This window comes from Aequitasia blattaphilus, from assembly GCF_024721305.1.
In the GTDB taxonomy this organism is placed as follows: Bacteria; Bacillota; Clostridia; order Lachnospirales; family Lachnospiraceae; genus Aequitasia; species Aequitasia blattaphila.
The window spans coordinates 173,015-230,685 of sequence record NZ_JAMXOD010000003.1 but is presented as its reverse complement, the minus strand read 5'-3'; the positions used below and the strand labels follow the sequence as shown (position 1 = coordinate 230,685).

General features: G+C 38.3%; 48 protein-coding genes, 1 other RNA gene, 1 pseudogene, 1 riboswitch and 1 other annotated feature (2 of these 52 running past the window's edge). Of the genes and pseudogenes, 40 read left to right on the top strand and 10 right to left on the bottom strand.

Going from position 1 to position 57,671, the window contains the following annotated elements:
• Positions 1-1,052: pseudogene (locus NHH15_RS03630) on the bottom strand (response regulator); its annotated part reaches 430 nt to the left of the window's first position; the annotation flags it as partial.
• Positions 1,053-1,077: 25 nt separating this feature from the next.
• Entirely contained in the window at positions 1,078-2,871 is a 1,794-nt protein-coding gene (locus tag NHH15_RS03625) for a sensor histidine kinase (protein WP_262065283.1), read from the bottom strand.
• Positions 2,872-3,042: 171 nt separating this feature from the next.
• Between NHH15_RS03625 and NHH15_RS03620 the strand changes: the two genes are divergently transcribed.
• From NHH15_RS03620 to metF, 7 genes are all read left to right on the top strand, one after another.
• Positions 3,043-4,317 (top strand): ABC transporter substrate-binding protein, encoded by a 1,275-nt coding sequence (locus tag NHH15_RS03620; RefSeq protein ID WP_262065282.1) that lies wholly within the window; start codon positions 3,043-3,045, stop codon positions 4,315-4,317.
• Positions 4,318-4,324: 7 nt separating this feature from the next.
• On the top strand, positions 4,325-5,200 hold the full coding sequence (locus NHH15_RS03615; protein WP_262065281.1) for a carbohydrate ABC transporter permease: 876 nt from the start codon (positions 4,325-4,327) through the stop codon (positions 5,198-5,200).
• Positions 5,201-5,215: 15 nt separating this feature from the next.
• Complete coding sequence (locus tag NHH15_RS03610; RefSeq protein ID WP_262065280.1) at positions 5,216-6,055, top strand: carbohydrate ABC transporter permease; 840 nt, start codon at positions 5,216-5,218, stop codon at positions 6,053-6,055.
• A complete protein-coding gene (locus NHH15_RS03605; protein WP_330639142.1) occupies positions 6,055-7,167 on the top strand; it encodes a glycoside hydrolase family 172 protein in 1,113 nt (370 codons plus the stop codon). Before NHH15_RS03610 ends, NHH15_RS03605 begins: the two co-directional genes overlap by 1 nt.
• Positions 7,168-7,288: 121 nt before the next feature.
• On the top strand, positions 7,289-8,590 hold the full coding sequence (locus tag NHH15_RS03600; protein ID WP_262065279.1) for an O-acetylhomoserine aminocarboxypropyltransferase/cysteine synthase family protein: 1,302 nt from the start codon (positions 7,289-7,291) through the stop codon (positions 8,588-8,590).
• A gap of 10 nt (positions 8,591-8,600) precedes the next feature.
• Positions 8,601-9,536 (top strand): LysR family transcriptional regulator, encoded by a 936-nt coding sequence (locus NHH15_RS03595; protein WP_262065278.1) that lies wholly within the window; start codon positions 8,601-8,603, stop codon positions 9,534-9,536.
• Positions 9,523-10,401: a methylenetetrahydrofolate reductase [NAD(P)H] gene (metF, locus tag NHH15_RS03590; protein WP_262065277.1), complete on the top strand. Its 879-nt coding sequence runs from the start codon at positions 9,523-9,525 to the stop codon at positions 10,399-10,401. Before NHH15_RS03595 ends, metF begins: the two co-directional genes overlap by 14 nt.
• Positions 10,402-10,433: 32 nt before the next feature.
• Here the strand turns inward: metF and NHH15_RS03585 are convergent, their stop codons facing one another.
• Together NHH15_RS03585 and NHH15_RS03580 are read right to left on the bottom strand one after the other, a co-directional pair.
• Positions 10,434-11,174, bottom strand: coding sequence for a MerR family transcriptional regulator (locus tag NHH15_RS03585; protein ID WP_262065276.1), 741 nt, complete (start codon positions 11,172-11,174; stop codon positions 10,434-10,436).
• A gap of 52 nt (positions 11,175-11,226) precedes the next feature.
• Positions 11,227-12,120: a DMT family transporter gene (locus tag NHH15_RS03580; RefSeq protein WP_262065275.1), complete on the bottom strand. Its 894-nt coding sequence runs from the start codon at positions 12,118-12,120 to the stop codon at positions 11,227-11,229.
• A 131-nt stretch (positions 12,121-12,251) separates the two neighbouring features.
• On the opposite strand from NHH15_RS03580, the gene NHH15_RS03575 reads away from it, so the two are divergent.
• The 7 genes from NHH15_RS03575 (at position 12,252) to NHH15_RS03545 (ending at position 17,113) form a co-directional block, all read left to right on the top strand.
• The gene (locus NHH15_RS03575; RefSeq protein WP_262065274.1) at positions 12,252-12,866 is read left to right on the top strand and encodes a cytidylate kinase-like family protein; all 615 of its coding nucleotides are present in this window, start codon (positions 12,252-12,254) and stop codon (positions 12,864-12,866) included.
• Positions 12,867-12,879: 13 nt separating this feature from the next.
• A complete protein-coding gene (locus NHH15_RS03570) occupies positions 12,880-13,512 on the top strand; it encodes a cytidylate kinase-like family protein (protein WP_262065273.1) in 633 nt (210 codons plus the stop codon).
• A gap of 66 nt (positions 13,513-13,578) precedes the next feature.
• Positions 13,579-14,628, top strand: coding sequence for an aromatic acid exporter family protein (locus tag NHH15_RS03565; RefSeq protein WP_262065272.1), 1,050 nt, complete (start codon positions 13,579-13,581; stop codon positions 14,626-14,628).
• Positions 14,629-14,664: 36 nt separating this feature from the next.
• A complete protein-coding gene (locus NHH15_RS03560; RefSeq protein WP_262065271.1) occupies positions 14,665-14,997 on the top strand; it encodes a cupin domain-containing protein in 333 nt (110 codons plus the stop codon).
• A 65-nt stretch (positions 14,998-15,062) separates the two neighbouring features.
• On the top strand, positions 15,063-15,359 hold the full coding sequence (locus NHH15_RS03555) for a DUF6465 family protein (RefSeq protein WP_262065270.1): 297 nt from the start codon (positions 15,063-15,065) through the stop codon (positions 15,357-15,359).
• A gap of 88 nt (positions 15,360-15,447) precedes the next feature.
• The gene (locus NHH15_RS03550; RefSeq protein ID WP_262065269.1) at positions 15,448-16,182 is read left to right on the top strand and encodes an ABC-2 transporter permease; all 735 of its coding nucleotides are present in this window, start codon (positions 15,448-15,450) and stop codon (positions 16,180-16,182) included.
• Between the two features lie 88 nt (positions 16,183-16,270).
• The gene (locus tag NHH15_RS03545) at positions 16,271-17,113 is read left to right on the top strand and encodes a PHP domain-containing protein (protein ID WP_262065268.1); all 843 of its coding nucleotides are present in this window, start codon (positions 16,271-16,273) and stop codon (positions 17,111-17,113) included.
• A gap of 55 nt (positions 17,114-17,168) precedes the next feature.
• On the opposite strand, the gene feoB is transcribed toward NHH15_RS03545, so the two are convergent.
• Both feoB and NHH15_RS03535 read right to left on the bottom strand, forming a co-directional pair.
• Entirely contained in the window at positions 17,169-19,211 is a 2,043-nt protein-coding gene (gene feoB, locus NHH15_RS03540) for a ferrous iron transport protein B (protein ID WP_262065267.1), read from the bottom strand.
• Positions 19,208-19,438 carry a FeoA family protein gene (locus NHH15_RS03535; RefSeq protein WP_262065266.1) on the bottom strand — a complete coding sequence of 77 codons (231 nt, stop codon included), beginning with the start codon at positions 19,436-19,438 and terminating at the stop codon, positions 19,208-19,210. Before NHH15_RS03535 ends, feoB begins: the two co-directional genes overlap by 4 nt.
• Positions 19,439-19,557: 119 nt before the next feature.
• Between NHH15_RS03535 and NHH15_RS03530 the strand changes: the two genes are divergently transcribed.
• The 12 genes from NHH15_RS03530 to queA all read left to right on the top strand — a co-directional run bounded on the left by NHH15_RS03530 (position 19,558) and on the right by queA (position 31,338).
• Positions 19,558-20,331: a putative ABC transporter permease gene (locus tag NHH15_RS03530; protein ID WP_262065265.1), complete on the top strand. Its 774-nt coding sequence runs from the start codon at positions 19,558-19,560 to the stop codon at positions 20,329-20,331.
• Positions 20,332-20,399: 68 nt separating this feature from the next.
• On the top strand, positions 20,400-21,674 hold the full coding sequence (gene leuC / locus NHH15_RS03525) for a 3-isopropylmalate dehydratase large subunit (protein ID WP_262065264.1): 1,275 nt from the start codon (positions 20,400-20,402) through the stop codon (positions 21,672-21,674).
• Positions 21,674-22,168 carry a 3-isopropylmalate dehydratase small subunit gene (gene leuD, locus NHH15_RS03520; protein ID WP_262065263.1) on the top strand — a complete coding sequence of 165 codons (495 nt, stop codon included), beginning with the start codon at positions 21,674-21,676 and terminating at the stop codon, positions 22,166-22,168. The genes leuC and leuD overlap by 1 nt, the downstream gene beginning before the upstream one ends.
• Complete coding sequence (gene thrC, locus NHH15_RS03515) at positions 22,168-23,646, top strand: threonine synthase (RefSeq protein WP_416386571.1); 1,479 nt, start codon at positions 22,168-22,170, stop codon at positions 23,644-23,646. Before leuD ends, thrC begins: the two co-directional genes overlap by 1 nt.
• Before the next feature lie 14 nt (positions 23,647-23,660).
• Positions 23,661-23,993 (top strand): hypothetical protein, encoded by a 333-nt coding sequence (locus NHH15_RS03510; RefSeq protein WP_262065261.1) that lies wholly within the window; start codon positions 23,661-23,663, stop codon positions 23,991-23,993.
• 42 nt (positions 23,994-24,035) lie between these two features.
• A non-coding RNA gene (gene ssrS, locus NHH15_RS03505) (6S RNA) lies at positions 24,036-24,219 on the top strand.
• 56 nt (positions 24,220-24,275) lie between these two features.
• Positions 24,276-25,121 carry a YihY/virulence factor BrkB family protein gene (locus NHH15_RS03500; RefSeq protein ID WP_262065260.1) on the top strand — a complete coding sequence of 282 codons (846 nt, stop codon included), beginning with the start codon at positions 24,276-24,278 and terminating at the stop codon, positions 25,119-25,121.
• Between the two features lie 27 nt (positions 25,122-25,148).
• Positions 25,149-25,370: a binding site (T-box leader), on the top strand.
• A 43-nt stretch (positions 25,371-25,413) separates the two neighbouring features.
• Positions 25,414-26,433: a phenylalanine--tRNA ligase subunit alpha gene (locus NHH15_RS03495; protein ID WP_262065259.1), complete on the top strand. Its 1,020-nt coding sequence runs from the start codon at positions 25,414-25,416 to the stop codon at positions 26,431-26,433.
• Between the two features lie 14 nt (positions 26,434-26,447).
• On the top strand, positions 26,448-28,868 hold the full coding sequence (gene pheT, locus NHH15_RS03490) for a phenylalanine--tRNA ligase subunit beta (RefSeq protein ID WP_262065258.1): 2,421 nt from the start codon (positions 26,448-26,450) through the stop codon (positions 28,866-28,868).
• Positions 28,869-28,882: 14 nt separating this feature from the next.
• Positions 28,883-29,860 carry a signal peptide peptidase SppA gene (sppA, locus tag NHH15_RS03485; RefSeq protein ID WP_262065257.1) on the top strand — a complete coding sequence of 326 codons (978 nt, stop codon included), beginning with the start codon at positions 28,883-28,885 and terminating at the stop codon, positions 29,858-29,860.
• Positions 29,841-30,335, top strand: a complete 495-nt coding sequence (locus NHH15_RS03480) for an RDD family protein (RefSeq protein WP_262065256.1) — start codon at positions 29,841-29,843, stop codon at positions 30,333-30,335. Before sppA ends, NHH15_RS03480 begins: the two co-directional genes overlap by 20 nt.
• On the top strand, positions 30,316-31,338 hold the full coding sequence (queA, locus tag NHH15_RS03475; protein ID WP_262065255.1) for a tRNA preQ1(34) S-adenosylmethionine ribosyltransferase-isomerase QueA: 1,023 nt from the start codon (positions 30,316-30,318) through the stop codon (positions 31,336-31,338). The genes NHH15_RS03480 and queA overlap by 20 nt, the downstream gene beginning before the upstream one ends.
• Here queA and aroA read toward each other — a convergent pair.
• Positions 31,331-32,617 (bottom strand): 3-phosphoshikimate 1-carboxyvinyltransferase, encoded by a 1,287-nt coding sequence (gene aroA / locus NHH15_RS03470; RefSeq protein WP_262065254.1) that lies wholly within the window; start codon positions 32,615-32,617, stop codon positions 31,331-31,333. The genes queA and aroA overlap by 8 nt on opposite strands.
• A complete protein-coding gene (locus tag NHH15_RS03465; RefSeq protein WP_262065253.1) occupies positions 32,607-33,704 on the bottom strand; it encodes a prephenate dehydrogenase in 1,098 nt (365 codons plus the stop codon). Before NHH15_RS03465 ends, aroA begins: the two co-directional genes overlap by 11 nt.
• A gap of 145 nt (positions 33,705-33,849) precedes the next feature.
• Here NHH15_RS03465 and NHH15_RS03460 point away from each other — a divergent pair, with 145 nt between their 5' ends.
• From NHH15_RS03460 to NHH15_RS03445, 4 genes are all read left to right on the top strand, one after another.
• Positions 33,850-35,925 carry an elongation factor G gene (locus tag NHH15_RS03460; protein ID WP_262065252.1) on the top strand — a complete coding sequence of 692 codons (2,076 nt, stop codon included), beginning with the start codon at positions 33,850-33,852 and terminating at the stop codon, positions 35,923-35,925.
• Between the two features lie 88 nt (positions 35,926-36,013).
• Positions 36,014-37,372 carry a Trk system potassium transporter TrkA gene (gene trkA, locus NHH15_RS03455; RefSeq protein ID WP_262065251.1) on the top strand — a complete coding sequence of 453 codons (1,359 nt, stop codon included), beginning with the start codon at positions 36,014-36,016 and terminating at the stop codon, positions 37,370-37,372.
• An 18-nt stretch (positions 37,373-37,390) separates the two neighbouring features.
• Positions 37,391-38,830: a TrkH family potassium uptake protein gene (locus tag NHH15_RS03450; RefSeq protein ID WP_262065250.1), complete on the top strand. Its 1,440-nt coding sequence runs from the start codon at positions 37,391-37,393 to the stop codon at positions 38,828-38,830.
• 10 nt (positions 38,831-38,840) lie between these two features.
• The gene (locus NHH15_RS03445; protein WP_262065249.1) at positions 38,841-40,445 is read left to right on the top strand and encodes a CvpA family protein; all 1,605 of its coding nucleotides are present in this window, start codon (positions 38,841-38,843) and stop codon (positions 40,443-40,445) included.
• A gap of 60 nt (positions 40,446-40,505) precedes the next feature.
• Here NHH15_RS03445 and NHH15_RS03440 read toward each other — a convergent pair whose 3' ends face one another.
• Positions 40,506-40,931: a hypothetical protein gene (locus tag NHH15_RS03440; RefSeq protein ID WP_262065248.1), complete on the bottom strand. Its 426-nt coding sequence runs from the start codon at positions 40,929-40,931 to the stop codon at positions 40,506-40,508.
• A 172-nt stretch (positions 40,932-41,103) separates the two neighbouring features.
• Between NHH15_RS03440 and leuS the strand changes: the two genes are divergently transcribed.
• A complete protein-coding gene (leuS, locus tag NHH15_RS03435; protein WP_262065247.1) occupies positions 41,104-43,533 on the top strand; it encodes a leucine--tRNA ligase in 2,430 nt (809 codons plus the stop codon).
• 46 nt (positions 43,534-43,579) lie between these two features.
• On the opposite strand, the gene NHH15_RS03430 is transcribed toward leuS, so the two are convergent.
• Complete coding sequence (locus NHH15_RS03430) at positions 43,580-44,260, bottom strand: ECF transporter S component (RefSeq protein WP_262065246.1); 681 nt, start codon at positions 44,258-44,260, stop codon at positions 43,580-43,582.
• A gap of 107 nt (positions 44,261-44,367) precedes the next feature.
• A riboswitch (FMN riboswitch) is annotated at positions 44,368-44,483 on the bottom strand.
• Between the two features lie 115 nt (positions 44,484-44,598).
• On the opposite strand from NHH15_RS03430, the gene NHH15_RS03425 reads away from it, so the two are divergent.
• The 9 genes from NHH15_RS03425 to hprK form a co-directional block, all read left to right on the top strand.
• Positions 44,599-45,090: a deoxycytidylate deaminase gene (locus NHH15_RS03425; RefSeq protein ID WP_262065245.1), complete on the top strand. Its 492-nt coding sequence runs from the start codon at positions 44,599-44,601 to the stop codon at positions 45,088-45,090.
• Positions 45,090-45,851, top strand: a complete 762-nt coding sequence (locus NHH15_RS03420; RefSeq protein WP_262065244.1) for a tyrosine-protein phosphatase — start codon at positions 45,090-45,092, stop codon at positions 45,849-45,851. The genes NHH15_RS03425 and NHH15_RS03420 overlap by 1 nt, the downstream gene beginning before the upstream one ends.
• 10 nt (positions 45,852-45,861) lie before the next feature.
• Entirely contained in the window at positions 45,862-47,016 is a 1,155-nt protein-coding gene (locus tag NHH15_RS03415; protein ID WP_262065243.1) for an exonuclease SbcCD subunit D, read from the top strand.
• Positions 47,016-50,054, top strand: a complete 3,039-nt coding sequence (locus NHH15_RS03410; protein ID WP_262065242.1) for an AAA family ATPase — start codon at positions 47,016-47,018, stop codon at positions 50,052-50,054. Before NHH15_RS03415 ends, NHH15_RS03410 begins: the two co-directional genes overlap by 1 nt.
• A complete protein-coding gene (glf, locus tag NHH15_RS03405; protein ID WP_262065241.1) occupies positions 50,051-51,163 on the top strand; it encodes a UDP-galactopyranose mutase in 1,113 nt (370 codons plus the stop codon). Before NHH15_RS03410 ends, glf begins: the two co-directional genes overlap by 4 nt.
• Positions 51,164-51,181: 18 nt before the next feature.
• Positions 51,182-52,786: a CTP synthase gene (locus tag NHH15_RS03400; protein WP_262065240.1), complete on the top strand. Its 1,605-nt coding sequence runs from the start codon at positions 51,182-51,184 to the stop codon at positions 52,784-52,786.
• Between the two features lie 168 nt (positions 52,787-52,954).
• The gene (gene ftsH, locus NHH15_RS03395; protein ID WP_262065239.1) at positions 52,955-54,922 is read left to right on the top strand and encodes an ATP-dependent zinc metalloprotease FtsH; all 1,968 of its coding nucleotides are present in this window, start codon (positions 52,955-52,957) and stop codon (positions 54,920-54,922) included.
• Between the two features lies 1 nt (position 54,923).
• Positions 54,924-56,819: an excinuclease ABC subunit UvrC gene (uvrC, locus tag NHH15_RS03390; protein WP_262065238.1), complete on the top strand. Its 1,896-nt coding sequence runs from the start codon at positions 54,924-54,926 to the stop codon at positions 56,817-56,819.
• Positions 56,807-57,671, top strand: partial view of an HPr(Ser) kinase/phosphatase gene (gene hprK, locus NHH15_RS03385; protein ID WP_262065237.1) — the 5' portion only. Its footprint extends 59 nt past the window's final position; the window shows 865 of its 924 coding nt (coding positions 1-865); the start codon lies at positions 56,807-56,809; its stop codon lies off the right edge, out of view. The genes uvrC and hprK overlap by 13 nt, the downstream gene beginning before the upstream one ends.

Here is a 57,671-nt window from a genome sequence, read left to right as displayed (position 1 = left end):
TTTGTTCGATAATTTGCAAGGAGTTCTCTTGCAAGCTGATTCATCCATTCTTCGAGAGCATCCAAATCTTTTTTACAGATTAATTGAATGAGTTCTTCTTCGTGTTGGGTTTGATAGAATTCCTGAGGCAAGCCCTTTCCTATGGTATCCCGGATGTCAAAAATCTCTTTTTGAGGAAAGAAAAAGCAGTATTCTAAGGCTTTTGAGGCATCTTCGTAAGAAAGAGCCAAATTCCATAAATATTTCACGACATTTCCAATTCCTATATGTACTTCGAAAATCTGAGTATGAAGAGTGCTTGAGAGGTCAGTAAAAATCTCTGTGGCTCTTTTATGAAAATATTTTGAGCTAGAGTAGTTATGCCCAATGATAACAATTAACTCATTAAAATTAGAAAGAATGTGAACCATGAAAAAATCATCTTTCAAACTTTCCTTTATTTTATCAGAAATGCTCATCAAGCTCACATGATATTTTTCAACTCCTATGCGGTCTTTGATTTCTTTCGCGTTTTCTACACGCACAATGATTGTTTGAAAGTAACGGTAATTTAACTCCAAGTTCAGATAGTTGGGATAGTTGTCTAGACTATATTTGGCTTCTTCGCAGGTGGAATTAAGAAGCTCAAAGAAAAAATTGTCAATCATTAATGGTTTGCTGTGTTTAAGAATAGCTAGATTCTTTTGCTCGTTGGCAAGAGAGTTTAAAGCCTTCTTAAGAATTTGTTCCAAATATTCATAGTTTAAAGGTTTTTCAACGTAATCAAAGGCGCCAAGACGGATTGCTTGTTTTGCGTATTCAAACTTATCAAAGGCACTAATTAGAATGATTTTTATATTAGGATGAATGGTCAAAGCTTCCTTGGCAAGTGACAGTCCATCCAACTGAGGCATTTCAATATCGGAAATAATCAAATCTATGGCCTCGCTTTTTAAAATCTCAAGGGACATTTTTCCGTCATAGACTTTGTGAGTTACTTGGGCATTTAGCTGTTGCCAATTGATTCTATTGTATATACCCTCTATAGATAAGTGGTTATCGTCTACAATCATTATCTTATACATAGCTAGGTCCTCTCTAGTTCTCTAGTATTTGGGGGATTAAAATGTGCACAGTGGTACCTTTTCCCAAAACACTCTGAATGTTTACGGTTCCATATTCCTGAATAGATGAAGAAATACGTGTATTTATATTGTTGATGCCAAAGTGTTTGTCATATCGAATGTTTTTTTCGGACAAATCTTTTTGGATATCGGCAAGAATATCAGGTGCAATGCCAGAACCGTTGTCTGTAATTCGAATCGATATCATGTCTTCTTTGTAGGAAATAGATAGTTGAATATGCATCTTATCATTTATACTGGAAATTCCGTGCTGAATTGAGTTTTCCAGAATTGGTTGAAGAGTAAATTTGCAGATTAAAAAATTTTCAATGCCGTCATCCATGTGAATTTCCCAATCAAAAGCATTGTTTTTACAAAGCGCTTCCATGTTCATATAGAGAGTCGCAATCTCCAATTCGTCTTTAATAGGAATCAGTTCATTCGTTTTTTTTAGCAGCCCTCGATAGAACTTCGACAGGTCATAAAGCATCTGGTCTGCTTCTTCCAGTTTATTTAAAGACAAAAGAGTGCGGATAGACCCTAATATATTGTATAAAAAGTGTGGATTAATCTGAGATTGTAGTAGGCTGTAGTTTAGTCGCTCTTCCTTAATCGACAAGTCCAGCACATCCTTAAAACTTTCATCTAATACTTGAAGCATTTGACCGAAATTTTTTGAAAGCTTGTCAATTTCATCAAAATCTTCTTCCTTTGCAGGAGGTGAGAAGGGTAAAATGTTTTGCTCTGGTATTTGATCGTATTTTGTGTTTTCCATAACAACGGAAAGTTGGTTGATTCTTTTTGTCAAACTTCCGGAGACATACATAATTACCAGGATAGTAATGAGAACAATCACAATTAAAGAAACAAGGATAATATTGACCAGGATTTCAGTGTTATGTTTGATGTAAAAATCAGGAATTTCTGTTATTAAGGTATAATTAGAATATACTTCATCAACCAGTACCTCGTTAGAATTTGTGGAAAAAGAGAAATCATTAAGGTGACTTCTATAATTATCAACGCGTTCTTTGGATAATGTGAATCCGATTTGAGCTTCGTCTCTGGCTGCAATAACGGTTCCATTCTCATCTAATAAAAATGAATTAATATCGCTATTTGTGTAAGAATTCTGCAGAATGGATGATAGTTCTTTGGAAGTTATGTGAATTCCAAAGATATAGTCGAATTCTCCAGAGGAGTTTTGGGTAGAACGGTAGCAGGTTAATATTCCGGAAGGTAGGTTCCCTTTAGTTACAGTGACAGGGAACGAGATATTGTTTTGATAAATCCACTTCGGGGACGCACCTATACCAATAAAATTTTCTTTGGAAACAAAGTACTTATTCAAATCATGAAAGCTTAGGAAGTTAAGCCCTTCCTGACTCACGAAGTTGTCAGAAGGAACAAATATACTAATATGATACACATCAAAGGCGTTTGCCAGAGAAGTGATGTTATTTCTTACAGTTGAAAACTGACCAAGATACTGATAAAGAGGCTCCTTTGGGACTTGATTCAAGGCATAGAGATTAAAATGCACGGAGTCCGCCATGTTTTCTGTCTGCTGCATACGTTCGGTAATTGCTCTTGCAACCTGCTGGCTGGAAAGAGAAGTACTTTCCAGCAGCTTATCCTTTGCAATTTTTACAGAAACTGAATAGGAAGTGAATCCAATCGTAAGAATTGGAATTACTGCACACAAAACGAAACATAATATTAATTTTCCACGGAAGGTTCCTTTTACAAACCGAAATATTTTTTTCATTTTCCACCTCATTTATCTTGTGATATTAGTATAATGGAAATAATTCTGCGAAACAATACGTTTTATAGAATACGAAAAATAGTATAAAAGATGCGAAAAATAATATATTTATAATCCACATCGATTTTTGTAAGATGTGTTCAGAAACAAAATCTGAAGGAGGAAATGAAAATGAAAAAGAAGAAAGTAGTAAGTCTGTTATTGGTAGCTTCAATGGTAGCGAGTATTGCAGTTGGCTGTGTGAAACCAAACGCAGGAAATGACAAAAAGGAAGTGGAACAAAATGAAGGTTCGAACAAAATAACAATTATGTCTCAGGATACTACCTTTGGTGATGCTTTTGATGAGTATATTGAAAAGGCCGAGAAAGCAACAGGGTTAGAAATTGAAACAGTAGCGTGTCCGACAAATACGGATGACAGACAGGCGAAAATTACTACGATATTATCTTCGGGTGATGACAGCGTGGATATTATCACTATTAATGATGAAATGATGAGTGCATTTAAAAACACTGGATATTTAGAACCACTTCAGGATACCGTTATGTCTGCGGAGATTTTGGAAAAATTTCCAAAAGAGTACATGGAAGAAATGACAATGGTTGGAGAGAATGTTTATTCTGTTCCATGCTTTATGGATATTCTGGCTTTCTGGGTAGATGAAGAGAAGATGGAAAAAGCTGGAATCGATGAAATCAAAACAAAAGAAGATTTCGAAAAATATGTGGTGGCAAATTCTGTAGATGGCCAGTATGGATATGGTGACGCTTGGGAAAAAACTTATGTTTTTAATTCAATTGGAACCTTTGTCAATCTCTTTGGTGGAGATTATTATGATTGGACAAATCCAAAGACACAGGAGGCTGTTAAATTCATGTACGACATGATGAAAAATGGAGAGACTCCAATTGCACAGCTGGCAGACCAGTATGACCCAATGATGCAGAAGTTTTTTGACGGAGAGTATGCATCAGTTTTTATGTATGTAGGAGCAATTGACACTTTTATTAAGTCTGGAAATTATGGAGAAGACAAGCAGCATATTGCGCCAATGCCCACCTTTGAAAATAAGACAGCTTATATGTCTACATGGGGGTACGTACTCAACAGTGCATCAAAGAATAAAGATGCCTCTGAGAAATTTCTGAAGTACGCAGCGAGTGAACAAGGAGAGCTTGATTATACTGCGATGTGTTCAAGAATTCCTGCTAGATCAGATGTATTAAATAGTGACGAACTAGAAGAAATTGGTATTGAGGGTCTGGATGCAATTAAAGAATATGTAAATGAAACGGAACTTCGTGCACGTCCAATGGCACCCCAAGCAATGGAATTTATTAGTGAGATGGGTTCTTTATTTCAGCAGTATATATCAGAAGACTTGACAATGGAAGAATATTGTGAAAAGGCACAGACATCTGTAGACACATATATTACGGAGTAGGAGTTCAATGGAAAAGAAGAAAAGAAAGTTATGGATTGCATGGCTGCTTGTTTTGCCAGTGGTTTTAGTAAGAGGTTTTACGACAATTTACCCAATCATTATGACATTTATAAATAGTACTTACGATATGAGCCTTTTAAAAGGTGAAGAATTTCATTTTGTAGGATTGGGTAATTACATGCGGATATTAACAGACCCGAAATTGATTACTTCAGTTAAGTTTACTGCGATTTTTACAATAGTTTCAATGACTTTTCATCTTGTTTTAGGAGTTTGTCTGGCATTAATGCTTAATATGAAATTTAAAGGAAAGAAATTTCTTAGAACAATTGTGCTGATTCCATGGGCAATGCCCATGGTTGTGGCAGGATTGGCGGCAAGGTGGGCATTTAATGATACCTATGGTCTGATAAATGATTTGATTAGAAGAATTGTACCGGGATTTCATTTCGATTGGCTGGTCAAATCAGGATCAGCCAGAGCGGCGGTGATTGCAGTGGATTTGTGGAAGGATTTACCCTTCTTTGCCATTTTAGTTTTAGCAGCCTTGCAATTTATATCTTCGGACATTTATGAAGCGGCTAAGATAGATGGGGCAGGAAGTATTCGAGCATTTTTCTCAATTACTTTGCCCAATATAATGAAGACAATTTTAAGCTTATCGATCTTTTTTACACTTTGGAGAATGACGAGTTTTGATCTTGTATATGCTATGACTTCTGGGGGGCCGGGAGATTCCACCACATTGGTGGCGTATCGAATTATGCAGGAGGCTTTTACGAATCTAAACCTAGGCTATGCATCGGCGATAGCAGTGTGTCTGTTCCTGGTTATGGTTGTGCTAAGTTTTATCCAGCTGCGGGCAATTAAAAAATTTGATTGATTTAAGAGGAGAAAGATGAAGAAAAGAAAGAAAAAATCTCCATTAGGTATTTTTAGGTGGGTGCTAACGGGAATAGTTTCATTTATTATTTTGTTCCCATTATACTGGGTGTTTATTTCTTCCATAACGCCGAAACAGGATTTGTTTAACGCGCCAATTAAATATATACCAGAAAATCCCACCTTGGAGAACTATATTCGGTTATTTACACAGATGAAATTAGGAGAAAAGATAAAAAATACGGGAATAATTACGTTTTTTGCCCTGCTGGTTTCAACAATTATATGTTTGATGGCAGCATATGCATTTACCAGATATGTAAGTAAAGGTTTGAAGATGGCTTATGGAGCATTGGTTGCTTCAGCGCTTGTTCCAGGAATTGTAACAGCTAGACCTCTTTATGATTTGTTTAAGATGTTTGGACTTGTGGATACCTTTCCAGGGCTGGTTGTGCTGTATACAAGTGCATTGATTCCCTTCACAATGATTATATTGGGGAATTTTTTGGGAGAGATTCCCGTGACATTAGACGAAGCAGCAGAGGTTGATGGAGCAAATATGTGGCAAAAGTTGTTTTTGATTACACTTCCTCTTATGAAGCCAGCAATTGCAACGATTTTAATCATTAATTTTATAACTTGCTTAAATGACCTATTTACACCGCTGTTCTTTTCACAGAGAATTGAAGTGCTGAGTGTTGCAATTACTACTCTTCCAAGAGAGATGTCTTATAGTATGCCATGGGAATTAGTAAGTACAATGGGCTGGATTATATTGTGTCCAATTATTATTTTTGTACTGTTTTTTGAAAAACAGATTATGGAAGGAATTATGGCAGGAGGAGTGAAGCAATAATGAATACAAATTTGATGTATGGTGGACTGGCAGGTCTTCCAATGCAAAAGAACATCCAATCCAGAACTATTAATGCAGAGAATCCCAAAGGAGAAAAGGGAAAAGGTGGCAGGAGTGCTAGTCACTTGGGACCATCAAGGAAGGGTAATCCCTGTTTGAGACAAATTGCTCCAGGAAAGACAGTGACTTTAGCAGAAATAGAAGGGGCCGGAATTATTAATCATATATGGGTTACTGTAGATAATAAGACCACGGATGCTGACTGCTTTGTTCTTCGAGATTTAGTAATACGTATGTATTGGGATGATGAGGATGTACCCTCAGTGGAGAGTCCATTAGGAGATTTTTTCTGCTGTGGATTTGCAAGAGAATGCAATGTGAATTCTTTACCTATTGCAGTCATTCCAAACAGAGGATTTAATAGTTATTTCCAAATGCCCTTTCATAGTAAAGCAAAGATCACATTAGAAAATCAGCATGAAAATGAAATACCGGCATTTTTCTATCAGATTGATTATAATCTTCATGACAGTTTACCAGAAGATATCGCATATTTTCATGCAAAATGGCGCAGACAAAGAATTACGAATATCGGTGAAGATTATGTGATTGTGGATGGAATTAAGGGGAAAGGGCATTACGTAGGAACATATATTGCACTTTCTACTTTAGAAAGATATTGGTGGGGAGAAGGAGAAGTGAAATTTTTCTTAGACGGAGACGATCCATATCCCACAATTTGTGGAACAGGAATGGAGGACTATTTTGGTGGCTCCTGGAGTTTTGCACACCAGGAACTGGGAAAAACTGTGGAACAAACTTACAATTCTATGTACTTGGGATATCCATACTATAGTAAGAATGATGAATTGATTCATAATCCCTATCACAATGATGATTGTCCGCCGATGCGAGGATTTTATCGCTGGCATATAGAGGATCCCATATACTTTGAAGAGGATTTAAAAGTAACAGTCCAACAAATAGGTGTAAGCTACAAAGGACTTTTTGAAAGACAAGATGATTTGGCGAGTGTAGCTTACTGGTATCAAAGTGAACCTCATTGCCCATTTGACAAGTTGATGAGCAAAGAAGAAAGATGGCCAAGATAGAAGTAAATAAAAAGATAGCCAGTTATAGATTCAAATTATAACTGGCTATCTTTTTTGCGTATTGGACGGTTATAAAATGAGGTGATAATATTGATTCAAATATAGAAAAGGAGGAACAACAATGAAAAACTGGGGATTTGAAACAAGACAAGTACATGTAGGACAAGAGCAAGCCGATATAAGTACAGACGCACGGGCGGTGCCTATTTATGCCACAACATCTTATGTATTTCACGACGCACAGCATGCAGCAGACCGCTTTGGGCTTCGTGATGCTGGAAATATTTATGGAAGACTGACGAATCCGACTCAAAGTGTTTTTGAAGAGAGAATTGCATCTTTAGAAGGAGGAGCGGGAGCATTAGCAGTAGCATCAGGAGCGGCAGCAATTACTTACACCATAGAAGCATTGGCAAAAGCGGGAGAACATATAGTAGCGGCAAAAACGATTTATGGTGGAACCTATAATCTATTGGCTCATACGTTACCATTATCCAATAACATAACAACTACTTTTGTGGATCCAGAAGAAGAGGGAGCCTTTGAGTCAGCAATCAGAGATAATACAAAGGCAATCTTTGTTGAAACCTTAGGTAATCCGAATTCCAATTTGGTGGATTTAGAAAAAATAGCAGAGATTGCTCACAAATACAATATTCCACTGGTGGTGGATTCGACCTTTGCCACGCCCTACCTAATTCGGCCACTGGAATATGGTGCAGATATTGTAGTGCATTCCGCTACAAAGTTTATTGGAGGACATGGAACAGCCATTGGAGGAGTTATTATAGAAGGCGGCACTTTTGACTGGAAAAGCAGTGGTAAGTACCCATGGATTTCGGAAGCAAATCCAAGCTACCACGGAATCTCTTTTGCAGAAGCGGCAGGTCCAACAGCATTTGGTACCTATATTAGAGCAATTCTATTGCGGGATACCGGTGCGACTCTTTCACCATTTCATGGATTTTTATTTCTACAGGGACTGGAAACTCTGTCTTTAAGAATGGAACGTCATGTAGAAAATGCTTTGAAGGTTGTAGACTATTTGGTGAGACATCCTCAGGTGGAAGCGGTTCATCATCCATCCTTGGAGACAGAAGCAAGTCATAGGCTCTACAAAAAATATCTCCCCAAAGGTGGTGGCTCTATCTTTACCTTTGAGATAAAGGGAAATCAAAAAACAGCCCAGGACTTTATTGATCATCTGGAGATTTTTTCTTTGCTGGCAAATGTTGCAGATGTGAAATCTCTGGTAATTCATCCAGCGACTACCACCCACAGTCAAAGTACGGAAGAGGAGCTGGCTGAACAGGGGATTAAACGAAATACGATTCGCTTGTCAATAGGAATTGAAAAGGTAGAAGATTTGATTTCGGCTCTGGATACAGCTTTTGAAGCGTGCTATACTGTAGAAAAACTTTGAGGAGCAAACCGTGACATTAATACAACTGAAGTATTTTATAACAATAGCAGAGACGAAATCATTAAATAAGGCAGCCGAGCTACTATATGTTTCACAGCCTTCTTTGACAAACGCAATGAAGGAATTGGAAAGGGAGTTAAAGATTACCCTTTTCCATCGTAGTAGACGAGGAGTTACTTTAACGGTAGATGGAGTTGAGTTTTTAAAAAATGCAAAATTAATATATGGACAATATCAGGCAGTTTCTGAAAAATATGGTGAGGGAGGAACTTATAAGAAGAAATTCGGAGTTTCTACTCAGCACTACTCTTTTGCGGTAAAAGCCTTTGTCGATATGGCAAAAGAGTTTGATGTGTCAAAATATGAGTTGGCAATTCGGGAAACAAAGACGATGGATGTTATGAATGATGTAAGTACAATGAAAAGTGAGATTGGCGTGCTCTATCTTTCGGAATTCAATCGCAAAGGGATGGAAAAGCTTTTTAGAACAGCAGGGATTGAATTTCATCCATTAATTGAGTGTGAAGCCTGTGTCTACATCTGGAAAGGTCATCCACTGGCAAGAGAGAAATCAATTGGGATGAGTCAATTGAACAAATATCCATGTTTGTCTTTTGAGCAAGGAGATAACACGTCCTTCTATTTTGCAGAAGAAATATTATCGACAAATGAGTATCCTCAAATTATAAAAGCAAATGACCGGGCAACTATGTTAAACTTAATGGTAGGATTAAATGGATATACACTTTGCTCAGGGATTATAAGTGATGAGCTAAACGGTGAGGAATACCTTGCAATCCCCTTTCGGGCAGATAAAGAAAACCCGAACACAATAATGGAGATTGGATATATAATTAGAGAAAATATGATTTTAAGTCAGATGGGAGAGCGTTATATTACACATCTGAAGAACTATTTGGGAGAGGTTTGTTATGAAAATAAATAAAATATTAGAGAAGAAAAAAACAGTATCTTTTGAGATTTTTCCACCGAAGAATAAAGAAGGAGATATTAGCTCGATTTATTCTACTGTTGAAAAACTAAAGGATTTGAATCCGGATTTTATTTCCGTCACTTATGGATCAGGTGGCTCTACAATTGGAAAAACAATTGAAATTGCGGATGTAATCAAAAACGAATATAAGATTGAGTCAGTTGCACATTTTACTGGAGTTGTATCCACAAAAAAAGATGCCAATGATTTTTGTCAAAAGCTGAAAGAATGTAATGTAGAAAATATCTTAGCCCTACGTGGTGATAAGCCACAGGACGCCAGCATTGTGTGTTCCAATGATTTTCAATATTCAAACGATTTAGTAGCTCACATACAGCGCAATTTTCCAGAAGATTTTTCCATTGCAGGTGCCTGCTATCCGGAAGTGCATCAGGAAGCGGATTGCATGGAAAATGACTTGAAGGCTCTAAAGGCAAAGGTGGATGCAGGTGCAACCTTTCTCATTACTCAGATTTTTTACGACAACAATTACTATTACCATTTGGTTCGTGAAGCCCGCAAAATTGGAATTAACGTACCGATTTTGGCAGGGATTATGCCTGCATTAAATGCAAAGCAGCTTTTACGAACCACAAAGTTGTGTGGCTGTACAGTACCCTATGATTTGATTACCAAGATTGAACGGTACTACAATAATGATGCAGCAATGCAAGAGGTTGGAATCAATTATGCAGTTCATCAGATGATTGATTTAATTGCCAATGATGTGGATGGATTACATATTTATACAATGAACAGACCGGAAATTGCGAAAAATATCTTTGCACAGATTCCCAATATTTTAAAAGATTTATAAAACAGGGTCAGCAAATCTGCTGACCCTGAATGCTATTCTTTTTCGGCGAAAACAGCCATGGCTTCTTTCATAAAAGTGGCAAGTCCATCGCCAAACTCATCAATGTTCTTAGTAAACCGTTCATCCATTACATAAAGCTCACCAAGACCTTTAAAAGCCTCTTTTGAATAAGTTGAAAAGTTGTTATTCAGCAAAGAATACCATTCTGCAATGGCGGCTTGTGCCTCAGGTGTATCAGGTGATAAGTGACGAAGAGAAGATAGTTTTTTAAATACTTCATTCATATCTTCGGTTAGTTTTTCTTTTTCACTGGCATCTAAACCATCAAGTCTTTTCTGGGATTCCTCTACTGCCTTGTTTCCATATTTTTCACGTGCTTCTTTTTCATAAGGATTTTTGTCAAAGTGAAATCCGCTAAATTTTTCTTCGGTTGACATAGTAATTTCTCCTTCCATTTCTTTTACTGCCTTTTCCAGAACCTGAACCATCTGATGAATTTGTTTTTGTTTCGCTTTTAGCAGCTTCTTTTGCAGCAACAAAGCTTCTTTTCGGTCGTAGTTCGGCTGGTCAAGGATTTCCTTAATGCTTTTTAAGGAGAAGTCCAGTTCTTTGAAGAACAGTATCTGCATAAGCCGATCGATATTTTCTTCCGAATAGAGCCGATAACCTTTTTCGCTGAGTTTATCTGGAAGCAAAAGACCAATGCGGTCATAGTGGTGTAAGGTGCGCACGCTTACACCGGTTAGTCTGGCAACTTCTGTTACGTGATACATATTGGTGTTCCTCCTTATATCTAAAAGGATAAGCCATAACCTAAGGTAAGGGTCAATTGTTTTTTGCTATTTTTTTGAAAGGCTGTTCCGAAATCAAAAGTCCAATCAAAGTAAGAACAGTTCCTGCAATCGATAAGAGGGTAACTTGCTCTCCTAGTATGAGTACAGAAGTTATGACAGAAACTAAAGGAACGATATAAATATAAACACTGGTTTTAACAGGTCCAAGTATTTTGATGGCATAATTCCATGTAACGTAACAAATGGCAGAAGCAAGTAATCCCAGGAATAATAGGTTAAACAAGTAAAGTGGATTTTTTAATTGTGCAATATCTGGTGAAAATTTGAACAGAGGCAAAAAAGGCACCATAAAAATCACACCATAGAGAAAAATTCTACGGGTTGATAAGATTGTGTGATAACCGTAATTGCTAATCTTCTTTGAAAGCAGAGAGTAGAAAGACCAGACAATAGCAGCACCTACAGCCAATAAATCACCTTTGGGATTTAATGATAAGCGAGCACCATTGATGCTAATGAGACACACGCCGGTCATTGCTGCAACCAATCCTGTGATGAAGGCGGGAGAAAGGCGCTCTTCTTTCATGAAAAAGCGAGAGAGTACCACGGTAAAAAGCGGAGCAATTGATACAATCACACCTACATTGGAGGCTTGTGTATACGTAAGGGCTATATTTTCACATAAGAAGTAGAAGGTAACACCTGTAAGGCCGGCTGAGGCAAAAAGAAGTTCTCTTTTAAAACCTGTAAATCCAAGCTTTTTGGGCCTCAATATTAATAAAGCAAAGAATCCAATTACGAAGCGAAGAAAAAGCACTTCAATTGGCTTAAAGGGAATCAAAAGTATTTTAGTGGAAATGAAGGTAACGCCCCAGATGATTCCAGTTACCAGGGCGAAAGAGTGTCCAAGTATTTTTTTATCCATCGTTTTATCCTTATCTTTTTCTATTGTGCTATTTTAGCAGAAAGATGAAATTACCACAACACAGACGTAGAAATGTGGTGAATTATTTGATACAATGATTATAAAGAAAAGTGAGTGGAGGAGGGATTGTTATGTCAAATCATGTAGTGATATCAATTGGACGTCAGTTTGGCAGTGGTGGTCATGAAGTGGGGAAGCGGCTTGCCAGCCGTTTGGGGATACCTTTTTATGATAAGAATTTAGTAAGCATGGCAGCAGAACAGCTGGAAATAAGCAATATAACGGCTGCAACATTGGATGAAAAAGCACTGGATTATTTTTTGTCCACCTATGAAAATACTGACGAAAAAGAGCCAGACGAGAGCTCCTTGCCTCTTAGTGAACAGATGTATCTTACTCAATCTAAAATCATAAAAAATCTGGCAGAGAAAGGGCCTTGCGTAATCGTTGGAAGGTGCACCGATTATCTTCTTCGGGATTGTAAGAATTGCGTAGCGGTTTTTATTTATGGAAACGAGGAAGACAAGGTTTCACGAATTGCTGATATGTATGGCATATCGGAGAAAAAGGCTAGAGATAAGATTAAGAAGGTAGATGCAGAGAGAAAGTATTATTATGAGAATCACACAGGAAAGGTGTGGGGCTCCATTGAAACGCACCCAATGTTGTTCAATACGAGTTTGATTGGGATTGAGGATGTTGTTGCTGTGTTGGAGAGTGTCTATAAAATAAAAACAAATAAATAGGGAGGGAATGCAGATGAAAAATCATGTTGTTCTTACAATAGGACGTCAGTTTGGCAGCGGGGGACATGAAATTGGCAATCAAGTTGCAACGAGGCTCAACATACCACTTTATGACAAAAACCTAGTTCGAATGGCGGCGGAAAAGCTTGAAATCAGCGAAGATACAGCGAAAGAGGTAGATGAAACCACACTCAACAAGTTTTTGGCAACGTATTTAATTTCTCCAGCGGAATATGTGACATATATGAGCCAGGAAGAGTACATGCCTCCTTTGAGTGACCAAATGTTTGAGGTTCAATCAGGGATTATCAAGGATTTAGCAGATCGAGGCTCTTGTGTTATTGTTGGACGTTGTGGAGACTATGTACTAAAGGATAACCCAAACTGTCTCAATGTATTTATTCACGGAGACAAAGAAGACCGAGTGCTTCGAGTTGCAAAGCTTTATAAGCTTACAGAGCGAAAGGCTCTCGATCGAATGAAGAAAATTGACAAGCAAAGAGAAACCTATTATGCAAGATACACAGGAGGCAGCTGGGGTGAACTGGGAACTCATCAGATCATGTTAAACAGCAGCAAGCTGGGAATAGAGAAGACAGTAGATGTCCTTTGTGACATTTATGAAGGAATGAAAAAGAGAACATAGTGAACCGAAGGGCTGTTGCAAAGGCAGAGATTTCGCAGCAGCCCTTTCAAATAGGAAAGGCGAAGAATGCAAGAAAATAAAAAGGAAAAAGTTAAGTTTAGAAAAAAAGTTTTATTAGCATTAAAAATAGCAATAGGAAGCTTTTTAGCTATTTATATTGCGGAAGCAGTAGAATTACAATTTGCCTCGTCGGCAGGAATTATTACGTTATTGACAATTGTAACAACGAAATGGGAGACTTTGAAATTATCTTTATTTAGAGTCCTTACATTTTTAGGCGCCACTTTTTTAGCCTGGATTCTTTTCTCGAATCTGGAAATTACATGGATGGCCTATGGAGTTTATATATTCTTTATTGTACTAATTTGCTGGGTTACAGGATTGCAAAGTACAATATCTGTAAATGCGGTTATTGGGACACATTTCTTGTCGTCACAAGATTTTAGTCTAACAATGGTAGCCAATGAGTTTTCTTTGGTGCTGATTGGAATCACGATTGCCATTGCAATTAATTTATTTCATCCAAATGAATCACAAAAATGTAGAATTATTGAAGGAATGCGACATACGGAAAAGCAAATGCAACTAATCTTAGAAGAACTTTCGAAGTATTTATTGAAGCATCCTTTTGGCAGGAATGTATGGGAAGATATTAGAGATTTGGAGGTAGAACTTGCACATTTTGTGGAAGAGGCATATGAGTATCAGGATAATACTTTTGCATCTCATCCAGATTATTATATCCATTATTTTGAAATGCGAACAAAACAGACAAACGTATTACATAATCTTCACTATGAAATGAAAAAAATCCGAAATTTGCCAGAAGAAGCGGAAATTATAGCAGAATTTATTTTAGAGATTAAAGAGCATGTGCATGAGATGGTGAACCCAGAAGCATTAATTGAACATTTGCAGCAGTTTTTTGATGAAATGCATACTCAGGAACCGCCCAAAACAATGGAGGAATTTGATGCAAGAGCTAAGCTTTATCACATTTTAATGGACCTGGAAGAATTTCTGGTATTTAAGAAAAGATTTATTGATTCTTTGGAAGATCGACATTTTAAAATCTACTGGGATAAAAATTGTGATGAAGAATCTGGTCAAATATGATATAAATGATAATAGGAAGTTGAAAGGAGAACATCAATGAGAACATCAACAGTGATTAAACAAAATCTACACGGCGGGGAAGGACAGGTTTCAGTAAAAAATATCCTGACAGAAAACGAAATGAAAGATAAATGTGGTTTGTTCGGAGAGATTGTGATTGAACCAGGAGCATCTCTTGGATTCCACATGCACGAAGGAGAAAGCGAAACCTACTACATTCTTTCAGGTGAAGGAATTTATGATGATAATGGAACGACATATCCTGTCGGACCAGGAGAAGTGACCTTTACACCCAGTGGGAGTGGACATGGTATGGTAAACAGCGGAAGCGAAGACTTGGTTTTTATGGCTTTGATTATCAAAGACTAATGATTTGATTTTTTGTGCTGTTATGATATAATTGTCATGAATTTTGTTAAGCATGAGGAGGAGAGATGATGGTTGTAAAATCAAAGAGCACAAAGTCAGCTGCAACAAAAGAGACAGAAAAGACCCCGGCAAAAAAAACAGTCAAGAAAACAGTAAAGAAGGAAATGAAGGTTTCTACTACGATTGAATACTATGGCAATCAATTGAAGGAAAAAGACATTATTGCCAATGTTAAGAAGGCATGGAGAGCGAGTGGAAACAAGGTAAGTGATATAAAAACGATGGAATTGTATGTAAAACCTGAAGATTACTCAGTATATTATGTGATTAATGGTGATAAAACAGGTTCCATATCGTTTTAGTTTAGAAAAAGACTTCTTTTTAAGAAAGGAGTCTTTTTTATCACGGGGAAAAATGACCTCGTGATGGATTGATAAGAGGAGTATATATATGCAGAAGATTATAGAAGATATAAATCGATTGTTCGTTGATTCAGGAGTTGTACTTGTAAAAGAAGGGCAGCTGATATTGGGTATTGCCATAGGGCTGATAGTTGCCTCATTTTTTATTTGCTTCTTTGGTTTTAGAATCCGAAGACTTCTTTCTATAGTATCAGGTGTTTTTGTGGGTGGATTTGCTGCATTAGTAGTTTATGCACTTGCGGATGTTACGGAATTAGTAATGGCAATTATTGGGTTAGGGTGTATTGTGATTTTTGCGGTTTTAGCCGGAATACTTGAGCGGTTGGGAATCTTTTTCATGATATTCATCTACTCATTCTTGTCTTTGCTTGCTGTTCTAATGCCTCAAGATATCACGATTCTCTTGATTTGTTTAGGCGCCTCTTTCTTACTGGCAATCTTAGCGGCAATCTTTAAGGATCCATTTGTTATTATTGTTACTGCAGTAGCAGGAGGCTTGTCATTAGGCAGCTATGGATCGATATTATTAAACTGGCAGGAAAACTACTTTTTGGTGTATGGAATTTCAATTGTTTTTATAATATTAGGTATGGTGGTACAGTTTTTATCTCATTCCAAGAAAATTGCGAAAAAGCAGAAGAAAAGAGCCCTTGAAGTACAACAAGAGCACTCCAGAGAATCAGAGGTGGAAAAAGCCAAGAGGCTTTTGGAAGATGACGATGATGACGACGATGATGATATTAAGTTTGTAGATGAAGAATAAGGAAAAAATAAGAATCGGAAACGTTGATTAACGAAAAGAGTGTGGTATAATATTTCTAGTGGAAACACATGAAAAAGGAGGCCTGCAAATGAGGTTAGACATGCATTGTCATGTAAAAGAAGGGTCAATAGACAGCAAGGTAGGCTTAGATGAGTACATTGGCAAATTAAAGGAACAAGGGTTTCAGGGGATGTTAATCACAGACCATGATACCTACAAGGGATACCGCTATTGGAAGAATCATATGGCGGGAAAAGCCCACGAAGATTTTGTCGTATTAAAAGGTATTGAGTATGACACTTGTGATGCAGGTCATATTATCTGCATTATGCCAGAAGGTGTTAAGATGAGACTTTTAGAACTCAGAGGATTACCGGTTTCAGTGTTGATAGAATTTGTTCACCGTCACGGTGGAATCTTAGGGCCGGCTCATCCTTGTGGACAGAAGTACTTAAGTATTACCAATACAAAGAGATACAAGAGACATCCGGAAATTATGGAAAAATTTGACTTTATTGAAACATTTAATGCCTGTGAGCCCCAGGAATCAAATGATGCAGCTCTTGAGCTGGCAGTAAAGTATAATAAGCCAGGATTTGGAGGGAGTGATGCCCACAAACTTGAGTGTGTTTCAATGGCCTATACCGATATACCCAAAGCAGTTACTTGTGAAACAGAGCTGATTTCTCAGATTAAGCAAGGTGCTTTAGTGGAATCTGGTGGTAGCCTATATACAAAGACAACAAAAGACAAAATCGGAAAAGCAAGCAGTCTCTTAATATATTCGTTTTGGATATATAATAAAATGGGAGAGCTGATAAAAAGAAGTAGAAGAAAAGCCAAGGGACATCTGGAAAATCCTATTGATCCAATCGATCCACTGGACGTAAATTTTATACACAGTATAAAACGATATAAAGTAGAAGCATGATAAAAAATAGGAAGGCATATGGAATGAAATTGATTCCATATGCCTTCTTTTTATCCTAGAAAATGCGAGATCCAATTTGAAAAATAAGGAAGCTTAAAAACCATGCTACAGCAAGTTGATACGTAATAATTAAGAGAGTTGTTTTTGTGCTTTTTAGTTCACGATGTATTGTAGCAACAGCGGCAGTACAAGGAATGTATAAGAGTACAAAGACCATTAAAGCATAGGCATTTACACTCCCGAAACCAATCCCGGATAAGGTGGTAATTAAGGTAGACATCCCGGCAGCGGTTGTAGCATTTGACACACTAAATAAAACACTGATACTGGATACGACAACTTCTTTTGCAGCAAGACCGGCTATAAGAGCCACGATAATTTGCCAATGACCAAGTCCTGTTGGTTTAAAGACAGGAACAAGTATTTTACCAATTGAAGCAGCCAGACTTTGGGAGACATCTGTAACATATCCTGTCATACCAAAGTTTAGTAGAATCCACAGAAGGATAGAGGCCACAAAAATAACGGTACCAGCCTTTGTAAGGTAATCTTTTACTTTTTCCCAAACATAGATTGTAATCGTTCGAATGTTAGGGGATTTGTATTCTGGAAGCTCAATGAGGAGAGAATGGGTTGCTTTTGTGCCATCAATTTTTGAAAGGACAAAAGAGGTCACAATCGCAAGTGCAATCCCCAACACGTAGAGAGAGTAACTGACAAACATTGCATTTCTTCCAAAAAACATAGAGGAAAATAAAACATAGACGGGAAGTTTTGCACTGCATGACATAAAAGGTGTAACCAAAATGGTTTTTACCCGGTCTTTCTTTGTTTCTAATGCACGGGTCGCCATTACAGCAGGTACCGTACAGCCAAAGCCAAGTACCATGGGTAAAAAAGCTCTCCCGGAAAGGCCTAAGAAAGACATAATGTCATCCATTACAAAGGCCACTCGTGCCATGTAACCGCTGTCTTCTAAAAAAGCAAGAGCAATAAATAGAATGACAATGTTGGGAAGGAAGGTTAGAATTCCACCTACACCGCCAATGATTCCATCTACCAATAAAGAGGTCAGCAAAGGACTGGTGTGAATCGCAGTTAATCCTTTTATGGTCATATCAGAAAAAGCCTCTAGTCCGATTTCAAAATATCCTTTTAACCAATCTCCAATAGTAAAGGTAAAAAAGAAAACCAGTGCCATTACACCTAAGAAAATGGGCAGTCCGAGCCACTTGCTAGTGAGATAGTGGTCGATCTTATCGGTTCGAGCAGTTTTTTCACTCTTATTTGCAACGACTTCGTCAACAATTTCTTCAATAAAATCATATTTTTCCTTAATAATCTCTTTTTCATTTCCTTCGTCAAAACCAGGAGGAAGTGAAAGAGGGTATTGATTTTTAATCTTTTTATCAGCCTCTAAATATTTAAGAGAAAGCCAACGGTAATTGCTGGAATCAGGATAAATTTTTTTCAATTCTTTGGTCAGTATATCAATTTTATCTTCGATTTCATCACTGTATACCATGGCATACTCCCGATGATGGTCGTGTGGATGACTTTCGCTTCCACCATGGTGATGAACAAGAGGACCAAGAGTTTTTTTGTCCTTGTGGTGAGCAACCGCATGCATGAGAATAGAAAGTCCTCTTTTTTTGGTAGCAGATACGGGAATGGTTGGAACCCCAATCATTTCAGGCAGGCGATGCAAATCCAGCTCCATACCTCGTTCCTTCACAATGTCCATCATATTTAGAGCCACTACCACTGGTTTTCCCAGTTCAATTAACTGTAGGGTTAAATAGAGATTTCGCTCCAAAGAAGAGGCATCTACCACATTTACGATGACATCAATATCATCTGATAGGATGACATCTCTGGAAACACTTTCTTCAATCGTGTAGGAAGAAAGTGAATAGATACCAGGAAGGTCAATCAGACGATAAGTTTCGTTTTCAAAAGTTGTTTTCCCCTCCTTTTTTTCAACAGTAACACCGGGCCAGTTGGCAACCTTTAAGTTCGCTCCGGTATAGGCATTAAAAAGAGTGGTTTTCCCGCAATTAGGGTTCCCCACAAAACCAACATTCAGTTGCGTACTCATAATTGACTTTCCTCCGATACTTCTATGTTTTGGGCAATATGTTTCCCTATTGCAAATCTTGTTCCACGAAATTTCACAGTTAGAGAACCTTTTTTCTCATTATTCAAAATGAGAATCCGAGTTCCCTGAGTTAACCCCAGAGCCTCCAGCCTACGCATCAAATTCAATTCTAAAGAAATATTTGTTACGAAGTAGGACTGATTACTTTTTCCTTGTTTCAATGTCATACAATATTACTCCAATCTCAAATGATAATAATTATCTTTAATGAAATTAATATATCATCATTTGACGGCTATGGCAAACATAAGTATACTAGAGAAGATAGAATGGAGAGTTGAAAATTATGAGAGTGTATGAGTGCTTATTATACTTTTTTATTTATGGATTTCTGGGCTGGTGTACGGAAGTGGCATTTGCTGGATTTAAAGAAAAAAGATTTGTAAACAGAGGTTTTTTAAACGGACCAATATGTCCGATTTACGGTGTGGGAGTGACAAGCGTAGTACTTTTAGCAAGTTCATTAGAACAGCAAGTACTGCTTTTGTATTTGTTTTCTGCTGTACTGGTAACAGTCCTTGAGCTGCTGACCGGTTTTTTGATGGATAAGTTATTTCACCATAAATGGTGGGATTATTCAACCTTGCCTTTTAATATTGGTGGATACGTATGTTTGCCATTTTCTGTTTTGTGGGGAGGGGCTTGTGTTTTCATTATAAAAGGGATACATCCTCTGATTCGAGGATTAGTACAGCGGATTCCAAGGACAGTAGTTATAGTATTGTTGTTGGTTTTGGGTGGACTATTAATCAGTGATATTGTAGTGACCACTATTGCTGTTTCGAAACTGAACAAGAAACTGGAGCGTATGAACCGTATCGCAAAGGATTTGCATGAATTATCAGACAAACTAGGAGAAAATATATATGAGAAGGTTATGGATACTGTAGAGCTTCAAGAAAAAATAAAGAAACTAAGAGAAGACTATCAAAATGAAAGTAAGGGAAGCTTCTTACAGAAACGTATGCTAAGAGCCTTTCCAAAGATTGAGTCCAGAAAGTATAAGGAAAGACTCAATGATTTAAAGGGAAAATTGATGAATCTTAAGGACTTTAGGTAATTTGTTGCGTTAAAAATAAGCTTTATGGTAGAATAGCTCGTAGGAAATAGAAGGAGGAATAAGATCCGATGGGAATGACAATGACACAGAAGATATTGGCAGATCATGCCGGACTAGACACAGTAGAAGCCGGCCAATTAATTATGGCAGACCTGGATGTTGTAATGGCAAATGATATTACAGGGCCAATGGCGATACCTGTTTTTAACCAAATGGCAAAAAAAGTATTTGATAAAGATAAGGTGGTTTTAGTTCCAGATCACTTTACACCCAATAAAGATATAAAGTCTGCAGAAAATTCAAAATCCTTGAGAGAATTTGCAAAAGAGCAGGAGCTTACCCATTATTTTGAAATTGGACAGATGGGAATTGAACATGCAATCCTTCCAGAAAAAGGAATTACGGTTGCAGGAGAGTGTATTATCGGTGCGGATTCTCACACTTGTACTTATGGTGCATTAGGAGCTTTTTCAACAGGAGTTGGAACCACAGACATTGCAACGGGCATGGCAACTGGAAGATTATGGTTCAAAGTTCCGGGAGGGATTAAATTTGTTTTAAAGAACAAGCCTTCTCAATTTATTAGTGGAAAAGATATTATTATTCATATTATTGGAGAGATTGGTGTAGATGGAGCCCTGTACAGTTCGATGGAGTTTACAGGTGACGGAATTGCTCATTTGTCTATGGACGACCGTTTTACAATGGCAAATATGGCGATTGAAGCAGGAGCTAAAAATGGAATATTCCCGGTAGATGATCTGGCAAAGGAATATTTGGATGCCCACACGACGAAAAAGTATAAAATATATGAGGCAGATGAAGATGCCTGTTATGATAGAGTAGTAGAGATTGATTTGGCGAAGGTACGACCTACAGTAGCTTTTCCACATTTGCCGGGCAACGCAAAAACAATTGATGAAGTTGAAAAGATGGAGCCGATCAAGATTGATCAAGTTGTAATTGGTTCTTGTACAAATGGACGTATGGAGGATATGAGAAAAGCAGCGGCAATCTTAAAAGGAAATCAAGTACATAAAGATGTCCGGGTAATGGTCATTCCTGCAACGCAGCAGATTGTAAAAGATTGCTTGAAAGAAGGGCTGGTAGATATTTTCATTGACGCAGGAGCAACCTTTAATACACCGAGCTGTGGGCCGTGTATGGGAGGACATATGGGGGTTTTAGCAGCAGGAGAGAAGTGTGTATCGACTACTAACCGTAATTTTGTAGGACGTATGGGACATGTAGATTCATTGATTTATCTTGCGTCACCGGAGGTGGCAGCAGCAAGTGCAATTGCAGGATGCATTGCAAATCCGGAGAAAGTAGGTGGAAGATAATGAATGCAAAAGGACAAGTATTTAAATATGGAGACAATGTGGATACGGATGTTATTATCCCGGCACGTTATTTAAACTCTTTTGATGGGAAAGAACTTGCAGAGCATGTTATGGTAGATATTGACCCGGAATTCGCAGGTAAAGTGCAAAAGGGTGATATGGTTGTGGCTCTTAAGAACTTTGGTTGTGGCTCTTCCAGAGAGCATGCACCACTTGCGTTAAAGGAAGCTGGTGTAAGCTGTGTAATCGCAGAAACCTTTGCCCGCATCTTTTACCGTAATTCAATTAATATAGGATTACCAATCATAGAATCTAAGGAAGCTTCAGAAGACATTCAAAATGGAGATGAAGTTGAAGTGGACTTTGATAAAGGAATCATTTATAATCTTACACAAAACAAAGAGTACAAAGGACAGCCTTTTCCAGAGTTTATGCAGAAATTGATTGCAGCCGGTGGGTTGGTGAACTATACGAATGAGAATTCAGAAAGGTAATGAAAGCAATGAATTATACGAGTACAAGAGACAATAAGGTGAGTGTATCGGCCTCTCAGGCAATTCTAAAAGGATTGGCTTTTGATGGAGGACTATTTGTTCCGAAAGAGATTCCGAAGCTGGATGTGGATATTGAAAAACTTAAAAATTCTACCTATCAAGAAGTGGCTTACGAAGTGATGAAGCTATATTTAACAGACTTTACAGAGGAAGAGTTGAAGGACTGTATTACAAAGGCTTATGATCAAAAATTTGATACACCAGAAATTGCACCGATTAAAAAGGCGGCAGGAGCTTATTATCTTGAACTTTTTCACGGAGCAACTATTGCATTTAAAGATATGGCACTTTCGATTTTGCCTCATCTATTAACGACTTCAGCAAAGAAGAATATGGTGAAGAAAGAAATTGTGATTTTAGCTGCTACCTCTGGAGATACTGGTAAGGCGGCAATGGCAGGCTTTGCAGATGTTGAACAGACAAGAATTATCGTGTTTTATCCCAAGGATGGAGTCAGTAAAGTGCAAGAAATGCAGATGCTTACTCAAAAGGGTAAAAATGTAGATGTAGTGGCAATTGAAGGAAACTTTGATATGGCACAAACTGGTGTGAAAACTATGTTTGAGGACACGAGATTAAATGCAGAACTAGAAGAAAAGGGATACCAGTTTTCTTCAGCGAATTCAATTAATATTGGACGGTTGGTTCCACAAATTGTTTATTACGTATATGCCTATGCAAATTTGTTGAAGACAGGAGAAATCCAAGAGGGTGAGAAAATTAATGTTGTAGTACCTACAGGAAATTTTGGGAATATCCTTGCAGCATACTACGGGAAGGAAATGGGGCTTCCGATTGATAAACTCATTTGTGCATCGAATGAAAACAAAGTACTTTTTGATTTCTTTTCGACAGGAACCTATGATCGAAACAGAGAGTTTTTATTAACATCATCCCCATCAATGGATATTTTGATTTCCAGTAATCTGGAGAGACTCCTTTATTTAATTGCAGGACAGGATGCAGAAAAAGTTCGTTCTTTAATGGCAGAGCTTAAAGTAACGGGTGCATACACCATTACGCCAGAGATGAGAGAAAAGCTGCAAGATTTTATCGGCGGTTATGCTACAGAAGAAGATACCAATGAAGAGATTAAAAGAGTTTATGAAGAGTGTGGATATGTGTTAGATACCCATACAGCAGTCGCTTCTTTTGTTGGTAAGAAGGAAGCTACAGACAAGAAAACTGTAATTGCATCTACGGCAAGTCCTTATAAGTTTGTAAAGAGTGTAATGAGTGCGATTGATAAAAAGTATGGAAATGAAGATGAGTTTGAGCTCCTTGAAGAACTTCACAAGATATCCGGAGTGGCTCTTCCAGAAGCAATTAAAGAAATCTTAGATGCGAAGCCACTTCATGACAAGGTGTGTAAAGCAGATCAGATGGAAGCTATTACAAAAGAAATCTTGGATATTTAAGGGAGAGCGAATCAATGGAATTTTTTGGTGTTATTACTTTATTGTGTGGTTTGTACTGTATTTATAGTTTTTATAAAGCAAGGGTTCAAGGGAATTTGGAAAATTACGTTTTGTTACCCAAAAACGCAGATATTAGTAAAATTAAAAACAAGGATGAATATATAAGGAGAACCTCTATACCTCTCTTGATTTTAGGTATTGTGGTTACCTTAGCAGGGGCATGCGACTTATACAATTCCCAAACAGGAAATTTAAAGACATTGAATATTATTTTGTATTTTGTATCGGTATTTTCTGTAATTGTTTTTCTTATTTTAATTCGAAAATGGACCAAGGAGTTCCTTTAAGAAATTGGTTGATGAATTGGACTTTGAATAGTATAATGTAGTTAGAACCTGGAATGCACGATAACTTCTATTATTTTGAACCTACAAAACTTTAAACGGGAACCCTATTATCTCCGTAATATGTCAGGCCGCTCATTGAGTAGGCGGAAGACAGAAAAACGGATGCGGATACCCACCTAGCAGTAGCTAGGAGTCAAAATATAGGAGCCGGCATTTTGGGGACTATCAAAGAATATAAGGCAGTCGTTTTAAACGCGACTGCCTTTTGTTTAGGATGAGATGATGAACGGAAAAAAAATCAAGAAAAATGTTGTGAAATTCATAGAAAATGTTGAGGAACATAAGGTGGGGGCTTTTGCAGCACAGTCCGCTTTCTTTTTTGTGATCTGTATGATTCCAATTATTCTGCTTCTATTTACAATGGTAAAATATACACCGTTAACGAAAAGAGATATTCTGTCTTTGTTGTTACAGCTTTTTCCAGACTCGGTTTCCAGTCTGGTTACCTCTATGGTGAACCAGGTGTACAATCAATCCCTGACTACCATTCCCTTTACGGTAATTGCGGCGGTATGGTCAGCTGCAAGGGGTGTTATGGCCGTTAGTACAGGATTGAATAATGTATATACCACGAAGGAAACGAGAAGTTATGTTTATATAAGATTAAGAGCCGGTGTATATACGGTGTTTTTCATATTTATCTTTGTGTTGATACTAGTTGTTTCGGTGTTTGGTCGCTCATTAAAAGATTTCATCATTAGTCATGCTCCATTTATGGAGCAGGCAATTGAAAAGATTTTGCAAGCACAGAGTCTTTTGACGCCCATTATTGTGCTGGCCTTTACACTGCTTATTTTTTCGTTTTTACCAAACAGGAAAACGAAACTGCGATTTGAATTGCCGGGAGCAGTTTTTACAACCATTGGATGGATTACTATTTCAACAGTCTTTTCAATATATTTAGATATATTTAAAGGGTTTGCATCCATGTATGGAAGTCTGACCACCATCATTTTAATCATGCTGTGGATGTATTTTTGTATGTATTGTATTTTACTGGGTGCAGAGCTCAATGTTCTGTGGTTTCCAAAGGCAGAGGAAGAAACAAAAAAGGAGCTTGACAATTAAAAGTGCTGTGTTAAAATAACTAAGTATATAAAGGCTGTGACCACGCAAAGTAAAGATTCGTTTTCCAGAAGAGAGAGAAGTTCGTAGGCTGTAAGACTTCTTAGGTTCAAACGATGATTGAATTTCCCGTGTGAGCCGCATTTTTGAAAAGAAGTAGGAAATGCCGTTTGGTGCACGTTATGCATATCATGAGTGTCTGTGAAAGTTGCAGGAACTAGGGTGGTACCGCGAGAAATACTCGTCCCTTATCTTTAAGATAAGGGACGTTTTTTATGTAGAAAGGAAGTAAATTATGAAAGAAAAGTTGAAAAAATTGCAGGAAGAAGCAATACAATTGATTGAAGAATCAGTGACGCCAGAGACCTTAAATGATGTTCGTATTAAGTACCTTGGGAAAAAAGGTGAATTGACAGCTGTTTTAAAAGGTATGAAGGATGTAGCGAAAGAAGAGAGACCTAAAGTTGGACAATTAGTGAATGAATCAAGAGAGATTATTGAACATGCTTTAGATTATGCAAAAACCGAAATGGAAAAAGCAAGAAGAGCAGAGCAAATGAAAAAAGAGGTTATTGATGTAACCCTGCCTTCTAAGAAAAATATGATTGGCCACAGACATCCAAACACGATAGCTTTGGAAGAGGTGGAGAGAATCTTTGTTGGGATGGGATATGAGGTTGTAGAGGGACCGGAAGTAGAATATGACCTTTACAACTTTGAAAAATTAAACATACCGGCAGATCATCCAGCCAAAGATGAACAAGACACTTTCTTTATTAATCCGGAAATTGTGTTAAGAACACAGACTTCCCCTGTACAAGCCAGAGTGATGGAACAAGGGAAGCTCCCGATTCGTATGATTGCACCGGGAAGAGTTTTTAGATCAGATGAAGTAGATGCTACTCATTCACCATCCTTCCATCAGATTGAAGGTCTTGTTGTAGACAAGAAGGTCTCTTTTGCAGACTTAAAAGGAACACTTGAGGTTTTTGCAAAAGAACTCTTTGGGGAAGAGACAAAGACGAAGTTTCGTCCTCACCACTTCCAGTTTACAGAGCCAAGTGCAGAAGTAGATGTTTCTTGCTTCAAATGTGGTGGAGAAGGCTGTCGTTTCTGTAAGGGAACGGGATGGATTGAAATTCTTGGATGCGGAATGGTTCACCCCCGTGTACTGGAGATGTGTAACATTGATCCAAATGAATATTCCGGGTTTGCTTTCGGTGTTGGACTAGAGCGTATTGCGCTTTTAAAATACGAAATTGATGACATGCGTTTGCTTTATGAAAACGACATTCGCTTTTTAAAACAGTTTTAGGAGGAAATGAATAAATGAATACATCATTATCATGGATAAAGGCATATGTGCCAGATTTAGAGGTTACACCAAGAAAGTATACAGATGCAATGACACTGTCTGGAACGAAGGTAGAAGGATATGAAGAGCATGACAAGGATTTGGAAAAAATTGTAGTTGCTCAGATTGAAAAGATTGAGAAACACCCAGATGCAGATAAATTGGTTGTTTGCCAGGTTAACGTAGGAGATGAAATCATTCAAATCGTTACAGGAGCTCCAAATGTAAAGGAAGGAGATAAGATTCCAGTGGTTTTAGTTGGCGGAAGAGTTGCCGGCGGACATGAACCAGGAGCAAAAGTTGCAGGAGGAATCAAAATTAAGAAAGGGAAATTAAGAGGTGTTGAAAGCTTTGGAATGATGTGTTCCATTGAAGAGCTGGGATCCACAAAAGAGATGTTCCCGGATGCTCCTGAGGATGGAGTATATATATTGCCAGAGGATGCTCCAGTAGGGGAATCGGCTATTCAGTACTTAGGTCTTGATGATGTGGTCTTTGAGTTCGAAGTTACATCAAATCGTGTGGACTGTTACAGTATCATCGGGTTGGCAAGAGAAAGTGCTGCCACATTTAATAAAGAATTTCATTTGCCGGAAATCAAGGAAACCGGAAATGGTGAAGATGTAAATGAGTCTATTAAAATCCAGGTGGAAAATAAGGAGCTATGCCCAAGATTCTGTGCCAGAGTTGCCAAGGATATTAAGATTGGTCCATCTCCAAAATGGCTGAGAGAGCGCTTGGTATCCGTTGGTATTAGACCAATAAATAACCTTGTGGATATCACCAATTACATTATGGAAGAATATGGACAGCCCATGCATGCTTATGATTTAAGCACTATTGAAGGCGGAAAAATCATTGTGAAAACAGCGAAGAATGGTGAGAAGTTTGTAACCCTGGATGGACAAGAAAGAGAGCTGGATGAAACCATGCTAATGATTTGTGATGCCGAAAAACCAATTGGCATTGCCGGAATTATGGGTGGAGAAAACACAATGATTACCGAAGAGGTTAAAACGGTATTGTTTGAGGCAGCCTGCTTTAATGGAACAAATATCAGAAAGTCCAGTAAAAAAATAGGTCTTCGTACAGATGCTTCTGGAAAATTTGAAAAAGGACTGGATCCTGCCTCTGCTGTGGATGCGGTAAACAGAGCTTGTCAATTAGTAGAAGAGTTGGGGGCAGGTGTGGCTTTGTCTGGTATCGTAGATGTGTACAGTGGAGAAAGCAAACAGATTACCGTACCTTTTGACGGGAAAAAGATTAACGAAATGCTGGGAACAGATATAGCAGAAGAGGATATGATTGATATACTGGATAAAATTGACCTTGTATACAATCCTGATACGAAAGAAATCATGGTACCAAGCTTCCGGCAGGATATTGAAAGATTGGCAGACTTGGCAGAAGAAGTTGCAAGATTTTATGGATATGACAAAATACCAACTACTCTTCCAAAAGGTGAGTCTACAATCGGAAAGATTTCCTTTAAACTTCGAGTTGAAGAAGTTGCAAAAGATGTAGCAGAAGCATGTGGGTTTAGTCAAGGCATGTGTTATTCCTTCGAAAGCCCTAAGGTATTTGATAAGCTTTTGATTCCAGAAGATTCAACATTAAGAAATGGGATTAAGATTTCGAATCCATTGGGGGAAGACTATAGTATTATGCGCACGACGCCTTTAAATGGTATGCTCACTTCATTGGCAACCAATTATAATCGTAGAAATAAGGATGTACGTCTTTATGAGCTAGGGAATATTTATATTCCAAGAGATCTTGATAAAAATGAGCTTCCAGATGAGAGAATGCAGTTTACATTAGGCATGTATGGAGTAGGAGATTTCTTTTCTATGAAAGGAGTCGCAGAGACTTTTATGGAAAAGGTGGGATTAAAGGAACGGGAAACTTACTCCCCAGACTCTAATATTCCGTATCTTCATCCAGGTCGTCAGGCAAACATTCTATACCAGAATCAAGTCGTTGGTTATTTGGGAGAGGTACATCCAGAAGTGGCAGATTCTTATGGTATTGGTGAAAAAACCTATGTGATGGTCATTGATATGCCTTTCATTGAGGAAAAGGCATCATTTGAGAAAAAATATGAAGGAATACCAAGATTTCCAGCAATAACAAGAGACATCAGCATGGTAATGAAAAAAGAGATTATGGTTGGAGAAGTCGAAAAGATTATTGAAAGCAATGGTGGAAAATATCTGGAAAGCTATAAGCTTTTTGATCTCTATGAAGGAGAGCAAGTCGAAAAGGGATATAAGTCGGTTGCTTATTCTATTGTGTTTAGAGGCAAAGAAAAAACCTTGGAAGACAAAGAAATAGCAAAAGCAATGGAAAAAATCCTGCAATCTCTGGAGGCGCTGGGAATTTCTCTCCGTAAATAGGAAAGAGGTAAATTATGAAGACAAAACAAATCGTTAGCATGATTATTGCAGCACTTTTGTTCGTATTAATTGGAATATCCAGTGTATTAACAAATAAAGTGTCAGAAAATATTTTTTCTGAGAGTGCAAAACAGATTTTATATGGAGATGCAAGTTTTAACCCACCCAATTATGAGTATATTGCAGTCGTTCGAATTGAAGGAACGATTCAAGAGCAAGTGAAAAAAAGTGTTTTTTCATCGGGACAGAGCTATCTTCATACAACCACTATGGAGTATATTGACCAATTAATAAAGGATCCTCATAATAAAGGCATGCTTCTTTATGTGGACTCTCCCGGTGGTGCGGTTTATGAATCAGAAGAGATATACAATAAGCTGATGGAGTACAAAGAGAAAACGGAAAGACCAATTTGGGATTATATGGCACATTATGCTGCTTCCGGAGGCTATATGGCCTCTGTGGCTGCAGATGTAATCTATGCAAATCCAAATACTACAACAGGTTCTATCGGTGTAATCATGTCTGGATATGATATGACAGGGCTTTATGAAAAGCTGGGAATACGTTATATCAGCATTACCAGTGGTGAAAATAAGGATAGCACCAAAATGACCCAGGAACAAATTGATATCTACCAGTCTCAAATCAATGAAATATACGAGAGCTTTGTAGACAAAGTTGCGACAGGAAGAAATATGTCTGTAGAGGACGTAAAAGAATTGGCAGATGGACGAACGTATACGACAAAACAGGCAATAGAAAATGGATTAGTAGATGAGAGTTCCTCTTATGAAGATATGAAAAAACAGATGGAAAAAGAGTTGGGAGTCGCCTCTTTTTATGAGATGCAGGTGCAAACCAGCAGCTTAGAAGGCATTTTGACAGAAATGAAAAGCTTGGTTCCGAAGTCAGAGGCACAGGTTTTGATTGAGGAAGCCGGCAAGATGGAAAGCGGGGTGCCGATGTATTATGCAGAACAACTTCAATAATTTCAGAGGTGAGCCTGCCGGTTTTTTTGTAAGGTTGGGAGCGTATTTAATTGATTTGATTATCGTAAATGCAAGCCTTTTAATCATTCGATTGATGCTTTTGGTTTTTATGAGTCTATTAAGTGATACGCCTCTAAGTGGAAACATTTTGTTCCATTTTAGTTTATTGGATATAATTCTCTATCTTTGTAAAGTGTTGTATTTTATTTTGTTAACATATTTCACCGGAACAACATTGGGTAAGCGTGCAATGAATCTTAGGGTAATCCATAAGAATTCTTATCAGAAAATAAGCTTGATGGAAGTGGTTTTTCGTGAAACCATTGGAAGGTTTTTGAGTTCTATAATTCTGTATGCTGGATATTTAATGATTGGTATAGACAAAGAAAAAGAAGCTCTTCATGATAAGCTAAGTGATACAAAGGTGGTTTACAATTTAGTGAAGGAAGTTAATTATGAAACGTCAGGATTTTAATTATGAATTGCCAGAAGAATTAATAGCCCAAGATCCTCTAATGGATCGTGCAAGCTCCAGGCTTCTTGTATTAAACAAGGAAACTGGAGCTGTTTCTCATAAAATTTTTTCGGATATTATGGGGTATATAAAGCCGGGAGATTGTCTTGTTCTAAATGATACGAAGGTGATACCGGCAAGACTAATCGGAAGTAAAATTGGAACGGATGCTAAGGTTGAGGTTCTGCTTTTGAAAAGAAAAGAAAAAAATGTGTGGGAAACTTTGGTAAAGCCGGGAAAAAAGCTAAAACCAGGGGCAAGAGTCAGTTTTGGAGATGGAAAGCTGATTGGAGAGGTGCTGGAGGTATTAGAAGAAGGGAACCGTCTGGTTCGATTTGATTTTGATGGAATATTTGAAGAAATATTAGACGAACTGGGCCAGATGCCTTTGCCACCCTATATTACCCATCAATTGGAGGATAAAAACCGTTACCAAACAGTTTATGCAAAGCACAGTGGATCGGCAGCAGCTCCTACAGCCGGTCTTCATTTTACACCAGAGCTTCTGCGTGAGATTCAAGAGATGGGAGTGGAAATTGCAAAAGTCACTCTTCATGTAGGACTTGGAACCTTCCGTCCAGTAAAGGTTGAAGATATTCTAAGTCATCATATGCACAGTGAGTTTTATCAGGTGGAAAAAAGTGAGGCGGATAAAATCAACCAGACAAAAAAGAAGGGTGGCCGGATTATTTGTGTAGGAACGACAAGCTGTCGTACCATCGAATCGGCTGCAAAAGATGGAAAAGTAGAGGCGGGAAGTGGATGGACAGATATATTTATCTATCCGGGGTACACATTTCAGATTTTGGATGGTCTTCTTACAAATTTCCATTTGCCGGAATCCACTCTTATTATGTTAGTATCTGCTTTGGCAGGACGGGAAAATGTCCTGAAAGCCTATGAAGAAGCAGTACAAAAACGATACCGCTTCTTCTCATTTGGAGATGCAATGCTGCTTATATAACATTCCAAAAATCAGGATAAGAGACATCGATACACTTGCTGTCAAGAATTGTGGTATTTCCTCTTGCAGCAAGGCCAGCAATGGCAAAGGCCATGGCGATTCGATGATCAAAATGAGAATTAATGGAAGCTCCTTCCAATTGTTCCACACCCTCTATAATCATTCCATCTTCTGTGGGAATGACATTTCCTTTCATCTTAGATAAGTTCTTTGAAACCGTATCAATTCGATTGGTTTCTTTTATCTTTAATTCCCTTGCATCTTTAATCACAGTGGTTCCTTTTGCAGTTGCAGCAAGAACTGCAATCATTGGAATCTCGTCAATGAGCCGGGGGATTACATCACCGCCAATTTCAATTCCTTCCAATTCACTGGAAGAAACCAGGATGTCTCCTCTTTTTTCACCGCCAGAGATGGATTCATTTAGGACTTGGATATTTCCCTTCATTTTTTGAATCACATCAATGAAACCAGAGCGGGTTTCATTCAGACCTACATTTTGAATGAGCAATTCACTGTTCTTTGTAAGAAGAGCCGCTCCGATTAAATATGCAGCGGAAGAGATATCCCCAGGAATGTCTATTTTCTGTGGTTGTAACTCTTTGGCTCCAGTCAGAGAGATGCTGTAGCTTCCATCTGAATTTTTTTGAGTTTGCACATCATGGCCATAACCTTGCAGCATAAGCTCTGTGTGGTTTCGGGATAAGGTTGGCTCGGTTACAGTTGTTTCTTCGTGGGTATAAAGCCCAGCAAGTAATAGGGCGGATTTAACTTGAGCGGAAGCAACCTTGGAAACGTAGTCAATTCCATGAAGTGTTCCAGGCTCTATTTTTAAAGGAGCGCATCCGTTATTTTTAATACTGTAAATGGTCCCTCCCATTTCTTTGAGTGGGGTCATAATCCTTTCCATAGGCCGGCGATTTAAAGAGGAATCGCCGGATAAAATAGAAGGAAATTTTTGTGCAGCCAAAATGCCAGAGAGGAGTCGGGTAGTTGTCCCGCTGTTTTCTACCTCTAAAATGGAGGCAGGTGCCTTTAAACCTCGGAGCCCTTTTCCGGTTACAAAAATATGTCCCTGGGACTCTTTAATTTCAATTCCCATTTGACGAAAACAATTCATGGTTGCAATACAATCACTTCCCTTTAAGAAGTTTGTAATTTCAGAAGTACCACAGGCAAGGGAACCAAGCATAATACTGCGGTGGGAAATTGATTTGTCCCCAGGTACGGTAACCTCTCCTTTTAGATTTGATTTTGGAATGATTGTTTTAGCGTTCATAAACGATGTATTTCTCCCTTCTTAAGATGCCTTTTGCCCTTTGCAAATCCTCAGATTTGTAAAACTCAATTTTCAAAACACCGTCTTCAAATTCACGGTTATGGATGATGCCGATATTACGGATGCTGATGTTTTCCTTCGCTAGTGCAGATGCAATTGTTGCAATTCCACCGGTTTCGTCTTTCAGGTCACAATAGAGCCCATAAACTTTCTTAAGAGCACCGCTTCCAAAGTCTGATATGGAATTACGGAAATTACGTGAGGAGTCAAAAAGAGCATGTATTTTTTCACCCTCGCCACGCTTTATTTCCTGTTTAAAGTCTTTTAGTATGCTCATATAATCATCTAAGATTTGAATAATGTTGTCTTTGTTTTCCAGACAAATATGCTCCCACATGATTGGAGAGGAAGAAGCAATTCTTGTAATATCCTTAAAGCCACCAGCAGCAAGCTGTTTCATAAGATGGTTGTCGGTATCATGTTCTTTCATATAGAGAACAAGTGATGCGGCGACGACATGAGGCAGGTGACTCATTCCACCCGTTACAAAATCATGGGTTTGATAATCCATGACGAAAGGAAGAGCTTTTATACTCTCGATTAATTCCTTGTATCTATCAATCATCACCTTTGATATATTTTGTGTCGGAGTGAGAATATAGTAAGAATTCTCTAAAAGCAGAGCTTTACTATTTTTATAACCACTTTTCTCTGAACCTGTCATGGGGTGTCCACCGATGAAATTTGAAGACAGGCCAACTTCTTCTATTTCTTTGTGAATTCCATTTTTGACACTCCCAGCATCTGTTAGAATACAATCCTTATTTATATAGGATTTGAGTTGTGTCAGATAGGCACTGTTAAAAGAAACAGGGGCGCATAAAAAAATAAAATCACAGTCCATAAAATTATGGTCAATTTGATTTGTAGAGGCATTAAGAACTTTCTCTTTCACAGCGAGAGAAAGGCTTTCTTCGTTTTTGTCAAATCCAACGAGTTCGTAGTCTGGGTGATGTAGTCTGACTGCCTTCGCAATGGAGCCGCCAATTAGGCCAAGACCTACAAAACCGATTTTTGTTTTTTTCATAGGTATAGTGTATTCCTTTCAAAGTCTGAATCATATATATTATAACAGAATTATTTGATGGACGACATCTCTTTTTCCTTGTAAAATGTCTGAATATTTAGTAAAATAGATACATAATATCTAACGAAACAAGGAGGTAGACAACATGAAAGTGTACAGAACGGACGAAATCAGAAATGTGGTGTTGCTGGGACATGGGGGCAGTGGAAAAACCAGTCTTTTGGAGGCAATGTCATATGTATCCGGAGCAACTTCCAGAATGGGGAAAGTGACGGACGGAAATACGATTAGTGATTTTGACAAAGAAGAACAAAAGCGAGGTTTTTCCATTAGTACAAGTTTAGTTCCAATTGAATGGGAAAAAGCAAAAATCAATGTTTTAGATACTCCTGGTTATTTTGATTTTGTAGGGGAGGTAGAAGAAGCAGTTAGTGCGGCAGATGCAGCGGTAATCGTGGTATCGGGGAAGGCCGGTGTGGAAGTGGGAACGGAAAAGGCTTGGGAACTGTGTGACAAGTATAATCTGCCAAGAATGGTATATGTTACAGAGATGGATGTGGACGATGCAAGTTTTAGAGATGTGGTAGAGAAACTGACGGAAAAATACGGAAAAGTAATTGCTCCACATTTTCAGCCAATCAGAGAAAATGAGAAGCTGATTGGATATGTAAATATCATCAAGAACGCAGCCAGAAGATATACGGACATAGGACAAAGGGAAGAAATGGAAATCCCCGAATATAGTAAAGCATATTTAGAGCAGTATAGAGAAAAATTGTTAGAAGCAGTAGCAGAAACATCAGACGAATTTATGGAGCGGTATTTTGCAGGTGAAGAGTTCTCTGTGGAAGAAATAAGATCTGCTATGAGATCGGAAGTTATGGATGGAAGCATTGTTCCCATTGGAATGGGATCAAATGTACAGGCACAAGGTGTGGCAAATCTTTTGTCGGATATTGTTCGATTTTTCCCGAGTCCTGAATACAGACAGTGTGTGGGAATTAATCGGAAGACAAATGAAATTTACGAAGCAAATTATGATTTTGCAAGAGCAAAGAGTGCATATATATTCAAGACAATGGTAGATCCATTTATTGGTAAATACTCTTTCTTCAAAGTTTGTTCTGGAGTACTAAAGTCTGATGACGTACTCTATAATCCGGAAACAGATGCAGAAGAGAAATTAAGTAAAATATATACGATGATAGGTGGTAAGCCAGTCGAAGTGGAAGAAATGTTTGCAGGGGATATAGGAGCTGTTGCAAAACTTACAAATACAAATACGGGAGATACTCTTTCCACAAAGGCAACTCCTGTCACCTACGGAAAAACAGAATATTCAAAGCCTTATACTTATATGAAATATACAGTTACCAAAAAAGGGGATGAAGACAAGGTGTCTCAGGCACTTCAGAAAATGATGGCAGAAGATGTTACTCTGAAGACGGTAAATGATAGTGAGAACAGACAAACTCTTTTATATGGAATTGGGGATCAGCATTTGGAAATTTCTGCAAGTAAGCTTTTGAATCGTTACAAGTGTGAGATTACATTAGAAGTTCCTAAAGTAGCTTTTCGTGAGACCATTAACAAGACTTCAGATGTGGATACGAAGTATAAGAAGCAATCAGGAGGACACGGTCAGTACGGGCATGTAAAGATGAAATTTGGTCCTTCAGGAGATTTGGATACGCCTGTGGTATTTGAGGAAACCGTTGTAGGTGGAGCGGTTCCGAAGAATTATTTCCCGGCAGTGGAAAAAGGGTTACAGGACTCTGTTGTAAAAGGTCCCTTAGCAGGGTACCCAGTGGTAGGAGTGAAGGCGACTTTATATGATGGCTCTTATCACCCAGTAGATTCTTCGGAAATGGCGTTTAAAACAGCAACCGTACAAGCCTTTAAAAAAGGTTTTTTAGAGGCAGGTCCAGTGCTGTTAGAACCAATTGCTTTTGTGAAAGTCAAGGTTCCAGATGATTATACAGGGGATATAATGGGAGATTTGAACAAGAGACGAGGAAGAGTTCTTGGAATGACACCTACCCCGGATGGATACCAAATCATAGAGGCAGATGTTCCGATGACAGGTCTGTTTGGATACTGTACCGTACTTCGTTCCATGACTGGTGGAAGAGGAAATTATGAATATGAGTTTGCACGTTACGAACAAGCTCCTCATGAAGTTCAGGAAGAAGAAATAAAAAAGCGTGAAGCAGAGGAATAGATAAGGATATGAAAAGAAAGCCCTTTGGGCTTTTTTTTCATATATATTAGTGCTATAATCTTCTGTGAATGTGAAAGCGAGGAGAAAAATGAGGATTGTAATTATTGGAGACGGTAAAGTGGGTCATAAGCTTGCAGTTGAGCTTTCAGAAGAAGAATATGACGTCACATTAATCGATCAAAATGAAGGTAAACTAAGAAATACGATTGACAAATTAGATATATTTACGATAACTGGAAATGGGGCAGATGCAGAAGTGCAAAAGGATGCAGACGTACCAGAAGCAGATTTGGTAATTGCTTGTGCTTCTACAGATGAGCTGAACATGTTAAGCTGTCTTTTGGCAAAACGTTTGGGGGCAAAAAACACGATTGCCAGAGTTAGAAGTCCTATTTATTACAGACAATTAGATCTCTTAAAAGAAGATTTACAACTTAGTATGGCAGTAAATCCAGAGAGAGCGGCGGCAGATGAAATTGCGAGAGTGCTGATTTTTCCAGATGCATCTAAGGTGGAAACCTTTGTAAAGGGAAGAGTAGAGCTAGTAGAGCATGCGGTGAAGGAGGGGAGTAAGATGATTGGCCTTTCCTTGGCAGAGCTCTACAAACGTTATCAGATAAAAGTGTTGGTTTGTGCAGTAAAAAGAAAGAATAAAGTATACATTCCAAGTGGAGAGTTTGTAATTGAAATGGGAGATATTCTTCATATTGCATCATCTCACCAAGGTTTGGAGAAGCTGTTTTCGGCAATAGGAAGAAGAGCACGAAAAATTAAAAATGTTTTAATATGTGGAGGAAGCCATGTCTCCTATTACCTTGCAAAACGTTTACTTGAAATCGGAATGCGTGTAAAAATCATTGAAAAGAAACGAGAAAGAGCAGAAGAGCTTTGTTGTGCACTGCATCAGGCAACCATCATCAATGGAGATGGTGCAAATCCTGAACTTCTTCAGGAGGAAGGGATTGATGATGTTGATGCAATCGTATGTTTAACAGGTATGGATGAAGAAAACATCATTATGGCACTGTATGCTCAGACGGTAGGTGTAGAGAAAATAATCGCAAAAGTCAATGATGATTCCAGAGCACGTATGATTGAAGGCCATGGGATACTGAGTACGGTGTCAGCCAAAAGTGTCACAGCAAATGAAATTGTCAGCTACGTAAGAGCGATGAAAAATTCTGAAAGAAGCTCGAATATAGAGACGATATATCAACTTGTGAATGGTCAGATTGAAGCAATGGAGTTTATTATTAAAAAGGAAACAAGCTATACAGGGATTCCGTTAAAGGATTTATCAACAACAAAGAATAGCTTGATAGCGTGTATTGTTCGCAGGAATAATGTGATTATTCCAAGTGGAAATGATATTTTAAAAGTTGGAGACAGTGTAGTCGTTATTACAAACGAGACCGGTATGGAAGACTTGAGTGAAATTCTGGATTAGTTGGGGGAAAAGAAGGAAATGAATATAAAAATGATTGCTTTCATTTTATCGAGGATGTTAAGTGTAGAATCCTTACTCCTGTTATTGCCAGCAGTGGTGGCTCTAATCTATGGGGAAGAGACTGGATATTGGTTTTTGATAGTTGCAGCAGCGCTATTTGTAATCTCTATTATTTTTGGAAGGAAGAAGCCAACACATACAAAGATATACACCAAGGAAGGAATGATCATTGTAAGTGCAGCATGGGTTTTATGGTCTGCAATCGGTGCATTACCAATGTGCTTGTCGGGGGATATACCGAACTATATTGATGCTTTTTTCGAAACGGTATCTGGTTTTACCACGACAGGGTCTACCATTTTGACGAATATTGAAAGTATGCCAAAGTGTATTTTGTTTTGGAGAGGATTTACCCATTGGGTAGGAGGTATGGGGGTGCTTGTCTTTGTTCTGATGCTCAATACCTTGGATCGAAATAACTCTATGCATTTGATGCGTGCAGAGATGCCTGGTCCGGAAAAGGATAAGTTGGTGCCTACAGCGAAACAGACTGCAAGAATTCTGTATGGAATATATCTCGTATTAACTTTGATTCTAATCGTGCTCTTACTGTTTGGAGGTATGAATTTATTTGACAGTATCATTCATGCTTTTAGCACAGCAGGTACGGGAGGATATTCCAATTATAATGCCAGTGTTGGATACTTTAATAGTGCCTATATTGAATGGGTGCTGACAATCTTTATGGCATTATTTGGGGTAAACTTCAATCTGTATTTTCTGATTTTGATACGTGAGTACCGTCCAATCATTAAAAATGAAGAGTTGAAAATGTATATAGGCATCATACTTGGAGCAAGCATTATGATAGCGGTTAATATTAAAGAGATATATGGAAGTGTATCGTTTCGGGAGGCCATCTTCCAGGTAGTTTCGATGATCACAACGACTGGTTTTGTCAGTACGGATTATAATGTATGGCCGATGTTCTCAAAGACAATTCTTTTAGCGTTGATTTTTACTGGGGCTTGTGCGTCTTCAACAGGAGGAGGCGTGAAAGTATCAAGACTTATATTGATGATTAAGAGTATTCGAAAGCGAATTAAACAATTAATTCATCCACATTCTGTAAACGTAATACGGATGAACGGAAAGAAAGTCAGCATCGAAACGATAAGTATGGTAAAAACTTATTTTCTGGCGTATATTCTAATATTTCTGCTTTCAATTTTGGTGGTTTCTTTAGATAATTTTGAATTCGGAACGATTTTTAGTGCGGTGCTAACGGCATTAGGAAATACTGGTCCGATTATAGATCCTATAGATGCTACTGGAAGCTTTGCAGGATTTTCACCCTTATCCAAAATTGTTTTAAGTTTAGATATGCTGGCAGGGCGTTTGGAGATATTTCCATTCTTGATGCTTTTTACGTTACCGGCATGGCATAGAAAATTTTAAGGAGAAACAGATGAAAAAAAAGATTAAAGCAATAGCAGTAATAGGTGTCTTAATTGTTGCAGCGGTGTACTATTATATAGCATTGCCAGCATTTAACCTCCATTCCCAAGACATGTGGATGTTTATTCTAGTCCTTCTTTTGTTAGTAGCAGCCTTGTATGTAACGCGAAACAGATTAGGAAAAGATGAAATCCGAAAAAGCAAGGTGTTAAAAGCGTTGACGGTAGTGTTCGGTGGAATTGTTATCGTATTCTTTGTAGGATATCTATTGTCCTCTCCAATTGTAAATGCGAAAAAGTACCAAAAGCTTCTTCCGGTTCAAGAGGATGTGGAATTTACAGAAGAAATTGAAGAAATTTCTTTTGATAAAATCCCTTTATTAGATAAGGATACAGCCCAGATTTTAGGGGATCGGAAAATGGGCAGCATGGTAGACATGGTTTCACAATTTGAAGCAGATACGATCTATAGTCAGATTAACTACAAAGGGAACCCTGTACGTGTATCTCCATTAAAATATGCAAGTTCAATTAAGTGGCTGACCAATCAAAAGGAAGGCATTCCGGCATACATCACGATAAATATGGCGACGCAGGAAACGGAGCTTGTAAAGCTGAAAGAGGGGATTAAGTATAGTGAAAGTGAATACTTAAACCGTAATATCTACCGCCATCTGCGATTCAAATATCCCACATACATTTTCAGTGAGTTGAGTTTTGAAATTGATGATGAGGGAGTACCCTACTGGATTGCTCCAGTCAAGAAGTTTAATATTGGGCTTTTTGGTGGCGAGACTGTTGGAAGAGTTGTTCTGTGTAATGCAATTACAGGTGAATGTACGAGCATGAAAGTGGATGAAGTGCCAAAATGGATCGACCGGGTTTACTCAGCAGATTTGTTGGTAAAGCTTTTTGATTACTACGGAACATTAAAAAGAGGCTTCTTCAACAGTGTTTTAAGTCAAAAGGATTGTTTGGAGACCACAGATGGATACAATTATCTTGCATTAGATGATGATGTGTGGATGTATACAGGAGTGACCAGTGTAAATGGAGACCAATCAAATGTAGGATTTGCCCTGTGCAACCAAAGAACTATGGAAACAAAATATTATGAGGTAGAGGGTGCAACGGAAAAGGCTGCCATGGGTTCAGCGGAAGGCCAGGTTCAGAACTTGAAGTATCAGGCTACATTTCCTCTGCTGCTCAATATAGCAGATGAGCCCACCTATTTTATTGCCCTTAAAGATGATGCTGGTTTGGTAAAGAAGTATGCAATGGTGAATGTACAGAAATATCAGGTTGTAGCAATTGGGGACAGCGTAGTCCAATGTGAAGAGGATTATTTAGATCTCCTATTAAAGAATGGCATCAAAGAAGTGGAAAAAGATGTGCGGGAAGTTATGAGTATCACTGGGAAAGTAGAAACAATTGCTCAGGGAGTTGTGGACGGGAATTCTCATTTCTATCTTATTTTAGAAGAATCCGACGCAATCTTTGATATATCCGTGGTAGATTTTATTGATGTAATTCGGGTAAAAGAGGGACAGGAAATTACGATTGAATATAAAGAAGGTCCGGATACCAATATAGTGATGTCATTGACAGTTAAATAGACTGGAAAAAAGATAACCTAGAGTGAAAATCAAAAAATGATTTCATCTAGGTTATCTTTCTTAATAGTGTATCACATTGCACTCTGAAATATCCATGGTTGCTGTTTCTTCCTGTGTTGCGCTGATGCTCACATGAAAGTCAACGGAATGGTCTTTCGAGATTGTTTTCAAAAACTCAATTAAACTTGGAAGAGATTCCAATTCAATACTTTTAATCTTTAGTAATTCATCAATATAGATGTGATGAATATCTGCATTAGAACTAATAATTCCATATAAAAATCCTACATACATTTCGACTGTAGATATGTCGGGGAAATCCTCCATACAAATAGTGCGTATATTAAAGCTGATTTCCTTCGTGTTTCGATGGGTCTTTTTGATAAATACAACACTACCGTTTTCTACCTTTTCCTGCTCATTTGCTTGAGCAATGATGTCTGGTGTTTTGCCACTTCCTTTAGGTCCGATAAATAAATTCACCATGGGAATCACTCCTTTTCTATTTAGTTTTGAGAACGATTTTTTATACTATTCATTATACCTTAAAACAGTTGCATATACAACAACAAAACATGAAAGAAATTGTCAGTAAAAACTTGACAGTATCGAGGCATGTGATACAATGAGAAATAGCGTTTAGACAGGAGGAATTAATATGTCAGTACCATATAATCATAAAGCCATTGAGCAAAAATGGCGTAAGCGCTGGGAAGAAAATCCAGTGAATACAAAAGTTGACAAGAATAATAAAAAGAAAGAGAAATATTACTGCTTGGATATGTTCCCATATCCCTCAGCCAATGGACTTCACGTTGGTCATTGGAGAGGATATGTTATTTCAGATGTTTGGAGCAGATATAAACTATTGAAAGGTCATTATATTGTCCATCCAATGGGATGGGATGCCTTTGGATTGCCCGCGGAAAATTATGCCATAAAGATTGGTGTACATCCAGCAAAATCAACTGCAGAAAATGTTGAGAATATAAAAAAGCAAATCAATGAAATCTCAGCTCTTTATGACTGGGATATGGAAGTGAATACAACAGATCCAAAGTTCTATAAATGGACACAATGGATTTTCGTAAAAATGTTTAAAGAAGGATTGGCTTATGAAAAGGAATTTCCAATTAACTGGTGTCCTTCTTGTAAGACTGGACTTGCAAATGAAGAAGTGGTAAATGGCGCATGCGAGCGTTGCGGCACTACGGTAACGAAGAAAAATCTTCGCCAATGGATGCTGAAAATCACTGCCTATGCAGATCGTCTTCTGGATGATTTGGATCAGCTGGATTGGCCTGAAAAGGTTAAGAAAATGCAGTCGGATTGGATTGGCAAATCTTATGGAGCAGAAGTAGATTTTCCAATTGATGGAAGGGATGAGAAAATCCGTGTTTATACAACGAGACCGGACACGCTATACGGTGCTACCTTTATGGTATTGGCTCCAGAACACGAATTGGCGCAAGCCCTTGCAACGGAACAACAAAAAGCTGAGGTAGAAAAATACATCAATGAAGCATCGATGAAGTCCAATGTAGATCGACTTCAGGACAAAGAGAAGACAGGTGTATTTACAGGAAGCTATGCGATCAACCCTCTCAGTGAAGAAAAAGTTCCCATTTGGATTTCAGACTATGTATTGGCAGATTACGGTACGGGAGCAATTATGTGTGTGCCGGCTCATGATGATCGGGATTTTGAATTTGCTAAAAAATTTGGAATAACAATTCGTCAGGTTATTGCAAAAGATGGAATTGAAATAGAGGATATGCAGGAAGCGTATACAGAAGCAAATGGAACCATGATTAACTCCGGAAGCTGGAACGGAGAAGAATCTGCTAAGCTTAAGATAGAGGCACCAAAGGAAATCGAAGAGAGAGGACTTGGACAGGCAACGGTAAACTTTAAGCTTCGTGACTGGGTATTCTCCCGCCAAAGATATTGGGGAGAGCCGATTCCAATTATCCATTGTCCAAAGTGTGGAAATGTACCGGTTCCAGAAGAGGAGCTTCCTCTTGAATTACCGAAGGTTGAGTCTTATGAACCTACGGGAACAGGAGAATCGCCTTTAGCAGGAATCGATGAGTGGGTTAACACAACTTGTCCGGTATGTGGAGCAGCAGCAAAGAGAGAGACCAATACAATGCCTCAATGGGCAGGATCCTCTTGGTATTTCTTAAGATATATTGACAATCAAAATGACAAAGAACTGGTTTCGAAGGAAAAGGCAAAAGAATTTCTTCCTGTGGATATGTACATTGGAGGGGTCGAACATGCCGTCCTTCATCTTTTGTACTCCAGATTCTATACGAAATTCCTTTATGACATGGGAGTAATTGACTTTGTTGAGCCTTTTGAAAAACTGTTTAACCAAGGAATGATTACAGGGAAAAATGGTGTGAAGATGAGTAAGTCCAAGGGAAATGTAGTTTCTCCAGACGATCTTGTCAATGATTATGGCTGTGATTCCCTTCGTATGTACGAGCTTTTTGTTGGACCACCGGAATTGGATGCAGAGTGGGATGACAGAGGAATTGATGGTGTTAACCGTTATCTCAAGCGTGTGTGGAACCTGGTACAGGAAAATAAGGACAAAGAGGTTACGCCTTCTAAAGAGATGATACGTGAAAGAAATAAACTAATCTACGATATTACGACTCGCTTGGATAGCTTTAGTTTAAATACGGTTATTTCTGGATTTATGGAACACAACAATAATCTAATTGCAATTGGTAAGAAAGAAGGGGGAGTGGATAAAGAGACCCTTTCTACAATGGCAGTTTTACTATCACCTTTTGCACCTCATATTGCAGAGGAAATATGGGAAGAACTTGGAAACGAAGGAAGTGTTTTTGAAAATGAATGGCCGGAGTATAATCAGGAGGCTATGAAAGAAGATACAATCGAAGTTCCGGTTCAGATTAATGGAAAAACCAAAGCGGTTATCCAGATTGATGCAAACATCAGTAAAGAGGATGCAATTGCAGCAGGAAAAGAAGCGGTTAAAGACAAGATTACAGGTACCGTTGTAAAAGAAATTTACGTACCGAAGAAAATCATTAACATTGTTCAGAAGAACTAATACAAATCCCCTATTGGCTTGAAATTGCCGATAGGGGATTTGTTTTTTAAATCATCTTATTGAGCACGAGTATGATTAAAACACAAGTAACAAGAAGTAACAGTGCGACGAAGAAAACACTTAGCTTTTGTGTTTTTGTTCCTTCCTGTGTTTCGCTTTTAGGAAGAAGCCCTGATTTTCGAAGGCCTGTTACAATTGGTTTGTAAAGGAGCAAGGTGATGGCTCCATTGATGCCTGCTTTGAGTAAGTTAAAAGGTAAAAACACAGGAAGAAGCATAGCAGCAACAGCATCTCTAGGGTATCCCAGATAGAGAGGTGTAATCAGATAATTCCATAGAAGCATCAGGATAGTCATGCAGATGCTTCCGGCCACTAAGCCTATTACGGCACCGGAAATGGTTCTCTTTTTCTTGTAGATTGCGGCGGCAACGCAAGAGAATCCACAGGTGGCTATCACATTCATAATAAATCCAATAAAGCCAGTCTCACTTACGGTAAACATTTCAACCAATGACACAATAAAAGAAATTAGAAATGATACGAAGGGTCCGAAGATAAAGCCACCAATGGTAATAATTACATCTTTGGGGTCGTATTTCAAGAATGAAACCACGGGAATTCTGCCGACTACCATTACCACGTAAGCAATAGCGGCCAGCATTCCAATTAGTACAATCTTTTTGGTGTTATAAGTTGCAGTTGTTTTGGGTTTTGTTTGTGTTTTCATAATAATCCTCCATCTCTTGATAAATAGTAAAATAAATAGCACCTGAAAAATGTCTTTCAGGTGCTATGAAATGAAAGATACCATCTTGTGGTAACTTAATATTTATAACACATCTTCTTTCATCCAGACTTTACTGTCGGTTTTGGAATTACACCAAATCAGCACTTTCGCGCTCGCGGACTCTACCGCCGGTCGGGAATTGCACCCTGCCCTGAAGACACAAGTATTCAAATGTCAAGGTTATTATACAACTGAGCTGTGGGAAAGTCAAATCATTATTTTACTATTTGAAAATAGAATGATATACTAAGAAATAGAGTGAAAATGGTGGTGATTTTATGATTAAACCTGAGAAAAATAAAAGAATTTCAAAAGAAAATATGTATTTGAACTGTGCAGAAAGCTTTGCGTATAGAAGCACATGTCTCAAAAGAAAATATGGAGCAGTTATTGTAAAGGATGACGTTGTGATCTCTACTGGTTATAACGGTTCTCCCAGGGGATTTGAAAACTGCTGTGATACAGGGAGCTGTGTCAGGATGGAGAAAAACATGCATCAAGGAGAGGGGTATGGAATGTGTAAAGCAATTCATGCAGAGGCGAATGCCCTTTTAAACTGTTCCAGAAGCCAGACCTTAGGTGCTACATTATACTTAGCGGGTATTGATCCGGAGAATGGAAAAGTTCACAAAGCAAAGCCTTGTCCAATCTGTGCCAGAAGTATTATTCAGGCCGGAATTCAAGAGGTGGTATTAAGAACAGGTGAAGAACCAGAAGATTATGAGATAAAGCCGGCAAAAGAGCTTGTTTGGTATTTGGAGGAAGAGTAGTGAAAAAAATTGAATTGGAAGGCGCAAAAAATATAAGAGATTTCGGCGGTACAATGATTGGAAACCGCTATCGAATTAAAGAGGATCAGTTTATACGAAGTAATTCCCTGGCGGGAATAACGGAAGAGGATGCAAGAAAATTAGAGGATCATTACCGTCTCCGAAAAATTATTGATCTTCGAACAACTCAGGAAGTAAGAGAAAAACCAGACCGAAAAATCCTGGGGGCAAAATGGATGCATTTACCACTATTTGATGCAAGCCAAGGGGGAATCACCCATGAGAAGGAAACCGATGAAAATCTTCCGCCTTTGGATGATTTTATCGGGTTTTATACGCATATGGTCACGAATCCATTCTCGGTATCGAAGCTAAGAGAAGTTTTTGGAGAAATAACGAAACAAGAAAATGGAAGTGTTTTATGGCACTGCACAGAAGGGAAAGACCGTTGCGGAATAGTTTCAGCCTTGTTTTTATTTCTGTTAGGAGGGGATGAAAATACCGTCATGGAAGACTATTTAATGACGAATCAAACGGCAAAAAAGCGAGCGGAAGATTTTTATGAAAAAGTATTAAGAGAAACCGGAAATGAGAAGAGAGCGGAGTTTATACGAAAAGTATACGTGGCAGATTCCTCCTATCTGGAAGGAGCTATTGATAGTATGAAAAAGAATTATGGTAGTGTGGACGGCTTTTTAAGAGAAGGGTTGAACATTGAGGAAAGCAGTCGAATAAGTCTCCAAAAGAGAATTTTGGAATAAGGAGTGGAATATGCGTTTTTTTCATTTGTCTGATTTACATATCGGGAAAGTATTGCATCATTATAGTTTAAAAGAAGATCAGGTTCATGTTTTAAATCAGGTGATTGAGTATGCAAAAGAGTTAAAACCAGATGGGATTGTTATCGCAGGGGATATCTATGACAAAAGTGTACCTTCTGCAGAAGCAGTCTCTGTTTTTGATGAGTTTATAACGGGACTTGCTCAGATTACCCCCGCCATTCCACTGTTGATTATCGGGGGGAATCATGATAGCGGAGAACGATTGGATTATGGCGCTCAGATCATGAGACACCAAAATATATTTATAATGGGAACGGCAACAGATACGGAAGGAATGAGAAAAGTGACCTTGTCCGATGAAGAGGGAGAAGTGGATTTCTATATGCTGCCATTTTTTAAACCTTCTTATGTGAGAAACCTTTTAGGAGAAGAGAAAAGTCTGTCCTATTCAGATACATTACAGGAGTTAATAGGGAGAGAAAACATTGACTTTTTAAACAGAAGAAACGTACTGATTGCCCACCAATTTTTTGTGAGGGGAGAGTTTGTGCCAGAAAGAAGCGAATCAGAGGTGTTTTCGGTAGGCGGGTTGGATCGAATAGAGTCCTCTTTAGTTGAAAACTTTGATTACGTTGCATTAGGGCATATCCACAAGGAACAGGAAATCGGTGAGGAAAAAATCCGATATTGCGGAACTTTGTTGAAATATAGTTTAAGTGAGTATAAAGATAAGAAAGAAATGCTGGTTGTAGAAATTCATCAAAAAAGTGCAGGAGTTTTACTGCAGCATTTACCCATTTATCCATTAAGAGAAGTAAGACGAAAGAAGGGTAATTTAGAAGAAATATTAGCAGAGGCCCTGCCAGAGGAAAAAAAGGATTTTGTAGGGATTACGTTAACGGATGAAGGGGAATTATATCAAGCAAAGGAGCGCCTGTTTTCAGTATATGAAAATATATTAGAAATTAAAATTGATAATCAGAGAACTAGAAAAAAAATAGAATCTTTTGAAGAGGAGTCTCAAAGTCAGAATCCTTTCGAGAGTTTTGAGGAATTTTTCGAGGAAATACATGGCAGAGGGCTTTTGCCAGAAGAGATGGAGAAAATGAAATATATTTTTGAAGCAGTGGAAGAGGGTAAATAATGAGACCAATTAAATTAGTAATGTCTGCTTTTGGATCATATGGAGCAGAGGTGGTAATCGATTTCTCGGGAATTTCCAATGGACTTTTTTTGATAAGCGGCGATACAGGTGCAGGTAAAACAACGGTATTTGATGCAATTACATATGCATTATACGGAGATACCAGTGGCGGACAGCGAGAAGGAACTATGATGAGAAGCCAGTTTGCTTCTCCCGAGGAAAAAACTTTTGTGAATCTGGAATTTGAGTACAAGGGGAAAGTATATCAAGTCAGGAGAAATCCCGAATATGAAAGACCTTCTATGCGAAAAGATAAGGATGGAAAGCGGGGATTGACCAAAGAAGGTGCAAAAGTAGAATTGATTCTGCCAGACACGGGAATTTTTAAAGGAAGTATAAAGGATACAAATAAAAAAATCGAGGAAATACTAGGATTGGACGTGCACCAATTTACCCAAATCGTAATGATTGCACAAGGTGATTTTTTGAAATTACTTTATGCCAAATCTAAGGAACGGAAAGAAATATTTGCGAAAATATTTGATACGGGTTTTTATAAGGGAGTGCAGGAATATTTAAAGGGTGAAGTTGGAGTGCTGGAGAGAGCGCTTTCTTCCGTTGTGGATAAGAGAAGGGGAGAAGAAGACCGTCTTATCTACGAAATGGCAGAAGAAGTTGTCATAGATGAAAAATTCTTAGAGGGTCTTTTACGGCAAGGAAGAGAAAAGGTTCGAGAGAATCAAAAGACTCTTGAGGGAGCAGAACAAAAGAGTCAAAAGATGAAAGAGACCTTGATTTCTCAGCGGGAAGTCAATTTGCGAATAAATGAATATGAAAAAATCAAAGATGAAATGAAAGGATTAAAAGAGGGAGAACAAGAATATCAAAAAGAGAAACGCTGTATCAAAGCAATTGAAAAAGCACAAAGAATTTATGATTATGAAAAAGAAAAGCTCCAAGTAGAGGAGAAACAAAAAAGAGAGGAAGAAAGCAGGAGAAGCACCCTTTTTCAGTTGGAGCAGACGAAAGATGAACTCAAGGAAGCCAATCAAAAGGTTGAAGAAATCAAACAGAAACAGGATAAGGAAATGCCGGCTCTCTTGAATCAGATACATGATATCGAAAGCTCATTGGGAGCATATAAAAAGCTAGAGAAATTTTATAAAGAGGCGAAGGAGATTGATGGCCAGGAAAAGCAGCTAAAGGAAGAGGCAGCAAACCTGGAAATTAAAATATCAGATGGAAATGAGACCATCCAGCAGTATGATAATGGAATTGAAGCTGGCAAAGATGCTGGAAACCAGGTTGTTTCTCTTAGAAAAGAGTGGGAGCTTCGTAAGAATCAACTGAGCCTAATCAAAGAAAACAGTCAGGACAAAGAAAAATTTCAAACAGAGTTTTCAAAAGCGAAGGAGGCAAATAAAGCCTATGAAGAAGGATACCATCTTTTCATCACTGCACAAGCAGGTTTTCTCGCACAGGAACTCAAAGAAGGAGAGCCTTGTCCAGTATGTGGGTCAAAGAGCCATCCAATCAAAGCAGTAGTGCAAGAGAAAACTCCAGATGAGAATATGCTAAAAGATTTAAAGGAGAAACGGAGAAAAAGTGAGGAAAAGCGGGAAGAAGCTTTCACAAAATATACAAAATCCACAAAAGAACTAGAAACACTAGAAAAAATTCTTGAAAAAGAGTATAATATTGGTTTGGAAAAAATGTCTGAATCGAAGCTTCTTGTTCATTGTGAAAAAGTAAAAAAACAGCTGATGCAAAAGGAAGAAGAAGAGTTAAAAGTACAGAAATTGACCCAAGAAAAGGAAGTCTTGCAGAAAGCAATTAAGGAACAGCAGAATAAATTGGATTCAGCCAATTCCAGGAAAAAGGAATTGGAAGTCAGGAGACATGAGGTTCAATTGCAGATTGCAGTAGAGAGAAAAGGATTAGCTTTTGAAAGGGAAGATGAGGCAAAGGCCGTATTGGGAAATCAAAAGCAAAGCTTAGAGGCCCTTAGTCTACAAGTAAAAGAGGCAAGTAAAAAAGCAGAGGAATTAGAAGGCCGATACAATTTACTTCTTGGAAATCTGGAATCAATCGAGAAGAACCTTTTCCGTTATGGAAGGGAATATGAAGGAAAGAAAAGAGGCTATGAAGAGGCCTTAATGAAGGAAGGATTTCAAGAAGAAGAGTACAAAGAGTTAACAGGTGTTCTGTCGGAGCTTGATAAAAAAAGAGAACAAGTCAATCAATATGAAGAAAAGGAAAAGCGGCTCTACACAATTGAAGAAACCTTGAGGAAACAAATTGCAGACAAAAAACAGATGGATCTTCGTGTATTAGAGGAGGAAAGTCAAAAGCTGGAACGGGAAGTGGAAGAGTGCAGGGACATTCTGGTTCGGACGAGAACGGAATTGGAGAATAATGAGAGTACAGCGGACCGATTGATTGTGCTCTACAGTGAAGAGAAAAGGTTGAGCAAGGAATATACAGTTCTATCTAATTTAAGCAAAACGGCGAATGGAACACTGAAAGGAAGTATTAAGCTGGATTTTGAAACTTATATACAGAGACGATTCTTTAAAAAAGTGATTCATGCTGCAAATAAACGGTTGATTCGAATGACGAATCAGGATTTTATTTTGGAAGATAAAGAGTTAAAGGATTTGAAGGGACAAGGCCAAACCGGTCTGGAACTGGATGTATATCATATGCTGACAGGACAAAACCGGGATGTGAAGACATTGTCTGGTGGGGAAGCGTTTCTGGCGTCCCTTTCTATGGCTCTTGGACTATCGGATATCATACAAAGTCAAGCGGGAGGAATTGCCATTGATACCATGTTTGTGGATGAAGGATTCGGCTCTTTGGATGATAAGTCAAGAGATCAGGCCATTGAAGTACTGACAGAGTTGACAGAAGGAAATTTATTAGTGGGAATAATATCCCATGTAAACGAGCTGAAGGAACAAATTGATACGAAGTTAATAATAAAAAAAGGAGAAAAGGGAAGCAGTGCAAGCTGGTTCCAAAGGGAGAGAAAATGAAAAAATACGATTATCTGGTAGTCGGAGCAGGTCTTTTTGGCGGAGTATTCGCAAGAGAAGCTACAAAAAAAGGAAAAAAAGTGTTGGTTATTGATAAAAGAGATCATATCGCTGGAAATGCTTACACAAAGGACGAAAACGGTATCCATGTCCATGTTTACGGTGCTCATATTTTCCACACCTCCAATAAAGAAGTATGGGATTATGTGAACCAATTTACAGAGTTTAATAATTATATCAATAGTCCTGTAGCAAGATACAAAGATGAGCTTTATAATCTTCCATTCAATATGAATACCTTTTATCAGATGTGGGGTACTAGAACTCCGAAAGAGGCAAAAGAGATGATTGAAAAGCAAAAGGAAAATGCGAAGGTTGATCATCCCCAGAACCTGGAGGAGCAAGCAATTTCTTTGATTGGACAAGACATCTATGAAAAATTGATTAAAGGATATACGGAGAAGCAATGGGGAAAGAAAGCAACAGAGTTACCGGCTTTTATCATCAAAAGACTTCCAGTGCGTTATACCTTTGATAATAATTATTTTAATGACCGCTATCAAGGGATACCAGTAGGCGGATATACCCAGATGATGGAAAAGATTTTAGATGGCATAGAAGTCCAATTGAATACAGATTTTTTTGAAAACCGAGAAGAGCTCAGTTCTTTAGCAGATAAAATTGTATTTACTGGCAAAATTGATGAGTATTACAATTATCAGTTAGGAGAATTGGAGTACAGAGGGCTAAAGTTTGAAACAGAGGTTTTAGCCGAAGAGAATCATCAAGGAAATGCTGTTGTAAACTATACAGAATATGAAGTGCCCTATACAAGAATTATAGAACATAAACATTTTCAGGTTGGGGAGGAAACGCCAAAGGACCGGACAATTGTAACGAAAGAATATCCCCTGAATATTTCTGAAAGCAGCGAACCTTTTTATCCAATGAACGATGAAAAGAATAATGAGTTATATAAAAAATATGAAGAGTTGTCAAAGAATGAGGAGAACGTTATTTTTGGTGGACGACTGGGAATGTATCGCTATTTTGATATGCACCATATTATTTTTGAAGCATTAGAAGCAGTAAAAAAGAATGTTATTTAGAAGGTTAAGGAGGAAAATATGTCAGTTAAGTATGTATTTGTAACAGGTGGAGTTGTATCAGGGCTAGGAAAAGGTATAACAGCTGCTTCTCTTGGGAGATTATTAAAAGCTAGAGGATATACCGTAACAATGCAAAAGTTTGATCCTTATATCAATATTGATCCGGGAACCATGAATCCCGTTCAACATGGAGAGGTGTTTGTGACGGATGATGGAGCCGAAACAGATCTGGATTTGGGTCATTATGAAAGATTTATTGATGAGAGCTTAAGCAAAAATTCCAATGTTACCACTGGTAAAATTTACTGGTCTGTTTTGCAAAAGGAGAGAAGAGGAGACTTTGGCGGAGGAACCGTACAGGTAATTCCTCATATCACCAATGAGATTAAAGACCGCTTCTATAGGAATCCAGCAGCAAAAAACACAGAAATTGCGATTATTGAAGTTGGAGGAACTGTTGGAGATATGGAGAGTCAGCCATTCTTAGAAGCAATCCGGCAGTTTCAGCATGAAAAGGGCAGAGAAAACGTGGCACTGATTCATGTTACTTTAATTCCATATTTAAGAGCTTCTCAAGAAATGAAGACAAAGCCGACCCAGGCAAGTGTAAAGGATTTACAAGAAATGGGAATCCAGCCAGATGTTATCGTGTGCCGTTCGGAATATCCATTGGATCAAGGTATAAGAGAAAAAATCTCTCTTTTTTGTAATGTGCCTGCGAAACGTGTCTTACAAAATCTCGATGTAGAGTATCTGTATGAGGCTCCTCTTGCTATGGAGGAAGAAAACCTTGCCGGAGTGGTATGTGAGTGTTTGAAGTTGGAAAATTCAGAGCCGGATTTAAAAGACTGGAAAGAGATGGTGGAGTATTTAAAGCATCCAACAGCAGAAGTGAAAATTGCATTAGTAGGCAAATACATTCAGCTCCATGATGCTTACATTAGCGTGGTAGAGGCTTTGAAGCATGGAGGGATTTTTAAAAGAGCAACGGTAAATATTAAATGGATTGACTCGGAAGAGGTAACAGAAGAAAATGCGAATGAGCTTCTTGGAGATGTAGACGGAATCCTTGTGCCAGGCGGTTTTGGAGACAGAGGTATTGATGGAAAACTTGTGGCAATTCATTATGCACGAATCAATAACGTTCCATTTCTTGGATTGTGTCTTGGACTTCAGCTTTCGATTGTTGAATTTTCGAGAAATGTTTTGGGATATCATGATGCACATAGTGCGGAGTTAAAACCTGATACAACCCATCCAGTGATTCATATTATGCCAGAGCAAATTGGAATTGAAGATATTGGCGGGACGCTAAGACTTGGCTCTTATCCTTGTGTATTGGACAAAAATTCAAAGGCTTATGGATTGTATGGTCAGGAAGAGATTGCGGAACGTCACAGACACCGTTATGAAGTGAACAATGACTATCGAGATGAGTTGGTGGCCAATGGGATGATGCTCTCAGGACTTTCTCCTGATGGAAGAATTGTAGAGATGATTGAAATACCAGAGCATAGATGGTTCTTGGCAACCCAAGCCCATCCAGAATTAAAATCTCGTCCAAATAGACCCCATCCACTGTTTCAGGGATTTGTGGAGGCAGCATTAAAAAGTAAGGAATAACCCAAAGGTCGAAGTTGTTTTTAATTGATTTTTATCATGAACGAACAGCTTCGGCCTTGATTTTTAGCTTAATATTAAGATAGTTCACGGTATTTTCATAATGTTTGTATTGATTTTGCAAGGGGTGAAACTTATAATTAATGAAGGTGACAAAACAGGAGGAAATAGATGAATAATCAAAACAACAATAAAGGCCCTGGGAATAATAGGAATGGCAACCAAAATCCAAATCGTAATAATCTTACTTTTGTGATTATGGTTATGTTAATCACCTCATTAATCTTGGTAGCAATGTACGCATTAAGAGGGAATATGACCTCGGCAGAAATTAGTTATGATAAATTTTTAAAAATGGTTGATGAGGGAAAGGTAGAAAAAGTCCAAATCGAAAATGATAAACTCATTATTTTGGAGAAGAAAAAGGAAGGCAGTGATATTCAAAAGGAATATTACACTGGCCGTGTTAATGATGATACTCTACCGAACCGTCTATACAAAGCAAACGTAGAATATAATCAAGAAATACCGGATACAACATCAGCGGCTATCTTTCAGGTGATTATGACCTTCGTGCCATTAGCATTGATTGTGGGTATGATTGTCTGGATGACCAGAAAAATGTCAAAAGGCGGCGGAGTGATGGGCGTTGGAAAAAGCAACGCGAAGATGTATGTTCAAAAAGAAACCGGAGTAACCTTCTTAGATGTGGCTGGTCAGGACGAGGCAAAAGAGTCACTTCAGGAAGTAGTAGATTTTCTCCATAATCCAAGTAAATATACCAGTGTTGGTGCAAAGCTGCCGAAAGGTGCTCTTTTAGTCGGACCGCCAGGAACTGGAAAGACTCTGCTTGCAAAAGCAGTTGCTGGAGAAGCAAAGGTTCCGTTTTTCTCACTTACAGGTTCTGCTTTCGTGGAGATGTATGTAGGTGTTGGTGCATCCCGGGTGAGAGATCTGTTTAAGCAAGCACAGGATATGGCACCATGTATTATTTTTATTGATGAGATTGATGCAATTGGAAAAAGCCGTGATAATCAAATGGGAAGCAATGATGAGCGGGAGCAAACGTTAAATCAGCTTTTATCTGAGATGGATGGATTTGATTCAAACAGAGGCTTGGTTCTTCTTGCAGCAACGAACCGACCTGAAATTTTAGATCCTGCACTTCTTCGTCCGGGTCGATTTGATCGACGAATTATTGTGGAGAAACCAGACTTAAAGGGACGTGTCGATATATTAAAGGTTCATTCTAAAGGCGTTAAAATGGATGAAACCGTTGATTTAGATGCAATTGCTCTTGCAACATCAGGTGGAGTAGGATCAGACCTTGCCAATATGATTAACGAAGCTGCTATCAATGCGGTTAAACACGGCAGACAGGCAGTATCACAAGATGATTTGTTTGAAGCAGTGGAAGTAGTATTGGTTGGAAAAGAGAAGAAGGATCGCATCATGAGTCAGGAGGAGAGAAAGATTGTCTCCTATCATGAGGTAGGTCATGCTTTGGTAACGGCTTTGCAAAAAGATGCTGAGCCCGTTCAAAAGATTACCATTGTGCCAAGAACTATGGGAGCCTTGGGATATGTTATGCAAACACCGGAAGAGGAGAAGTTCTTAAATACAAAGAAAGAACTTCAAGCAATGTTAGTCACCATGCTTGCTGGACGAGCAGCAGAAGAAATCGTGTTTGATACAATTACAACAGGAGCTTCTAATGATATTGAAAGAGCAACCTCATTGGCAAGATCTATGATTACCCAGTATGGTATGAGTGAGAAATTTGGTTTGATTGGTTTGGAATCTATTCAAAATAGATATTTGGACGGAAGAGCTGTACAAAATTGTGCGGAAGAAACAGCAGCGGAAATTGATAAAGAAGTAATGAAGATGCTAAAAGAATCCTATGAAGAAGGAAAAGAAATGCTGATTGCCCATAGAGAGGCACTGGATAAGATTGCTGCTCACTTGATTGAGAAGGAAACGATAACAGGAAAAGAGTTTATGAGCATCTTCTATGAAGTAGAAGGAATTGATCCGGAAGAGAAAAAGGAAACAAAGAGATTAGAAGAAAATAAAGTAGAAGAAGTAACAGAAGAAGTAACAGAAGAAGTTAAGGAAACAGAAGTGGAAGCGGAATAAAATGTTTGATATACCAGAGGAGCTTAAAAAGTTACCGGCAAAGCCGGGCGTATATCTGATGCATGATGAAAATGATGAAATCATTTATGTAGGAAAGGCCATCAGTCTTAAGAATCGGGTAAGACAATATTTTCAAATGAGTAGAAGTAAGGGAGCTAAAATTGACCGGATGGTCACCCATATTTCACGGTTTGAATATATTGTTACCGACTCTGAGGTTGAGGCCTTAGTTTTAGAGTGTAATTTGATAAAAGAGCATCGTCCGAAGTACAATACTATGCTGATGGATGACAAATCTTACCCTTATATAAAGGTTACTGTTCAAGAAGCTTTCCCGCGTATTATGCTGGCAAGAAGAGTCGGAAAAGATAAGGCGAAATATTTCGGACCGTATACAAGTTCGACTGCTGTAAAAGATATTATTGAATTAACCAGGAAATTGTATCATATTCGCTGCTGTAACCGTGTTTTACCGAAAGATATAGGAAAGGAAAGACCGTGCCTTTATTATCAGATTCATCAGTGTAAGGCACCTTGTCAGGGATATATTGAAAAGGATGAGTATCGGGAATATGTTGAAGAGCTCATTCGTTTTTTAAATGGTAAATATGAAGAGCTCCTAAAGGATTTAAATCAAAGGATGGAAAAAGCATCTGAAGATATGGAGTTTGAAAAAGCCATTGAATACCGGGAGCTAATTAAGAGCGTTGGTAAACTGGCACAAAAACAGAAAATTACAGATGTTGCAGGTTTTGACCGAGATATAATTGGAATAGCAAGAGAGAAGCAGGATGCTGTGGTTCAGATTTTCTTTGTTCGTCAAGGTCGTCTCATTGGCCGGGATCACTTTTATATGAAGGTGGGTGAAGGGGATCAAAGGGAGAATATTCTTTCTAGTTTTATAACTCAATTTTATGCGGGAACTCCCTATATTCCATCAGAGCTTATGCTTCCGGTAGAAATCGAGGATCAGGAAGTGATTGGACAGTGGCTTACAGATAAGAGAGGGCAAAAGGTTTCGATTTTCGTTCCGGTGAAGGGAAAGAAAGAGAAAATGGTGGAGCTGGCTACGAAAAATGCATCTATTGTCTTGAATTCTGATAAAGAGAGATTGATTCGGGAGGAAACGAGGACAATTGGGGCATCGAATGATATTGCGAAACATCTGGGTCTCAAAGAGGTGAATCGAATTGAAGCATATGATATTTCAAATATAAGCGGGTTTATGTCGGTTGGATCTATGGTTGTGTATGAGAAAGGGAAGCCAAAGCGTAATGATTATCGTAAGTTCAAAATTAAGGGAGTAAAGGGAAGCAATGATTACCAGAGTTTGGAAGAAGTATTGACCCGTCGTTTTACCCATGGTTTAGAAGAGAGAAATGAGAAGAGAGAAGGAAGTAAGTTTTCTGTATTTCCCGACTTAATTATGATGGATGGGGGAAAGGGACAGGTAAATATTGCAAAAGATGTTTTGGAAAAGCTGCATTTGAGTATACCAGTTACCGGGATGGTGAAAGATGATTATCATAGAACGAGAGGCCTTTTTTATGAGAATAAAGAATTGCCTTTGGAAAAGGATTCAGAAGCTTTTCGATTAATCACCCGCATACAGGATGAAGCCCATCGCTTTGCAATTACTTATCACCGTAGTTTACGAAGTAAGGGGCAGGTACATTCAATTTTGGATGATATAAAAGGTATTGGGCCAGCCAGACGAAAAGAATTGATGCGGAGTTTTGAAAATATAGAAGCAATTAAAGAGGCAAGTGTGGAAGAACTTAAGAAGTTACCAAGCATGAATGAAAAATCAGCAACAGAAGTCTACAACTTCTTCCATGTCTGTGCTATAATGACTAACAGTAACGAAAATGAGGAGGGTTCAGAATGGATAGAGTAGTTGAAATGGAACAAATTGTAGAGAAAATGGGACTGGAAAACGCAACCCCGGATGTGGACTACACAGATAAGTCTGTAGCGGTGCCGGATATTAACAGGCCTGCATTACAGCTTACGGGTTTTTTTGATCATTTTGATTCTGAGCGTGTACAGATAATTGGACACGTTGAAAATACATACTTAGAAAAGCTGGATAAGGAGTGTAGGGAAAAAAGAATTAAGAAATTGTTATCTTACAAAATTCCAGGCATTATCTATACACGTGGACAAAAGCCAGATGAAAAGATGGTTGTGGAAGCGACAAAAGCCGGAGTTCCAGTGTTTGTTTCACAGAAACCCACCTCAGAGCTAACAGCAGAGATTATTCGCTGGCTGAACGTTGAATTGGCACCTCGTATCTCCATCCATGGGGTTTTAGTAGATGTTTTTGGTGTAGGTGTGTTGATTACAGGAGAAAGTGGTATCGGTAAAAGTGAAGCGGCTCTTGAACTAATCAAAAGAGGGCACCGTCTTGTAAGTGATGATGTGGTAGAAATCCGCAAGGTAAGTGATATTACTTTGGTAGGTACAGCACCTGAAATTACACGACACTTCATTGAGCTTCGTGGTATTGGGATTGTAGACGTAAAAACTTTATACGGTGTACAGTGTGTCAGAGAGACACAGAATATTGATTTGGTTATTACCTTAGAGGAATGGGATAGAGAAAGAGACTATGACCGTCTGGGTATGGATGAACGCTATACAGAATTCTTAGGAAACAAGGTGGTTTGCCATCAGATTCCTATTAGACCGGGAAGGAATCTCTCAATCATTGTTGAAACAGCAGCTGTAAATCACAGACAAAAGCAAA

Excerpts from the sequence above, each read along its gene's own strand:
- NHH15_RS03625 (WP_262065283.1), bottom strand. The coding sequence starts at position 2,871 with ATGAAAAAAATATTTCGGTTTGTAAAAGGAACCTTCCGTGGAAAATTA.
- NHH15_RS03620 (WP_262065282.1), top strand. The coding sequence starts at position 3,043 with ATGAAAAAGAAGAAAGTAGTAAGTCTGTTATTGGTAGCTTCAATGGTA.
- NHH15_RS03615 (WP_262065281.1), top strand. The coding sequence starts at position 4,325 with ATGGAAAAGAAGAAAAGAAAGTTATGGATTGCATGGCTGCTTGTTTTG.
- NHH15_RS03610 (WP_262065280.1), top strand. The coding sequence starts at position 5,216 with ATGAAGAAAAGAAAGAAAAAATCTCCATTAGGTATTTTTAGGTGGGTG.
- NHH15_RS03605 (WP_330639142.1), top strand. The coding sequence starts at position 6,055 with ATGAATACAAATTTGATGTATGGTGGACTGGCAGGTCTTCCAATGCAA.
- NHH15_RS03600 (WP_262065279.1), top strand. The coding sequence starts at position 7,289 with ATGAAAAACTGGGGATTTGAAACAAGACAAGTACATGTAGGACAAGAG.
- metF (WP_262065277.1), top strand. The coding sequence starts at position 9,523 with ATGAAAATAAATAAAATATTAGAGAAGAAAAAAACAGTATCTTTTGAG.
- NHH15_RS03585 (WP_262065276.1), bottom strand. The coding sequence starts at position 11,174 with ATGTATCACGTAACAGAAGTTGCCAGACTAACCGGTGTAAGCGTGCGC.
- NHH15_RS03580 (WP_262065275.1), bottom strand. The coding sequence starts at position 12,120 with ATGGATAAAAAAATACTTGGACACTCTTTCGCCCTGGTAACTGGAATC.
- NHH15_RS03575 (WP_262065274.1), top strand. The coding sequence starts at position 12,252 with ATGTCAAATCATGTAGTGATATCAATTGGACGTCAGTTTGGCAGTGGT.
- NHH15_RS03570 (WP_262065273.1), top strand. The coding sequence starts at position 12,880 with ATGAAAAATCATGTTGTTCTTACAATAGGACGTCAGTTTGGCAGCGGG.
- NHH15_RS03565 (WP_262065272.1), top strand. The coding sequence starts at position 13,579 with ATGCAAGAAAATAAAAAGGAAAAAGTTAAGTTTAGAAAAAAAGTTTTA.
- NHH15_RS03560 (WP_262065271.1), top strand. The coding sequence starts at position 14,665 with ATGAGAACATCAACAGTGATTAAACAAAATCTACACGGCGGGGAAGGA.
- NHH15_RS03555 (WP_262065270.1), top strand. The coding sequence starts at position 15,063 with ATGATGGTTGTAAAATCAAAGAGCACAAAGTCAGCTGCAACAAAAGAG.
- NHH15_RS03550 (WP_262065269.1), top strand. The coding sequence starts at position 15,448 with ATGCAGAAGATTATAGAAGATATAAATCGATTGTTCGTTGATTCAGGA.
- NHH15_RS03545 (WP_262065268.1), top strand. The coding sequence starts at position 16,271 with ATGAGGTTAGACATGCATTGTCATGTAAAAGAAGGGTCAATAGACAGC.
- feoB (WP_262065267.1), bottom strand. The coding sequence starts at position 19,211 with ATGAGTACGCAACTGAATGTTGGTTTTGTGGGGAACCCTAATTGCGGG.
- NHH15_RS03535 (WP_262065266.1), bottom strand. The coding sequence starts at position 19,438 with ATGACATTGAAACAAGGAAAAAGTAATCAGTCCTACTTCGTAACAAAT.
- NHH15_RS03530 (WP_262065265.1), top strand. The coding sequence starts at position 19,558 with ATGAGAGTGTATGAGTGCTTATTATACTTTTTTATTTATGGATTTCTG.
- leuC (WP_262065264.1), top strand. The coding sequence starts at position 20,400 with ATGGGAATGACAATGACACAGAAGATATTGGCAGATCATGCCGGACTA.
- leuD (WP_262065263.1), top strand. The coding sequence starts at position 21,674 with ATGAATGCAAAAGGACAAGTATTTAAATATGGAGACAATGTGGATACG.
- thrC (WP_416386571.1), top strand. The coding sequence starts at position 22,168 with ATGAAAGCAATGAATTATACGAGTACAAGAGACAATAAGGTGAGTGTA.
- NHH15_RS03510 (WP_262065261.1), top strand. The coding sequence starts at position 23,661 with ATGGAATTTTTTGGTGTTATTACTTTATTGTGTGGTTTGTACTGTATT.
- NHH15_RS03500 (WP_262065260.1), top strand. The coding sequence starts at position 24,276 with ATGAACGGAAAAAAAATCAAGAAAAATGTTGTGAAATTCATAGAAAAT.
- NHH15_RS03495 (WP_262065259.1), top strand. The coding sequence starts at position 25,414 with ATGAAAGAAAAGTTGAAAAAATTGCAGGAAGAAGCAATACAATTGATT.
- pheT (WP_262065258.1), top strand. The coding sequence starts at position 26,448 with ATGAATACATCATTATCATGGATAAAGGCATATGTGCCAGATTTAGAG.
- sppA (WP_262065257.1), top strand. The coding sequence starts at position 28,883 with ATGAAGACAAAACAAATCGTTAGCATGATTATTGCAGCACTTTTGTTC.
- NHH15_RS03480 (WP_262065256.1), top strand. The coding sequence starts at position 29,841 with ATGCAGAACAACTTCAATAATTTCAGAGGTGAGCCTGCCGGTTTTTTT.
- queA (WP_262065255.1), top strand. The coding sequence starts at position 30,316 with ATGAAACGTCAGGATTTTAATTATGAATTGCCAGAAGAATTAATAGCC.
- aroA (WP_262065254.1), bottom strand. The coding sequence starts at position 32,617 with ATGAACGCTAAAACAATCATTCCAAAATCAAATCTAAAAGGAGAGGTT.
- NHH15_RS03465 (WP_262065253.1), bottom strand. The coding sequence starts at position 33,704 with ATGAAAAAAACAAAAATCGGTTTTGTAGGTCTTGGCCTAATTGGCGGC.
- NHH15_RS03460 (WP_262065252.1), top strand. The coding sequence starts at position 33,850 with ATGAAAGTGTACAGAACGGACGAAATCAGAAATGTGGTGTTGCTGGGA.
- trkA (WP_262065251.1), top strand. The coding sequence starts at position 36,014 with ATGAGGATTGTAATTATTGGAGACGGTAAAGTGGGTCATAAGCTTGCA.
- NHH15_RS03450 (WP_262065250.1), top strand. The coding sequence starts at position 37,391 with ATGAATATAAAAATGATTGCTTTCATTTTATCGAGGATGTTAAGTGTA.
- NHH15_RS03445 (WP_262065249.1), top strand. The coding sequence starts at position 38,841 with ATGAAAAAAAAGATTAAAGCAATAGCAGTAATAGGTGTCTTAATTGTT.
- NHH15_RS03440 (WP_262065248.1), bottom strand. The coding sequence starts at position 40,931 with ATGGTGAATTTATTTATCGGACCTAAAGGAAGTGGCAAAACACCAGAC.
- leuS (WP_262065247.1), top strand. The coding sequence starts at position 41,104 with ATGTCAGTACCATATAATCATAAAGCCATTGAGCAAAAATGGCGTAAG.
- NHH15_RS03430 (WP_262065246.1), bottom strand. The coding sequence starts at position 44,260 with ATGAAAACACAAACAAAACCCAAAACAACTGCAACTTATAACACCAAA.
- NHH15_RS03425 (WP_262065245.1), top strand. The coding sequence starts at position 44,599 with ATGATTAAACCTGAGAAAAATAAAAGAATTTCAAAAGAAAATATGTAT.
- NHH15_RS03415 (WP_262065243.1), top strand. The coding sequence starts at position 45,862 with ATGCGTTTTTTTCATTTGTCTGATTTACATATCGGGAAAGTATTGCAT.
- NHH15_RS03410 (WP_262065242.1), top strand. The coding sequence starts at position 47,016 with ATGAGACCAATTAAATTAGTAATGTCTGCTTTTGGATCATATGGAGCA.
- glf (WP_262065241.1), top strand. The coding sequence starts at position 50,051 with ATGAAAAAATACGATTATCTGGTAGTCGGAGCAGGTCTTTTTGGCGGA.
- NHH15_RS03400 (WP_262065240.1), top strand. The coding sequence starts at position 51,182 with ATGTCAGTTAAGTATGTATTTGTAACAGGTGGAGTTGTATCAGGGCTA.
- ftsH (WP_262065239.1), top strand. The coding sequence starts at position 52,955 with ATGAATAATCAAAACAACAATAAAGGCCCTGGGAATAATAGGAATGGC.
- uvrC (WP_262065238.1), top strand. The coding sequence starts at position 54,924 with ATGTTTGATATACCAGAGGAGCTTAAAAAGTTACCGGCAAAGCCGGGC.